We start from the raw sequence: 44167 nt of genomic DNA on the forward strand, positions 1-44167 counted from the left end.
ACGCTCGACGAGGCCAGCGGCGAGTACTACCTGCACCTGTTCGACCGCCGGCAGCCCGACCTCAACTGGGAGAACCCGGAGGTCCGGCAGGCGGTCCACGCGATGATGCGGTGGTGGCTCGACCGCGGGGTCGACGGGTTCCGCATGGACGTCATCAACCTGATCAGCAAGGACGTCGGCCCGGACGGCGAGCTGCACGACGGTCCCCCGCTGCCGGGGCTGCCGTACGGCGACGCGACGGCGTCGGTGGTGTGCGGCCCGCGGATCCACGAGTTCCTGCAGGAGATGCACCGCGAGGTCTTCGCCGGCCATCCCGAGCAGCTGCTGCTGGTCGGCGAGATGCCCGGGGTGACCGTGGAGGAGGCCCGGCTGTTCACCGACCCGGCGCGCGCCGAGGTGGACATGGTCTTCCAGTTCGAGCACGTGGGGCTGGACTTCGACGGCAGCAAGTTCTCCCCCCGGCCGCTGCGGCTGACCGACCTCAAGGCGTCGTTCGGCCGCTGGCAGGCCGGGCTGGCCGACGTCGGCTGGAACTCGCTCTACTGGGACAACCACGACCAACCGCGGGCGGTCTCCCGGTTCGGCGACGACTCGCCCCGGTACCGGCGCGACTCGGCCACCTGCCTGGCCACCCTGCTGCACCTGCACCGGGGGACGCCGTACGTCTACCAGGGCGAGGAGATCGGGATGGCCAACGCCCCGTTCCCCTCGCTGGACGGCTTCCGGGACGTCGAGTCGCTCAACCACTTCGCGCAGGCCGTCGCGCACGGGGCGGACCCGGAGACCGTGCTGGCCGCGATGCGGCGCATGGGCCGGGACAACGCCCGGACCCCGGTGCAGTGGGACGGCACGCCGTCGGCCGGCTTCAGCACCGGCACGCCGTGGATCGCGGTCAACCCCGACCACGCGGAGTGGAACGCGGCGGCGCAGCGCGGCGACCCGCACTCGGTGTTCGCCCACCACCGGCGGCTGATCGAGCTGCGGCACGAGTCGGCGGTGGTCGCGCTCGGCGACTTCACCATGCTGCTGCCGGAGCACGAGTCGGTGTACGCGTTCACCCGCTCCCTGGACGGCGAGACGCTGCTGGTCGCCTGCAACGTGAGCGGGCACGAGCACCGGCTCGCCGAGCTGCTCCCGCAGGCGGTGGACGGGCTCCTGGTGCTGGGCAACCTGCCGGACGACGACCCCGCCGTCCTCCGCCCCTGGGAGGCCCGGGTGCTTCGGGTCAGCTGAAGCGCTGCTGCAGGTGCACGGCGGCGGACGGGTGGCCGTCGATCGTGCCGCCGACCTGCCTCACGCCGGCGGGCCTCGCGCCGGTGGGCCTCGCGCCGGCGGGCTTCATCCCGGCGTGCCGACCTCCTCGGCCGGGCGCCGGTCGAGGGGATGGGCTAGCTCGTCGGCGGGCAGCCGGGCGGCGAGGACCGCGATCGCGGCGAGCACGGGGGGCACGAGCCCGGCGACGAGGAAGGTCGCGGTGAGCCCGATCAGCTCGCTGACCGGCCCGGCCAGCGCCATCGACAGCGGCATGAACGCCGTGCTCACGAAGAAGTCGAGGCTGGAGACGCGGCCGAGCAGCGCCGGCGGCACCCGGCGCTGCAGCAGCGTGCCCCAGATGACCATGCCGGCCTGCATGGTGGCGCCGGTGACCAGCCCGGCGCCGATCATGACGGCCAGCTCGGTGGTGAGGCCGAAGACCACCAGCGGGACGCAGCCGAGGCCCCACAGCAGGTTCATCACCGTGAGGTAGCGCCGCGGCAGCCGCAGCGAGGCGACGGTCAGCGACCCGGCCGCGCCGCCGGCGCCGAACGCCGCCAGCACCAGCGCGTGCTCGAACGGGCCGCCGCCCGCGCGGTCCCGGATCGCGAACGGGGTCAGGACCTCGAACGGGCCGATCATCACCAGCAGCATCAGCGAGGCGAACAGCAGCGTGGCCAGCAGCCAGGGCGTGCGCACCATGTAGCGGAAACCCTCGGCCATGTCGGTGACGAGCCCGCGCACCGGGTGACCGCCTCCCCGTTCGCGGCGAACCTCCGTCGCGGGGAGCAGCGCCACGCACCCGGCCGCGCCGAGCGCCGCCGCCCCGCTGAGGGCGAGGGCGACGCCGGGGCCGGTCGCGGCGATGAGCGCGCCGGCGACGGCCGGGCCGGTGGCCTGGTACAGCACCGGGCGCATCGTGCCCTCGAGCCCGTTGGCCGCGAGCAGCTGGTCCTCGGGCAGCAGCGCCGGGACGAGCGCGGAGTAGGCGGGGTAGTAGACGCCGTTGGCCAGCCCGCAGGCGAGCGCGACAGCGGCCAGCTGCCACAGCGCCAGCAGGCCGGTCAGCGACAGCGTCGCGACCAGGGCGGTGCCGAGGGTCTGGACCAGCGCCACGGCCAGCAGGATGTGCCGCTGGGGAAGGCGGTCGGCGAGCGCGCCGCCGAGCAGCGTGCTGGCCAGCATGCCGCCGGCGCTCAGCGCGCTGACCAGCGAGAGCTCGGCCGGACCGCCGTCCAGCGCGACCACCTGCCAGATGGTCGCGACCGCGAAGGTGCTGTTGGTGAGCAGGCTGAAGCCGAGGGACGCGGCCAGCAGCCGGTACCGGGGGTGGCGCAGCGGGGCGAGCGCGCGGGGCAACCCGGCCATCGCCCTCCCCCGTCGTCCGTGCGTGCCGCCGTCGCGATCGGCTGCTCGATCGCGCTGCTGCCCTCGACCGTCGTCGCCGGCCGGGCGCCCTACCAGTGTGGCCCGGTGGTGCAGCCGTTCCCGCCGTGCGGTTGCGTGCCGACGCGAGCCGCCACCCCTCCCCGGCTCTGCCTGTCCCCATGGCCCGATGCGGCCTACGGTCGACCCGCACGCGCTGGCCGGGCCGGCTCCGGCGCCGGCCGGCACCCCGTCGCGGCGGAGGGCTGGGGGATGGCCACGTTCGTGCTGGTGCACCCCGCCTGGCTCGGGGGCTGGTGCTGGCGGAAGCTCACCCCGCTGCTGCGCGGACGAGGGCACGAGGTGCTCACGCCGACGCTCACCGGGCTCGGCGAGCGGGCGCACCTGCTCGACCACGGGATCGACCTGCTGACCCACGTCGAGGACGTCGTCAGCGTGCTGACCTACGAGGACCTCGACCGGGTCGTGCTGGTCGCCAGCAGCTCCGGGGGCGCGGTGGCCACCGGGGTCGCCGATCGGGTGCCGGAGCGCGTGGCCGAGGTCGTCTACCTGGACGCCTTCGTGCCGGAGGACGGCCAGTGCGTGTTCGACCTGGTCGCTCCGGAGCGGCGCGCGGCGATGGAGGAGCTCGTGGCCACCGAGGGCGACGGCTGGCTGCTGCCCCGGTTCGCGCCGCCGCCGTGGCCGGAGGTCCTGTCCCGGCTCTGGGGGATCACCGCCCCCGAGGACATCGCGTGGGCGGAGCCGCGGCTGCGGGCCACCCCCGTCGGTCACTTCACCCGCCCGCTGCACCTGGGCGACGCCGTCTCGGACCTGCCGCGGTCCTACGTGCGGTGCACCCGCTTCCCGCACGCGGGGTTCGACCGGAGGGCGCAGCGGGCGGCGGGGACGCCGGGGTGGCGGCACCGCAGCCTCGACTGCGGGCACATCGCCTACGTCTCCCGGCCCGACACGGTCGCCGCAGTCCTGCTCGACCTGGTCGGCAGCGACCGGTGACCGCGCCGGGTGCTCAGCGGGGGCCGCGCTCCTGCGCCAGCCGGACGTAGTGCTCGACGGCGGCCGGGTCGTCGACCGCGCCGACGTTGAGCGCCTTCTCCGGGTCGACGCCCTGGAACAGCCGCTTGAGCGGCACCTCCAGCCGCTTGCCGGTGCGGGTGTGCGGGACGCCGGGGGTGGCGATGACCTCGTCGGGCACGTGCCGCGGGCTGGCGTGCGCGCGGATCTCGCCCTTGATCCGGGCGACCAGCTCGTCGGTCAGCTCCGTCCCCGGCGCCAGCTTGACGAACAGCGGCATCCAGTAGCCGCCGTCCCGCTGCTCGACGCCCAGGACGACGCAGTCCACGACCTCGGGGATCGCCTCGACGGCGGCGTAGATGTCCGCCGTCCCCATGCGGACGCCGCCACGGTTGAGGGTGGAGTCCGAGCGGCCGGTGATCAGGCAGGTGCCGCGCTCGGTGATCTCCATCCAGTCGCCGTGCCGCCAGACCCCGGGCCACGGTTCGAAGTAGGACTCGCGGTAGCGGGCACCGCCGGGGTCGTTCCAGAAGTACAGCGGCATCGACGGCATGGGCTCGGTGATCACCAGCTCACCGAGCTCGCCGACGACCGGCTCCCCCTGCTCGTCCCACGCGGCGGCGGCGACCCCGAGCATCGGCCGCTGCAGCTCCCCGGCGGTCACCGGGAGGTGCAGCGTGCTGCCGACGAACCCGGTGGCGACGTCGGTGCCGCCGGAGAGGGAGCCGAGGAAGACGTCCGGGCGGACCGCGTCGTAGACCCAGTGGAACGCGGCGGCCGGCAGGGGCGACCCGGTCGAGCCGATGAACCGCAGCGCGGAGAGGTCGTGCGTCTCCCCCGGCCGGATGCCGGCCTTCTCGCAGGCGGTGAGGTACCCGGCGCTGGTGCCGAGGTAGGTGAGCCCCGTCTGTGCGGCGATGGCGAACTGGGCGTCGACCGACGGATGGGCCGGGGCGCCGTCGTGGACGACCACCGTGGCGCCGCAGAGCAGCGCCGACGTGGCGATGTTCCACATGATCCAGGCGGTGGAGGCGTACCAGTAGAACCGGTCCCCCGGCCCGACGTCGCCGTGCAGGGACAGCTGCTTGCGCTGCTCGAGGGTGATCCCACCGTGGCCGTGCACGATGCCCTTGGGCAGCCCCGTGGTGCCCGACGAGTAGACGATCCAGAGCGGGTGGTCGAAGGGCACCTGCTCGAACTCCGGCTCCCGCTCCTCCGCCACGGCCTCGGCCCACGGCACGGCGCTCATCGGCACCTCGTCGGGGAAGAGCCGGGGGACGGCGATGGTCGTCCGCACGCCGGGCAGGGCGCTGCGGAGCTCGGTGACGACGTCGCGGCGGTCGTACTCCTTGCCGTTGAAGCGGTAGCCGTCGACGGCGACCAGCACGGTGGGCTCGATCTGGGCGAACCGGTCGAGGACGGCGCGGGTGCCGAAATCGGGCGCGCACGAGGACCAGACGGCGCCGACGGCCGCCGTCCCGAGGAAGGCGACGACCGCCTCCGGGACGTTGGGCAGGTACCCGGCGACCCGGTCGCCGCGTTGGACGCCGAGCCGGCGGAGGGTCGCGGCGAAGGCGCCGACCCGGCCGCGCAGCGTCGCCCAGGTGAGCTCGACGGGCTCCCGGTCCTCAGCGACGGCGATCAGCGCCGGGGAGTCGGCGGGCACGGTGCCGTCGTCGCCCGCCCGCAGCGCCTGCTCGGCGTAGTTGAGGGTGACGCCGGGGAACCAGACCGCACCGGGCATCTCGCGGTGGGGGATGACCTGGTCGTCCGGCACGTCGGGCAGCACCCCGGTCCACCCGGCGACGTCGGCCCAGAACTGGTCGAGGTGCTCGACCGACCAGCGCCAGATGGCGTCGTAGTCCGGCGGATCGCCGAAGTCGAGCCCGCGCCGCTGGGCGACCCAGCGGGCGAACTCGGCGAGCCGGGTCGCCCGCATCGACTCCGGCGTCGGGCGCCACAGGACGGCAGGCTCGCCAGGCGTGTTCCCAGTCACACCTGCACCCTGCCATTCCGGTTCTCCGGCGGCCCGTGCGCGCACGCGGGTGCCGCCCTCGAGCAGGGCGGACGGGGACGGGATGCGTTCGATCACGGGTTCGATCATGCGACCGCCGGAACGGCCCTCACCAGCGGAGACGCCACCTGTGGACGACGGGCGGGGGTGTGGAGCGAGCGGGTCCACGACCAGCGGTCACGGCGTGGACACAGCATCATGGGCAGCGATGACCGAACCCGCGCCGGACGAGCACAACGTCCTCGGTGGACCGCTGGAGCCGTGCGGCACCGAGCCGATGACCGGCTTCTACCGGACCGGCGTGTGCAGCAGCGGCCCGGAGGACGTGGGCAGCCACACCGTCTGCACGGTCGTCTCGGCCGAGTTCCTGGAGCTGCAGCAGAGCCTCGGCAACGACCTGATCACCCCCCGCCCGGAGTACGGGTTCCCGGGTCTGCGCCCGGGCGACCGCTGGTGCGTCGTCGCCGTACGGTGGCTGCAGGCCTACCAGGCGGGCGCGGCGGCCGGGGTCGTCCTGGCGGCGACGAACGCGCGGGCCCTGGAGATCGTCCCCATCGAGGCGCTGCGCCAGCACGCGGTCGACGTCCCGGACGACATCAGCGGCCTCGACTGACCGACGGAAAGAGGAGAGACATGAGCGACCTGCTGGACCTGCCCCTCACGACGCTCCAGGGCGAGGAGACGACCGTCGGTGCCCTGACCGGCGGCGGTGCGGCGCTCGTCGTCAACGTGGCCAGCCGCTGCGGTCTCACGCCGCAGTACACGCAGCTCGAGGCGCTGCAGCGGGAGTACGGCCCGCGCGGGTTCACCGTCGTCGGCGTCCCGTGCAACCAGTTCGCCGGGCAGGAGCCGGGCACGAGCGAGGAGATCGCCGGGTTCTGCTCGACCACGTACGGCGTCACCTTCCCGATGACCGAGAAGGTGGAGGTCAACGGGCCGGACGCGCACCCGCTCTTCCAGCGGCTGACCGGAGCCCCGGATCCCGCGGGGACCGCCGGCGACGTGCAGTGGAACTTCGAGAAGTGGCTGCTGGACGGTGACGGGGAGGTGGTCGCCCGGTTCCGGCCGACCACGCAGCCCGACGCCCCGGAGGTGCGGCAGGCGATCGAAGCCGTGCTCGACCGGTGAGCAGCCCGGGCGCCGACCTGCACTTCTGGTTCGACCCCGTGTGTCCCTTCGCGTGGCTGACCAGCAGGTGGGTGCGCACCGTCGCCGCGCGGCGCGACTACACCGTCGAGTGGCGGCTCATCTCGCTGCGGCTGCTCAACCGGCACGTCGACTACACCGCCCGGTTCCCGCCCGAGTACGAGGCCGGGCACACCGCCGGGCTCCGGCTGCTGCGCGTCGCAGCCCGCGCCCGGGCCGAGCACGGACCCGCCGTCCTCGGCCCCCTGTACGCCGCGATGGGTGCGCGGATCTTCGAGTCCGACCACGTCCCGGACGAGGCCGAGCGGGGGCGTGCCGCGCTCGTCGAGCCGGTGCTCGCCGACGCCGGCCTCCCGGCCGACCTGGCCGACGCGCTCGACGACGACCGCTACGACGCGGAGATCCAGGCCGACACCGACGAGGCGCTGCGGCTCACCGGCGAGGACGTCGGGACGCCGATCCTGCACTTCCAGCCCCCCGACGGCGCCGCGTTCTTCGGCCCGGTCATCAGCCGGCTGCCGGACGAGGACGCCGCCGAGGAGCTGTGGGACCACGTCGTGGGCCTGGCCCGCTTCCCCGGGTTCGCCGAGCTGAAGCGGAGCCTGCGCGAACGGCCCCAGCTGCCCGCGTTCGGCGTCCGGCCGGGCGAGGTGGGGATCCAGGAGGACTGGCACGGCGGCAGCCGCCGCCCGCACGGGTAGCCGCCGGCACCGCTGGCGACCACGTCCGGGGCACTCGCCCGACCGTCAGCTCCCGCGCGCGGCCTCCGGCAGCTAAGGTGAGGCTAACCTCGCCGTCTGCCCGTCCCTGGAGCCGCTCGTGTCCTCGACGACCGACGCCGCTCCTCGCAGCGCCGGGACGGCGGCGACCGGCCGGCAGCGCGGTCTCCTGGAGGCCCGCAGCGCCCGGCTGACCGGCGTGCTCCTGCTCGCGGTCCTCGTCGTCGTCGCCGCCGCCCTCAGCATCGCGGTCGGCACCCACGGCATCGGCCTCGGCACGGTGTGGCAGGCCCTCACCGACTCCGGGCTGACCAGCGAGGAGGCGGTGATCGTGCGCGAGCTGCGGATGCCGCGCACCGCGCTCGGGCTCCTCGTCGGGCTCTCCCTCGGCGTCGCGGGCGCCCTCACCCAGGGCCACACCCGCAACCCGCTGGGCGACCCCGGCCTGCTGGGTGTCACCGCGGGCGCCTCCCTCGGCGTCGTCCTCGCCATCTGGCTGTTCGGCGTCGGCACCCCGGCCGGCTACGTCTGGTTCGGCTTCATCGGCGCGCTGCTCGGCACGGTGGCCGTCTTCGCCCTCGGGTCGGTCGGCCGCGGCGGCGGCACCCCGGTCACCCTGGCGCTGGCCGGCGCGGCGCTCACCGCGCTCCTGTACGCCCTGGTCCGCGCCATCCTGGTCACCGACACCAACAGCCTCGACAGCTTCCGCTTCTGGGTGGTCGGCGCGCTCGCCGGCCGCGGCGCTGACGTGGCCTGGCAGGTCGCGCCGTTCATCGCCGCCGGCCTGGTGCTCGCCCTGGTCAACGCCCCCGCGCTCGACCTGCTCGGCCTCGGCGAGGACGTCGCCCGCGGCCTGGGCCAGCGGGTCTGGCTCGCCCGGCTCGTCGGCCTCGGTGCGGTCACCCTGCTGTGCGGCGCGGCCACCGCCGCCTGCGGGCCGATCGCCTTCGTCGGGCTGGTCGTCCCGCACGTCGTCCGCGCCTTCACCGGCCCCTCGCACCGCTGGCTGGTCCCCTGCTCCGGACTGCTGGGCGCCGCCTTCCTGCTGCTCGCCGACGTCGTGGGACGGGTGGTCGTCCGCCCGGGCGAGCTGCAGGTCGGCATCGTGCTGGCCCTGGCCGGTGCGCCGTTCTTCATCGCGCTGATCCGCCGCCGCCGGCTGGCCGGCCCGTGACCGCCACCGCGGAGCGGGTCGCCCAGCCCGGGGAGACCGTCGTCCGCGTCGGACCCGTCTCCGGCCGGGTCCGGTGGCGGCAGCTGGTCGTGCCGGCCGGCGCGGCGGCGGTCGTCGTCGTCCTGGGCGCGACCAGCCTCGGCCGGGGTGACTTCCCGATCGGCGTCGGCGACGTGCTCGCGACCCTCGTGGGCCTCGGCGAGGCGAGCCAGCGGTTCATCGTCCTGGAGCTGCGGGCGCCGCGGATCGTCGTCGGGGCGCTGGTCGGCCTGGCCTTCGGGGTCGCCGGCGCCCTCTTCCAGACCTTCGCCCGCAACCCGCTGGCCTCCCCCGACATCCTCGGGATCACCCAGGGCGCGTCGGTCGGCGCGGTGGCGGCGATCGTCCTGGGCGGGACGTCGGGCGCCGCCGGCCTGCTCGGCGGCCTCGGCATCCCGCTGGCCGCCCTGGTCGGCGCGCTGCTCACCGGGCTGCTGCTGTTCGTGCTGGCCTGGCGGCGCGGGGTGGACGGCTACCGGCTCGTGCTCGTCGGCATCGCGCTGTGGGCGGTCGCCTCCGCGCTCACCGACTGGCTGCTCACCCGCGCCGAGATCTACGACGCCGCCTCCGCCTACGTCTGGATCACCGGCTCGCTCAACTCCCGCACCTGGGACCAGGCCCTCCCCCTCGCGCTGTCCCTCGCCGTCCTGCTCCCCCTCGCGCTGGGCTGCAGCCGGGCCCTCGGGGTGTTGCAGTTCGGCGACGACACCGCGCGCGGGCTCGGCGTCCGGCTCGGCCCCACCCAGGCCGCGGTCGTCCTCGTGGCCGTCGGGCTCACCGCCTCCGCCGTCGCCGCCGCGGGACCGATCTCCTACGTCGCGCTCGTCGTCCCGCAGATCGCCGTCCGCCTCACCGGCGGCTCGCGGCCGCCGCTGCTGGCCTCCGGCCTGCTCGGCGCGGCCCTGGTCGTCGGCGCGGACCTGCTGACCCGCACCGTCCTGCCCGAGGCGCTGCCCGTCGGCATCCTGACCGCCGTCGTCGGCGCGCCGTACCTGCTCTGGCTCCTCATCCGCGGAAGGAGGCGATCCACGCTGTGACCAGCACCCTGCCCGAGACGCCGACCACGGGAACCGGGAGGGTCCGTCTCGCCGCCGAGTCGGTCAGCCTCGCCTACGACGAGCGCGTCGTCGTCCACGACCTGGACCTGCAGCTGACCGACGGGTCGTTCACCGCGATCGTCGGCCCCAACGGCTGCGGCAAGTCCACGCTGCTGCGCGCGCTGGGCCGGCTGCTCCGGCCGGCCGGCGGCCAGGTGCTGCTCGACGGCCAGGCCATCCAGAAGACGCCGACCCGCGAGGTGGCCAAGGTGCTCGGGCTGCTCCCGCAGACGCCGGTGGCGCCCGAGGGACTCACCGTCGGCGACCTGGTCGCCCGCGGCCGGCACCCGCACCAGTCGTGGCTCGAGCAGTGGTCGCGGGGGGACGAGGCCGCCGTCGCCGAGGCGCTGGCCTGGACCGACATGTCCGACCTCGCCGACCGCCCCGTCGACGCGCTCTCCGGCGGCCAGCGGCAGCGGGCCTGGATCTCGATGGCGCTGGCCCAGGGCACCGACCTGCTGCTGCTCGACGAGCCGACCACCTACCTGGACCTGTCCCACCAGATCGACGTGCTGGAGCTGGTCGAGCGCCTGCACACCGAGCGGGGCCGGACCGTCGTCGTGGTCCTGCACGACCTCAATCTCGCGGCCCGCTACGCGCAGCGGCTGGTGGCCATGAAGGACGGCGTCCTGGTCGCCTCCGGCACGCCGGGCGAGGTGCTCACCGAGCAGCTGCTGGCCGACGTCTTCGACCTCGAGGCCCGCGTCGTGCCCGACCCGGTCGCCGGGACCCCGATGGTCGTCCCGGTCCGCCGGCTGCGGTGAACGCCGGCGCGCGCCCTAGGAGGCGACGCCCTCTCGCCAGTAGCCCATGAACGCCACCGCGCCGCGGGGCACCCCGAGGTCGCCCACGAGGTGCCGGCGCAGCTGCTTGACCACGCCCGCCTCGCCGGCCAGCCAGGCGTAGCAGCCGGCGGCGGCGTCGCCCTCGGGGACCTCCCAGAGCGGCTCGGTGTCGACGTCGACGTCCTCCGGAGCCGCGGCCGGCGCCGCCACCACCCCCAGCTCGCTCAGCGCGGCCCGCACCGCCGGCACCAGCAGCGACCCGCGCGCGGCGTCCTCCCGGGCGAGCCAGCGCACGCTCACCCCGGGGGGCAGCACGAGGTCCACCGCATCGCCGGTCTCGGGCACCTCGAGCAGCGCGATCACCGCCCGGGGGCCGGCCGCCAGCGACTCGAGGATCGCGCAGACCGCCGGGACGGCGGTCTCGTCGCCGGCCAGCAGCAGGGTCCGCGCCCGGGCGGGCGGGGACCACTCGACGCCCCACATCCGCCCGCGGCCGGGCCGGTCGGGGCCCAGCACGACGACGCGGTCGCCCGGGACCGCCGTCGCCGCCCACCGGGCCGCCGGCCCGGCGTGCCCGTCCGCCACCCCGTGCAGGACCAGGTCGACGTCGATCTCGGCCAGGTCGGGGCGGGCCGCCCGCACGGTGTACGTGCGGATGTGCGGTCGCTCGTCCTCGGCCATCGCGCAGTACTCGGGGTACCAGGCCGAGCCGTGCGCGATGAGCCGGCGCAGCGCGGCCGCGTCGCCGCCCAGGACCAGCTTGAACCGCTGGTCGTCACCGGCGAGGCCGAAGCCGGTCAGCTCCGGGCCGGTCAGCGTGACGCGCACGAAGCTCGGGCCCAGCCGGCGGACGGCGGCGACCCTGACGTCGAAGAACTGCCACTCGGGGGCGGTCGCGACCTGCGACTGCGCGGTGAGCGTCACGCGGAGGCTCCGATCTCGCGGCAGGACAGCCCCTTGCGCCATCCAGGTAAGGCGAGGCTAACCTGACACGCCGGTCCAGGGGAACACCCCTGCGCCCCCGACGAGCGAGGAGATCCCGTTGCACCGCATGTCGCGCCGCCTGATCGGCGCCTCCCTCACCCTGGCCGCGGTGCTCGCGGCCGCCGGCTGCGCCGGCGGCGGCGACGCGGCCGGCACCAGCGCCTCGGGAGAGGGTGGCTGGGAGTTCACCGACGACATGGGCACCACCGTCGAGCTGGACGAGACGCCGACGCGGATCGCCGGGCTCAACGACGTCGTCGCCTCGCTCTGGAACTACGGCATCGAGCCGGTCGCCGCCTTCGGCCAGACCTCGGCGCAGGACGACGTCGCCTTCGAGGGCAGGGACCTCGGCGACCTGGAGATCCTCGGCGAGAGCTATGGCCAGATCGACCTCGAGCAGCTGGCCGCGGCCGACCCCGACATCATCGTCACCTCGGTCTACCCGACCGACGCCTCCGGCACCCTGGACGAGACCCAGCCGCTCTACGGCTTCGAGTCCCTCGAGCAGCAGGAGCAGGTCGCCCGGATCGCCCCGGTCGTCGCGATCGCCTACCGCGGCTCGGCGGCCGACGTGATCGAGCGGACCGTCGAGTTCGCCGAGTCCCTCGGCGCCGACGGCGGGGTGATCGACGCGGCCCGGGAGGACTTCGACGCGGCGTCGCAGACCCTCACCGAGGCGGCCGCGAGCGGGGTGACCGTGCTGCCGGTGTACGCCACCGTCGCCGACGGCTGGTGGATGAACAAGGCCGCCGACGACCCCTCGCTGCACCTCTACCAGGACCTCGGTGTCCGGTTCGTCGACACGGGCGGCGACGGCTACTTCTGGGAGTCGGTCGGCTGGGAGGAGGTCCCCCGGTACCCGAGCGACGTCCTGCTCTACTCGCTGCGGTTCAGCATGACGCCGGAGGAGATCGCGGCGCAGCCGACCGCGACCCTGCTCCCGGCGGTGCAGGCCGGCCAGCTGTACCCGTGGAAGTACATCGGGATGGACCACGTCGCCCAGGCCGCCTACATGGAGGAGCTGGCCGGCTACCTCACCGAGGCGCAGAAGGTCACCTGAGCGACGGGACGGCGTCGCGCGGGGAGGCTGCCCCTCCCCGCGCGGCGCCGCTCAGGAGGGCGCGACGGCCTCGGGCACCGCCGCCCGGGCGGCCGTCGCCCGCGCGGTCTGGGCCAGCCCGATCCCCACGAGGACGACGAAGCCGCCGAGCACCTGCCAGCCACTGAGCACCTGCTCGACCCACAGCCAGGCCACGACCGACGCGAGCACCGGCTCCACGGTCGCCACCAGGCCGGCCGTCGTCGGCGACAGGTGCCGCAGCGCCGCGATCGACAGCCAGAACGGCACCATCGCCCCGAGGACGACGATCCAGGCGACCAGCGCCCACAGCGGCAGCTCGAGCGCGCCGATCGACAGCTGCACCGGCTCCGCCAGCAGCCCGGCGTCGAACTCCCACCACGGTGCCGCGATCGACCAGAACAGTCCGGCGGCGACGAAGCTCCAGCAGGTCAGGGCCACGGGGTCGCGGTTCACCGTGCCGCGCTCGCCCATCAGATAGTACGTGGCCAGGCAGACCGCGGCGGCCAGCGCGGCGACCACGCCGAGCGGGTCCAGCGAGCCGCCGCCCCGCCAGACCTCGGCCACGAAGACCAGCCCGGACAGGGACAGCAGCAGCGCCGCCCACAGCCGGCTGCGCACCCGCTCGCCGCGCACCAGCCACACGTAGAGCGCGATCAGCACCGGCGCGGTCATCTCGAAGACCAGCGCGATGCCGACCGGCAGCCGGCCGATCGACACGTAGTAGAGGAACTGGGTGAGCGCGACGCCGACCACCCCGAAGACGGCGAGGAACGGCACCTCGCGCCGGGTGAGGCGCAGCCGCCGCGGCGCGGCGACCGCCAGGACGACGAGCAGCCCGACCGCCGCCCCGACGCAGCGCAGCGCGGTCAGCCGGGTCGGCGGCAGACCGGCCTGCAGCACCAGCGTCGACACCGTGCCGTTGACGGCGAAGAACCACGCGGCGGCGACGGTGGCGGCGTATCCGAGGGCGGGCCGGGGCACGTGGAGCAATGTAGTCCCCGTATCCCCTCGTGCCCCCTACCGGCCGTCGGTGGCGCCGCCGCGTGCGTCCGGCCGACGCGGATCAGTCGATGCGCTGGGCCAGGTTCACGATGAACCCCTCGGGTCCGCGCACGGACGCCATGCGCCAGACGCCCTCGTACTGACCGACCCCGCCGACCAGGCGGTAGCCGTCCCCGGCGAGCCGGTCGAGGATCGCCTGGAGGTCGTCCACCTCGAACGTCACGTTGCGCAACCCCAGTTCATTCGGCACGGGGTCCGGCGAACCCGGTTCGGGGTCCGGCCGGATGAAGCTCGACAGTTCCAGCCCGGTTCCTCCGTCGGGCGGCCGCAGCACGACGACCTCGGTACGGGAGTCAGGGATGCCGATGACCGTGTCCAGGAACTCCCCTTCCAGCACCGTCCGGCCCTCGATCTCGAAGCCCAGCCCGACGAAGAAGTCCGTCACCGTGTCGAGATCTCTGACGGTGATGCCGACGTGATCGAAGCTCCGGATGGGCGACATGGGTGCGACCTCCTGTGTTCTTCCGCCAGGTCAGGTTCTCATCGGTGCGCTCGTCCGCGCGCCGCAACGGCCGCTCCCGTCGTCCGGAGGTCCCGGGCGGCCCTCTCGCAGCATGGACGCGGCCGGCGGCCGGAACTCATCGGCGCCCGTGTGCCCCTCCGGGGCACCGGGCACAGTCGGCTCGTGTCCCAGGAGTTCGATGCCCGGCCCCCCTGGTCGACCCGCCGCCGGCGCCTGCTCGCCGGGCTGGCGGGCGGCGTCGTCCTCGGCCTGCTCGGGTCCTGGGCGCTGCCGGGCGAGTACGGGGTGACGGCGCTCTTCCTCGCCGGCCTCTGCGGCTTCCTGCTGGTCGTGGCCCTGGTGGTGTTCGTCGCGATCCCCGGGCCGGACACGCTCGCCGAGCTGCTGCGCACGCCGCCGCTGGCCGGCGCCGTGCTGGTCGTCTCGGTGCTGCTCGTGCTCGCCAACCCCGCCGGCTCGCTGCGCTGGCTGTGGATCGTCGCCGCCGTGGCGGCGGCGGCGTGGACCGCCTTCGCCGTCTGGGCCACCCGCCACTCCTGAGCGGGGCGGCGGCAGACTGCCCGGCATGGACCTCCCCGCGGCGCTCTACGAGCCGGTGGACGGCGGCTACCGGGCCACCGCCCTGACGATCGGTCCCTGGGACCCCGGGCTGCAGCACGCCGGCCCGCCCGCCGCCCTGCTGGCCCGCGAGGCCGAGCGGGTGAGCGGCATCGACGGCGGGCAGACCGTTCGCCTGGCCTACGACATCCTGGGGCCGGTGCCGGTGGGCCCGGTGCAGGTGGCCGCCCGCCTGCTGCGGCCGGGGCGCCGCATCGAGCTGGTCGAGAGCACCCTCACCGCCGGCGGCGACCGGCCGCTCATGCGGCTGACCGCCTGGCGGGTGCGCACCGGGGAGACCGCGGGCACGCCGGAGCCGGGCGTGCCGCTGCCCGGGCCGGAGGGGAGCCGGCCGGAGACGGCGGACTTCTTCACCACCGACGTCGCCTACCACCGGGCGCTGGACTGGCGGTTCGCGCACGGCACCTTCAACGGCCCCGGCCCCGCGGCCGCCTGGACCCGGGCGCGGTGCACCCTGGTGGACGGCGAGCCGATGACCCCGCTGCAGCACCTGCTGGTCATGACCGACGCGGCCAGCGGGATCTCCGCCGTCCTGGACTGGACCCGCGCCACCTTCGCCAACGTCGACCTCTCCGTCGCGCTGGTCCGGCCGCCGTCCGGCGAGTGGGTCGGGATGGACGCCGTCACCACGATCGGGCCGGCCGGCGCCGGCCAGTGCTTCGCCGACCTCTACGACGTGACGGGGCGTGTCGGCCGGTCGAGCCAGTCGCTGTTCGTCGAGACCCGCTGACCGGGGCGGGTTGGCACCGTCGCGGGCGCGCGGGGAGGCTGGGGCGCGATGGAAGCGCTGAGAACACTCCTCGACTGGCTGGCCGGGCGGGGACTGGAGGTCGTCCTCATCGTCCTGGGCTCGGTCCTGCTGGCCCGGTTCGTCGCCTGGACCGGCACCCGGATCACCGATCGGATCGACGCCCAGTCCACCGGCGGGGACGCCCTGGTCCGCTCCGAGGCGGCCAAGCACCGGCACTCGCTGACCCAGGTGATCACCTGGACGCTGATCGTGCTGATCTACGCCATCGCGGTCTTCTTCGTCCTCGACCGCGCCGGCATCCCCATCGGCGGGCTGGTCGCGCCGGCGACCGTGCTCGGCGTCGGCCTCGGCTTCGGCGCGCAGCGGATCGTCGGTGACGTGCTGGCCGGGTTCTTCATCATCACCGAGCGGCAGTACGGCTTCGGTGACGTCGTCGCCATCCAGGTGGTCGGCGGCGGCGACGAGGCCAGCGGGACGATCGAGGACGTCACGCTGCGGGTCACCCGGCTGCGCTCGCCCAACGGCGAGGTGATCACCCTCCCGAACGGGCAGATCGTCAAGGTCACCAACCTCTCCCGCGACTGGGCCCGCGCCGTCGTCGACGTCCCGGTGCCGACGACGATCGACGTCAACCGGGTCAACGAGGTCCTGCGCGAGGTCGGGGCCGAGGCCTTCCGCGACCCGCTCATGCGGCCGTTGCTGCTCGACCCGCCCAGCGTGATGGGCGTGGAGACCCTCGACCTCGAGCAGGTCAACGTCCGCCTGGTGGCCCGCACGCTGCCCGGCAAGCAGTTCGAGGTGGGCCGTGACCTGCGCGCCCGGATCGTCCTGGCGCTGCACCGCGAGGGCATGAACCTGCCGACGCCGACGTCCCCCCTGCCCCCTGAGGACGCCCGGACCGGCTCCGGGGACGGCGCCCGGTGACGCGGCCCGACGACGGCCGGCCGACGCCACCACCCCCGCCCACGTCCACGCCGACGCCGACGACCCCGGCGGCGAACACGCCCTCGGTGAGGACCTCGCCACCGGCCGGCGGGACGCGGCGCTGGTGGTCGTTCGTCCCCCACCACCTGGGCCGCGCCCGCACCTCGACCCTCGTGCTGGGCCTGCTCTTCATCGCCTTCCTCGCGCTCTACCTCTCCGTGCGGCCGGAGGTCACCGCCGCCGGCACGAGCGCCCCGGTCGACAGCTCCACGCCGGCGCCGCAGGCCCCGGTCCCGGCCGAGCCCACGGAGCCGGCGGAGACGACCGCTCCCGCCGAGACCACCGAGCCGACGCCGACCCCGACGACCGCACCGACCGGTCCGACGACGACCGAGGCACCGGCGGGCGGGACGACCGACGTCCCTGCGGAGACGACCGCGCCCGACACGACCCCGGCCGAGCCGACGACGGCGCCGGCCCCCTCGACCACGCCGCCGGCGGACGCCCCGACCCCGTGACGGTCGCCACCACCGCGCGAGCACCAGGCACCTCGGCGCGCCGGGCCCGCCCGCAGGGCAAGATCAGCACCCCGCGTCTCGATCGTCGAGGTGCACCCGGAGGAGGAACACGCGTGGCCATCCGATCCCTGACCCGGCCCGGGCGGGCCGCCGTCGCGACCGCCGCCGTGCTGACCCTCGTGCTCGCCGGCTGCGGGGACGACTCCGGCGGCGACCGCGGCAGCGGCGGGGACGCCGGCGCCGGCCCCACCGGCGGCCGCTGCCGAGCGTCGAGGCCGACGACGCGCTCGCCGCGCTCGTGCCGGCGGAGGTGGCCGAGGACGGCGTCCTGACCGTCGGCAGCGACACCAGCTACGCGCCCAGCGAGTTCATCGCCGAGGACGGCGAGACGATCGTCGGCTTCGACGTCGACCTGTTCAGCCTGGTCGCGCAGAAGCTCGGGCTGGAGGCACGGTTCGAGACCGCCGACTTCGGCTCGATCATCGCCGGCGTGGGCTCGGGCCGGTACGAGGTGGGCGTCTCCTCGTTCACGATCAACCCCGAGCGGCTGCAGCAGGCCACCATGATCAGTTACTACTCGGCCGGCACCCAGTGGGCCACCAAGGCCGGCAACCCCGAGGGCGTCGACCCCGACAACGCCTGCGGGCTGACCATCGCGGTGCAGCGGGCCACCGTGCAGGTCGACGACATCACCGCCCGCTCGGAGGCGTGCGAGGCGGCCGGCGAGGAGCCGATCACGATCAACCAGTACGACCTGCAGAGCGACGCCACCGCGGCGATCGTCTCCGGTGCCGCCGTCGCCGGGCTGGCCGACTCCCCGGTCATGGCCTACGCCGTCCAGCAGACCGGCGGCCAGCTGGAGCTGCTCGGCGACATCTACGAGGCGGCGCCGTACGGGTACGTCGTCCCGCTGGAGGCGACGGAGTTCGCGCAGGCGATCGCCGACGCCCTCAGCGCCCTGATCGAGGACGGCACCTACACCGAGGTCCTCGAGCGCTGGGCCGTGGAGGACGGCGCCATCGACGCCCCGACGGTGAACCCCGCCGTCGGCTGACGAGGGCACCACACCCATGGCCGCCGAGGCCCCCGGCACCACCCGGCCGGCGCCGCCCGGACGCATCGAGGCGGTGCCGGTCCGGCACCCCGGCCGGTGGATCGCCACCGCCGTCATCGCGGTGCTGGTGGCGATGTTCGTCCACATGCTGGCCACCAACCCGGTGTTCCAGTGGGACTTCATGCTCGACAACATGTTCAGCCCGCCGGTGCTGCGGGGGCCCGGACGACGCTGATCATGACCGTCCTGGCGATGGTGCTGGGCGTGCTGCTCGGCATCGTCCTCGCGGTGATGCGGCTGTCGCCCAACCCCGTCGTCTCGGGCGCGGCGTGGACCTACATCTGGCTCTTCCGGGCGGTCCCCCGGATCGTCCTGCTCTTCTTCGTCGCGAACCTCGGCGCCCTCTACGCCACCTACGAGTTCGGGTTCCCCTTCGACCGGCAGCTCATGGACCTGTTCGGGTTCGACGCGGACCTGCGCCTGTTCGGCCTGAACGGCAACCAGATCTTCGCCGGGTTCACCGCGGGCCTGATCGGCCTCGTGCTCTCCGAGGGCGCCTACATGGCCGAGATCGTGCGGGCCGGGATCCAGTCGGTCGACCCGGGCCAGAACGAGGCCGCCTCCGCCCTGGGGATGAGCCGCGGCAAGACCATGCGCCGGATCGTGCTGCCGCAGGCGATGCGCGTCATCATCCCGCCGACCGGCAACGAGACGATCGCGATGCTCAAGGACACCTCGCTGCTCATCGCCGTCCCGGTGACGACGGAGCTCAACTTCCAGCTGCGGGCGATCGGCAGCCGGACCTTCCAGATCATCCCGATGGCCGTGGCCTCGATCCTCTGGTACGTGGCGCTGGCCAGCCTGCTGATGATCGGCCAGTACTTCCTGGAGCGGCGGTTCAACCGGGGCTTCGGCAGCCGGGAGACGCGGGCGCAGCGGGCCGCCCGCGAGGCCCGCGAGGTCGGGGGCCAGAAGTGACCGGGGACGGGCAGCCGATGGTCCGGGCCGAGGGCGTGCGCAAGTCCTTCGGTCAGGTCGAGGTGCTCAAGGGCATCGACCTGGAGGTCGCCGCCGGCGAGGTGGTCTGCGTGATCGGCCCCTCCGGCTCGGGGAAGTCGACGTTCCTGCGCTGCATCAACCACCTGGAGAAGATCGACGCCGGCCGGCTGTGGGTGAACGGGCACCTGGTCGGCTACCGCGAGCACGGCGGCAAGCTGCACGAGCTGCCCGACCGGCAGGTCGCTGCCCAGCGCCGCGACATCGGCATGGTCTTCCAGCGGTTCAACCTCTTCCCGCACATGACGGCGCTGGAGAACGTCGTCGAGGCACCCACCCAGGTGAAGGGCGTGCGCAAGGCGGAGGCCCGCCGGCGGGGCGTCGAGCTGCTGGAGCGGGTGGGCCTCGGCGACCGGGTGCACAACTACCCGAACCAGCTCTCCGGCGGCCAGCAGCAGCGGGTGGCGATCGCCCGGGCCCTGGCGATGGAGCCGCAGCTCATGCTCTTCGACGAGCCGACGTCCGCGCTGGACCCGGAGCTCGTCGGCGAGGTCCTCGACGTCATGCGGGGGCTCGCCGGGTCGGGGATGACGATGGTCGTCGTCACCCACGAGATGGGCTTCGCCCGCGAGGTCGGCGACTCCCTGGTCTTCATGGACGACGGCGTGGTCGTCGAGGCCGGCGACCCGCGGCGCGTGCTCGGCGACCCCCAGCACGCCCGCACCCGGGCGTTCCTCTCCAAGGTGCTGTAGGGCCGGCCTCCGCCGCCTGACCGGCCCCGATGCGCCTGGGGCCCCTGTGCCGGGTGTGCTCCCGTCTGCATAAGATCGCGTCTGGCTCACGAGAGGCAGTGCGAAGCACCTGGCTGGCTGCCCGGCAACCTCGACTCCGTCCGAGGTGCTCCAGGGGAAGAGCCGGCCGGTCGGCGCCCGCCGTCCGGCAAGGACGGAGGTCCTCGCGCGCCGCGGGGTCTCCCGATGAGAGGAGACCGGCGCATGCCCGACCCCCAGAGCTGGAGCTTCGAGACCCGGCAGATCCACGCCGGCACGAGCCCCGACCCGACCACCGGGGCCCGTGCCCTGCCGATCTACGCCACCACCGCCTACCAGTTCCGCGACGCCCAGCACGCCGCGGACCTGTTCGCGCTGGCCGAGATGGGCAACATCTACACCCGGATCATGAACCCGACGCAGGACGCGCTGGAGCAGCGCGTGGCCTCGCTGGAGGGCGGCGTCGCGGCGCTGGCGGTGTCGAGCGGGCAGTCCGCCACGACCCTGGCGCTGCTCAACATCGCCGAGTCCGGCGACCACGTCGTCGCGTCCGCCTCGCTCTACGGCGGCACGTACAACCTGCTGCACCACTCGCTGCCCAAGCTCGGCGTCACCGTCTCCTTCGTCGAGGACCCCGACGACCCGGAGAACTGGCAGTCGCTGGTCCAGGAGAACACCAAGGCCTTCTTCGGCGAGACGATCGGCAACCCCAAGGGCGACATCCTCGACATCAGCGCGGTGTCGGAGGTGGCGCACCGCAACGGCGTCCCGCTGATCGTCGACAACACGATCGCCACCCCGTTCCTCATCCGGCCGATCGAGTTCGGTGCCGACGTCGTCGTGCACTCGGCGACCAAGTACCTGGGCGGGCACGGCACGGTGATCGCCGGGCTGATCGTCGACGCCGGCAACTTCACCTGGACCGGCGGGAAGTTCCCCGGCTTCACCGAGCCCGACCCGACCTATCACGGCGTCGTCTACGCCGACCTCGGTGCGCCGGCGTACGCGCTCAAGGCACGGGTGCAGCTGCTGCGGGACCTCGGCCCGGCGATCTCGCCGTTCAACGCCTTCCTCGTCGTGCAGGGGATCGAGACGCTGTCGCTGCGCATGGAGCGGCACGTGGCCAACACCCAGCGGGTCGCGGAGTTCCTCGAGGCGCACGACTCCGTCGACCGGGTCAACTACCCGGGGCTGGCGTCGTCCCCGTGGCACGCCGCGCAGCGGAAGTACGCGCCGCGCGGCGCCGGCGCCGTCCTCACCTTCGAGCTGCACGGCGGGGTCGAGGCCGGCAAGCGGTTCGTCGACGCGCTGGAGCTGCACAGCCACGTGGCCAACATCGGCGACGTGCGCAGCCTGGTCATCCACCCGGCGTCGACGACGCACTCGCAGCTGACCGCCGAGGAGCAGCTGACCACCGGCGTCACCCCCGGCCTGGTGCGGCTGGCGGTCGGCCTGGAGGGGATCGACGACATCCTCGCCGACCTGGAGGCCGGCTTCCGCGCCGCGAAGTCCGCCGAGTGAGAAGGACGTCCTGACGTGAGCGGGGCCCGGGTCGCCCCCTGGGCCCCGCCGCGCCCGGGCGGCTGGCGCGAGGGGGACCCGGTCGGCGACCGGCGCTTCCTCGACCTGCCCGGTCCGCTCGGGCTGGACCGCGGCGGGTCGCTGCCGGCGGTCCGGGTGGCCTACGAGACGTGGGGGACGCTCGCGCCCGGCGGGGGCAACGCCGTCCTGGTCGAGCACGCGCTCACCGGCGACAGCCACGTCGTGGGCCCGCCCGGCCCGGGCCACCCGACGCCGGGCTGGTGGGACGGGCTCGTCGGGCCCGGGGCGCCGCTGGACACCGACCGGCTGTTCGTCGTCTGCGCCAACGTCCTCGGCGGCTGCCAGGGGACGACCGGCCCGTCGTCCCCGGCCCCGGACGGCGCTCCGTGGGGCGCGCGCTTCCCCGCCGTCACCGTGGGCGACCAGGTGCGGGTGGAGGCCGCGCTGGCCGACGCCCTCGGCATCGACCGGTGGACGGCGGTGCTCGGTGGCTCGATGGGTGGCATGCGGGCGCTGGAGTGGGCGGTCGGGCTGCCCGACCGGGTCGGAGCGCTGTTCTTCCTCGCCTCCGGTGCCGCCGCGACCGCCGACCAGATCGGCACCCAGACCACCCAGCAGGCCGCGGTCCGTGCCGACCCGGCCTGGGCCGGCGGGGACTACCTGCCCGGCCCCGGACCGGTCGACGGGCTCGGCGTCGCCCGGCGGATCGCGCACCTGACCTACCGCAGCGCCGGGGAGCTGGACGAGCGCTTCGGCACCGCGGTGCAGGGCGACGGCCGGTACGCGGTCGCCTCCTACCTGGACCACCACGCCGGCAAGCTCGCCGCCCGGTTCGACGCCGGCAGCTACGTGGTGCTGACCGAGGCGATGAACTCCTGGGACGTCGGCCGCGACCGGGGCGGGGTCGAGGCGGCGCTGTCCCGGGTCACCGCGCGGGCGGTGGTGGCCGGCGTGGACAGCGACCGGCTGTACCCGCTCGCGCTCCAGCAGCAGGTCGCCGACGGCCTCGGCGTCCCGCTGCGGGTGCTCTCCTCGCCGTACGGCCACGACGGGTTCCTCATCGAGATCGACGCCGTCGGTGCGCTTGTTCGGGAGCTGCTGGCCGGCTGAGCTGCGCGGCTCAGTCCATGGCGTCGCCGGGCACCTGGCCGGCCGGGGGCAGCTTGTGGCGGACCACCGGCCGGACCCGCCGCGCCGAGGCCAGCCGCGAGGTGTAGCTCTCGGCGTTGCCCCGGATGTGGGCGAGGTCGTCGTCGGTCGTCTGCCGGAGCACCTTGGCCGGCACGCCGCCGACGAGGGAGCCCGGCGGGACCTCGGTGCCCTGGGTGACGACGGCGCCGGCGGCGACGATCGACCCCGAGCCGATGTGGGCGCCGTTCATCACGACGCTGCCCATGCCGACCAGGACGTCGTCGTCCACCCGGGCGCCGTGCAGCACCACGTTGTGCCCCACGGTGACCCCCCGGCCGAGGACGAGGGGGAAGCCCGGGTCGGAGTGCAGCGTGCAGCCGTCCTGCACGTTGGTCCCCTCGCCGATCTCGATGACCTCGTGGTCGGCGCGGGCGACCGCGCCGTACCAGATGCTCGAGTGCGGCCCCATGGTCACCGCACCGACCACGATCGCCGTCGGCGCGACGAAGGCCTCGTCGTCGATCTTCGGCGCGCCGAACTCCAGTTCCGCGATGTAGTTGTCCGCCACGGTGCACACCCCAGCACAGTGCCGCCCGCAATGCACCTGTCGGGCACACTCGCCGCATGCCCGCACCGCTGCCGCCGCTGCCCACCTCCGTCGTCGGGAGCCTCCCGCAGCCCGGTTGGCTGCTCGACCACGACAAGCTGGCCCACCAGACCCCGCCCCGCGTGCGGGCCCGCGAGCTGTGGCGGGTGGCGCCGGAGCAGCTCGAGGAGGCGCAGGACGACGCCACGCTGCTCGCCGTCCGCGCGCAGGAGGCCGCGGGGTTGGACATCCTCACCGACGGCGAGCAGCGCCGGGAGTCCTACTCCAACCACTTCGCCACCGCGCTGGAGGGCGTGGACATCGACACCCCCGGGTCGGTCATCAACCGCTCGGGCCGGCCGATCCCGGTGCCGCGGGTGGTCGGGGAGATCCGGCGTCCGGCGCCGGTCCAGGCGCGCGACGTGGCGTTCCTCCGGGCCGCCACCGACCGCACCGTGAAGATCACCGTCCCCGGTCCGTTCACGATGGCCCAGCAGTCGCAGGACGAGCACTACGGCGACGACCGCGCCCTCGCCCTGGCGTACGCCGACGTCGTCCGCGCGGAGATCGCCGACCTGTTCGCCGCCGGCGCGGACATCGTGCAGATCGACGAGCCGTGGCTGCAGGCCCGCCCCGAGGTGGCCCGCCGGTACGGGGCCGAGGCGGTGACCCGGGCCGTGGAGGGCGCGGCCGGGCCGGTCCACCTGCACCTGTGCTTCGGCTACGCCGCGATGGTGTCCGAGCGGCCGGAGGGCTACTCCTTCCTGCCGGAGCTGGCCGACACCCCCGTCGCCGCGGTGTCGGTCGAGACGGCGCAGTCGCACCTGGACCCGGCGCAGCTGCGGCCGCTGCGCGGCAAGGGCATCGCGCTGGGCGTGCTGGACCTGTCGACCCCGGAGGTGGAGACGCCCGAGGTGATCGCCGACCGGGTGCGCCGCGCGCTGGACGACGTCGACGTCGAGAAGCTCGTGCTCTCCAGCGACTGCGGCCTCAAGTACCTGCCGCGGGCCGCCGCCGAGGGCAAGATGCGCTCCCTGGCCCTGGCCGCGGAGGTGCTGCGCCGGGAGGTCTAGGCCCGCTCGCGCCACTCCGCGAGGAACGTCCCGGCGTCGCTGGTCTCGAGCTGCTCCCGGACGAAGCGGAGCAGGTCGCCGGGCGTGGTGGTGTCCACCGCCGGCACCCGCACGACCTCGGACCGGTCGCTGCGCCGCCGGACGACGACGTCGAACAGGGCGGGCGCGGGGAGCAGCCCGAGGGCCAGCTCCGCGGTGAAGGCGGCGAGCAGGCGGGCGGCGCGCACGAGCCGACCGCCCGGCCGCGGCTCGAGATCGGCGACGAGGACCTGCACCGCCGGGACGTCGCTGCCTGGTCGGCTCATGCCGGCAGCCTGCCGCACGGTCCCTCAGACCAGGCCGTGCGCGTGCACCGCCTCGGCCACCTCCAGGAAGCCCGCCACGTTGGCCCCGAGCACGAGGTCGCCGGGTGAGCCGTACTCGTCGGCGGTGGCGTGGCAGCGGGCGTGGATGCCGCGCATGATCTCCTCCAGCCGCTCCTCGGTGTGCTCGAACGTCCACCGGTCGCGCGAGGCGTTCTGCTGCATCTCCAGCGCCGAGGTGGCCACCCCGCCGGCGTTGGCCGCCTTGCCGGGGGCGAACGCGATGCCGGCGTCCCGGAAGACCCGCACCGCCTCCGGGGTGGCCGGCATGTTGGCGCCCTCGACGACGTACCGGCAGCCGTAGCGGGCCAGGACGGCGGCCGCGTCGCCGTCCAGCTCGTTCTGCGTGGCGCTGGGGATCGCGACGTCGCAGGGGACGTCCCAGATGCTGCCGCCGGGGACGAAGCTCGCCGTCCCCACGCGGTCGGCGTAGTCGCCGATCCGGCCCCGCTCGACCTCCTTGACCTGCTTGAGGACGTCGAGGTCGATGCCCTTCTCGTCGACGACGTACCCGCTGGAGTCCGAGGCGGCCACCACCGTTCCGCCGAGCCGGTGCACCTTCTCGATGCCGTGGACGGCGACGTTGCCCGAGCCGCTCACGGCGACCCGCTTGCCGTCGAAGGACTCCCCCGCGGCCTCCATCATCGCCTCGGCGAAGAAGGCGGCGCCGTAGCCGGTGGCCTCCGTGCGGACCAGGGCGCCGCCCCAGCCCAGCCCCTTGCCGGTGATGACCCCGGACTCGTAGCGGTTGGTGATCCGCTTGTACTGGCCGAAGAGGTAGCCGATCTCCCGGGCGCCCACGCCGATGTCACCGGCCGGCACGTCGGTGTACTCCCCGAGGTGCCGGTAGAGCTCGGTCATGAACGACTGGCAGAACCGCATGACCTCGGCGTCCGAGCGGCCCTTGGGGTCGAAGTCCGAGCCGCCCTTGCCGCCGCCGATGGGCATGCCGGTCAGGGCGTTCTTGAAGACCTGCTCGAAGCCGAGGAACTTGACGATCCCCAGGTCGACCGAGGGGTGGAAGCGCAGCCCGCCCTTGTAGGGCCCCAGCGCGGAGTTGAACTCGACGCGGAAGCCGCGGTTGATGTGCACCTCGCCGCGGTCGTCCTGCCACGGGACGCGGAAGATGATCTGCCGCTCGGGCTCGCAGATGCGCTGGACGGTCTTCATCTCGGCGTACTCGCTGTGCCGGTCGAGCACGACGGCGAGGGACTCGAGCACCTCGCGCACCGCCTGGTGGAACTCCGTCTCGCCGCGGTTGCGTCGCAGCACCTCGTCGTAGATGCCCTGCACCGTCGCGGGAACCTCGCCGCCCACCCTGGCCCTCCTCCGGTCACGGTCCGACCAGGGAACGCTACGGAACGGCTCCGGCACCCCTGGACGCGGGGCCGGCCTCCGGGACACCATGCCGCCGTGACGCTCCCGACCGACCTGCCGGTGCGAGCCTTCCCCGACCAGGCGGCGCTGGAGGAGTGGCTGGACGCCGAGCACGGCACCGCCCCCGGCTTGTACGTGAAGCTGGCCAAGAAGGGCGCCGGGGTGCCGTCGGTGACCTACGCCGAGCTGGTGGAGTCCGTGCTCTGCTTCGGCTGGATCGACGGCCGGTCCAACCGGCTCGACGATGCCTGGTACCTGCAGCGGATCACCCCGCGCCGGGCCCGCAGCATCTGGTCCCAGAAGAACGTGGCGGCCGTCGAGGCGCTCACCGCGGCCGGCCGGATGCGGCCGGCGGGCCTGGCCGCGGTCGAGGCGGCCCGGGCCGACGGTCGCTGGGAGCGGGCCTACGCGGGGCCGGCGTCCGCCACCGTGCCGGACGACCTGACCGCCGCCCTCGCCGCGGTCCCCGCCGCGCAGCAGCAGTTCGAGGCGCTGGACGGCCGCAACCGCTACGCCGTCCTCCACCGGGTCACGACGGCGGCCACCGCGACGGCGCGCGCGAAGCGGATCGCCGCGCTGGTGCAGCTGCTGGCCGAGGGCGGCCGGCTCTACTGACCGAGGACGCGGCGGGCGCCGGAGTAGTCGCCCTGGTCGACGCTGGTCACCGCGACGGGCTGCCGGAACGTGCGCGCGTGCACCATCATCCCGTTCCCGACGTAGATGCCCACGTGGTACACCGGCGACCCGAAGAACACCAGGTCACCGGGCTGCAGGTCGGCGCGCGAGACGGCCACGCCCATCCGGGACTGGGCCTGGCTCGAGTGCGGCAGCGCGACGCCGGCCGCGGCGTAGGCGAAGCTGGTGAGGCCGGAGCAGTCGAACCCGTCGGGCCCGGTCCCGCCCCAGACGTAGGCGTCGCCGACCTGCGCCAGCGCCTTCTCCAGCACGGCCGCGACCTGGTCGCCCGCGGCCGCGGCCACGACGGCGGCGGTGGACGGCGCGGCCAGCGCCGGCCCGGCGAGCCGGGTGGTGACGGCGGACTGCTCGGCGGCGCTGAGCCGGTCGAAGTCGGCCTCGTAGTCCGCCACCAGGGCGGCCACCTCGGCCTGCTGGCGCTGGAGCTCGGCGAGCCCGGCCGCGGCCTGGGCGGCCGCCGCGTCGGCCGCGGTCCGGGCCTCCTCGGCGGTCCGCTTCGCGACCGACACCTCGGCCAGCAGCCCCTCGGTGTGGCTGGCGATGAGGTCCAGGGTGGTCATCTGCTGGACGATGTCGTCGGCCGAGTCGCCGGTGAGGAAGGCCGCCATCCGGGACTGGGTCGTGTGCGCGCCCTGCGCGATGGCCGCCAGCTGCGGGGCGTACGCGGCGAGCTGGGCCTCGGCGGCGGCGGCGGTCTGCGCGGCGGCGACCGCGGCCTGCTGCTGCTCGGTGACGGTGACCTGCGCCGCGTGCACCTGCTCGTCGAGCGCGGACAGCCGCTGGCCGGACTCGGCGACCAGCCGGGCGGCGTCGGCGGCCGTCGCGGGCTCGGCGCTCGCGGTCGCCGGGGTGAACAGCACGGCGACGGTGGCGGCGACCGCCAGCGTGGCGCCGGACCAGCGTCGGCTCGTCGTCCGGTTCCGCTGCATGGTCGGCCTCCCCTCACCGCGCCCCGCCGGTGTGGGCGGTGTTCCGAGCGCGTCCGTACGCACGGTAGGGAGACGGTGTCGACGAGTAGGCAGCGGCGCGCGGGGCCACGGACGGCGGCGTGACCCCGTCCGTCACAGGAGCCCCACCAGGCTCCGGTGTCCCGACCGGCGGCCGGGAACGTCGTAACCGTCGGACAGGGGGCTGACTGCAACTGGTTGAAGGCTGCTGGCTGCCGACGATGGCGTCGGTGCCGACGGTCTACCCGCGGCGGGGCGGGGCGGACCCGGGCGGCGTCCGGTCGGCCGCGAGGGGCACCAGCGCGTCGGCCACCGCGCCGGTGACGAAGGAGTACAGGGCCTTGCCGGCGACGTCGACGACGCGGTCGCGCCGGGACCACGTCCACGGCGGGGCGCCGGTGCCGGTGGCGTTCTCGAGGGTCTGGTCGGTGGCCAGCCGGACCGAGGTGTGCCAGGCCGAGGCGTGCCAGCCGCGCAGCCCGCTGGCGGCCCAGACGCCGCGCAGGGCACCGACGAGCGCGCCGGTGCCCCAGTGCATCAGGTGGTTGCGCACGGGCGGGCGCGCCGACTCGGGCAGCCGGCGGCGGGTCGCCAGCGCCGTCAGGGTGCGCCCGGGGACGTAGGAGTCCGGCCGGTGCGTCACCGACTGCTCGAGTTTCTCGCCGAGCGTCATGGCGGCGGTGCCGGCCAGCCCGGCCACGGCACCGCGGAGGGCGGCTCGTCCCAGCATGACCGACCCCTACCCGGGCCGGTCCCGGGAAACCGCGGTTCAGCCGGCGAGCGGTTCCTGCGCCTGGAGGCCGGCGACCATGTCCAGGTCACGGACGATCGCGCTCAGCTCGTCGGCGGTCCACGGCTCGCAGCAGCTGCAGTCGTCGTCGGCGTAGCTGACCAGCCCGAGCAGGCCCCGCGCCTGGTCCTCGGCGATGGAGAGGTTGCCGCCGCCGGGGTGCCGGTGGCAGGTGCAGGCCGCGGCGCACAGCCCCAGCCCCCACCCGGACACCACGACCGCATCCCCGTCGTCCCAGATCTGGCCGATCTGGAAGACCGACGGCTTCGTGTTCCTGGTCATGGGACCTCCCCCTCACCTGCCCCGTGTGTGGTCGGGGCCCCTCTGTGGCCAGGGCGCGAGGTTCCGCCCGGTCCACGTCTCGGCTGTTGCTCGGGGGGGTCCAGGCGGGTGTTGCGTTCCGCGTGGCCATCCCGGCAGAACTCACGGTATTGGCTCGTTCGCAGAACGTCACGGGAAGCAAATGACAACGATGTGACGAACCGGTTGTCACACCGCCACCGACGGTTGGGTTACATCGGCGCGTCGCGCCGCCGACGGCCTCCGATCTGGTCAGCTGGCCGGTGAGACGCTGCTCATGTTGAAGTCCGGCACCCGCACCGCCGGCATCGCCGCCCGGGTGAACCAGTCGTTCCACTCCCGCGGCAGCGTGCGCTCGGTGCGACCGGCCTGGGTGATGCGGGCCAGGAGGTCGACCGGGGACTCGTTGAACCGGAAGTTGTTCACCGCGCCGGTGACCTCGCCGCCCTCCACGAGGAAGACGCCGTCCCGGGTGAGCCCGGTGAGCAGCAGCGTCTGGGGATCGACCTCGCGGATGTACCAGAGCGTGGTGAGCAGCAGGCCGCGGTCGGTGGCGGCCACCATCTCGTCCTGGGTCACCGTCGCGCCGGGCAGCTCGAGCACCAGGTTGTCGACGGCGGCCGTCGCCGGTGCCGTCGTCTTCAGCGCCCAGGCGCGCGGCCGGATGAGGTTGGTCAGGACCCCGCCGGAGATCCAGTCCACCGCCGGCGTCGCCATCCCGTTGTCGAACACCGACGCCGAACCGGAGGAGCCGCTGACCACCTGGAACGGACAGGCCTCCAGGCCGGGCTCGAACGGGTCGCTGCGCAGGGTCAGCGGGAGCGCGGCCAGGCGCTCGCCCACCCGGTTCCCACCGCCGGCCTTGGCGTAGACGTTGCGGCCCTCGTCGGCGTCGCGCGCCTCCATCGTCCAGTAGACGTAGATCATCAGGTCACTGACCGCCGACGGCGGCAGCAGCGTCTCGTACCGCCCGGCGGGGAGCTCCACGCGGCGCCGCGCCCAGCCGAGCTTGCGGGCCACCTCGCCGGCGAGCGCCTCCACCGAGACGTCGGCGAAGTTCCGGGTCCCGGTGCCGGCCCACACCGACCGGCTCATGTCGGTGCTCTTGCCGTTGAGCTCCACCCGGCCGCTGGGCTGGTCGTGCCGCAGCCGCAGGCCGGTCGACGTGCCGAGGTAGGTGGTCTCCATCGAGTGCTCGGCATAGCCGAACAGCAGCTCGTCGCGGCCGCGGGCCTCGCCGAAGGCCTGCCCGAGGGCGGGCGCGAAGTCGGCGAAGACGCCGATCGAGGTCTCCGCGGGGTCGGCGTCCCAGTCGCCCGAGCCGGACGGCGTCTCGGCGACCAGCGGCATCGCGTCCTCGGCCGGGCCGGCGTCGCGGGCGGCCTGCTCGCTGGCGGCCACCAGCTCGTCGATGTCCGGGCTGCCGGTGCGGGCCACCGTGCCGGCCGCCATCCCGGTGCCGCCGTCGACGAAGGACACCACCACGACCTGCCGGGAGCGCATGGAACCGTTCGTCGTCAGGCTGTTGGAGGCCCAGCGGAGGTTGGCCTCCGAGCTCTCGACGACGAAGGCGACCTGGCCGTCCGCGGTGGAGGCGGCCAGCGCCTTCTCGACGACGTCCTGCGGGGTCGGCTGACTCATCGCTCCGCTCCTCGCTCGCTGGCGCTCGCTGCGATGGTCACGACCCGCTCGCCGGCGCTCGCACCGCTCATCGCCCGCCCTCCTGCACCGTGTTGAGGATGTTGACGTTCTCGAACAGGGCCACCGGGCACCCGTGGCTGACCGGGGCGACCTGACCGGGCTGCCCCTTGCCGCAGTTGAAGGCCCCGCCCAGCACGTAGGTCTGCGGGCCGCCGACGGCCGCGAGCGAGCCCCAGAACTCCGTCGTCGTCGCCTGGTAGGCCACGTCGCGCAGCTGGCCGGCGAGACGACCGCCCTCGATCCGGTAGAACCGCTGCCCGGTGAACTGGAAGTTGTAGCGCTGCATGTCGATCGACCAGCTCTTGTCCCCGACGACGTAGACGCCGTGCTCGACGCCGGCGATGACCTCCTCGGTCGAGGGGCCGTCGGGTGCCGGCCGCAGGGACACGTTGGCCATCCGCTGCACCGGGACGTGCCGGGGCGAGTCCGCGAAGGCGCACCCGTTGGACCGCGCCATCCCGCCCAGCCGGGCGGTGTTCCGGTCGACCTGGTAGCCGACCAGGACGCCTTCCCTGACGATGTCCCACTGCTGCCCGGCGACGCCCTCGTCGTCCCAGCCGATGGTGGACAGTCCGTGCGGGGCGGTGCGGTCACCGGTGACGTCCATCAGCGCCGAGCCGTACCGCAGGGTGCCGAGCTTGTCGACGGTGGCGAAGGAGGTGCCCGCGTAGGCGGCCTCGTAGCCCAGCGCCCGGTCGAGCTCGGTGGCGTGGCCGATCGACTCGTGGATGGTCAGCCACAGGTTCGACGGGTCGACGACGAGGTCGTAGCGGCCGGCCTGCACCGACGGCGCCTTGGTCTTCTCCCGCAGCAGCTCGGGGATCTCGGCCAGCTCGCCGCGCCAGTCCCAGCCCGTGCCGGTGAGGTACTCCCAGCCGCGACCGGCCGGCGGGGCCAGGCTGCGCATGCTCTCGAACGCGCCGGTGGTGCGGTCGACGGTGAGCGCGGTGACGTCGGGGTTGGTGCGGACCCGCTGCTGCCGTGTCCGGGTGCCGGCCGTGTCGGCGTAGTACTTCTGCTCCTTGACCAGCGCACAGCTGGCCTGCACGTGCTCGACGCCGTCGGCGGCCAGCAGCTGCTCGGAGAAGTCGGTGAGCAGGCCGGCCTTCTCCGCGTCGGGCACCGTGAACGGGTCGACGTCGTAGTCGGAGACCCACGCCGCGTCGCGGTACACCGGCTCGGACGCCAGCTGGACGCGGTCGCTGTTCACCGCCGCGGACACCTTCGCGACCGCGACCGCCTCCTCGGCCAGCCGGACCGCCTCGGCCGCGGTGAGGACGACACCAGCGGCGAACCCCCAGGTGCCCTCGTGCACCACACGGACGGCGAGCCCGAGGTCCTCGCCGTCGGCCAGGGCCTCCAGCCGGGCGTCGCGCAGGCTGATCGTCTGGGTGCGGATCCGCTCGACCCGCAGGTCGGCGTGCTCGCAGCCGAGGTCGATCGCGCGGGTGAGCGCCGCGTCGGTCAGCGCGGCGAGCGGGAGGGCGAGGAAGGACGCGTCCACGTCGCGGGAACCGGCCACCCGCCCTGTCTACCAGCCGGGCCCCTACGTCGGTTTCCGCGGAAACCGACGGGACCACGGCGGCGGTCCCCGCGGGGACCGGCGGTCGGCGTGGGCGCGGAGGGCGCCGGGTAGTCGCGGGGCATGGCCTCGCGCGCGCCGTCCGACGACGTCACCCTCACCTTCGGCGGGAACGCCACCACGCTGCTGCGGATCGGCGGCTTCACCCTGCTCACCGACCCCAACTTCCTGCGCCGCGGGCAGCGGGCCTACCTCGGCAAGGGGCTGTGGACCAAGCGGCTCACCGACCCGGCGCTGCTCCCCACCCAGCTGCCGGCGCTCGACGCGATCGTGCTGTCGCACCTGCACGCCGACCACTGGGACCGCATCGCCACCCGCACCCTCGACCGCGGCACCCCGGTGATCACCACCCCGGCAGCGGCCGGCGCGCTCGGCCGGCGCGGCTTCCGGGAGACCCTCGACCTCGCGCCCTGGCAGCGGCACGAGCTGACCCGGCCGGACGAGACGCTGCGGATCACCGCCGTCCCCGGCGTGCACGGCCCCGGCCCGCTGGCGAGGCTGCTGCCGCCGGTGATGGGCAGCGTCCTCGAGCTGCTGCGCGGCGGCGAGGTGAGCTGGCGGGGCTACATCAGCGGCGACACGCTCTACCGGCCCTGGCTCGGCGAGGTGCTGCAGCGCTGCGGTCCGCTGGACGTCCTCATCCCGCACCTCGGCGGCACCAAGGCGCTCGGGGTCACGGTGACCATGGACGGCCGGCAGGGCGCCGACCTCGTCGAGCTGCTGAAGCCGCCGGTGACGGTGCCGGTCCACTACGACGACTACGACCGCTTCGCCTCACCGCTGGGCGACTTCGTCCGGGAGGTGGCCGAGCGCCGGGCCCCCGGGGAGATCCGCGCGGTCGTGCGCGGCGAGACGATCTCGCTGCGCCCCTGACGGAGTGGATCCGCGAGGGTGACGCCCACGGATCCACTCCATCAACCGGTCGCGAGGCGGGCGGCCCGCGACGCGACGTCCGCTCGCAGCGCCTCGACGTCCACGGTGGTGCAGACGCCGTCGCGCACCACCTGCCGGCCGCCGACCCAGGTGTCGCGCACCAGCCGCGAGGTCCCCGACCACACGAGGTGGGTGAGCACGTCCGGGGGGCTCAGCACCGGCTCGAACAGCAGGTCGGCCATGTCGACGTGCACCAGGTCCGCACGGCGGCCGACCGCCAGCTGCCCGAGGTCCGGGCGGCCGATCGCGTCGGCGGCACCGCCGGTGGCCAGCCAGAACGCCTCGGCGGCGGTCAGCGCGGTCGCCGAGCCCTCGCGCAGCCGGGCCAGCTGCGCGGCCAGCCGGACGTCGCCGAGCAGGTCCAGCCCGTCGTTGGACGCCGCCCCGTCGGTGCCCAGCCCGACCCGGAGGCCGCGGTCGAGCATCCCCCGCACCGGTGCGATCCCGCTGGCCAGCTTGGCGTTGCTGGCCGGGCAGTGCGCGACCGCGACCTCGTACTCCTGCCACAGCTCCAGGTCGGCGTCGTCGAGGTGCACGCAGTGCGCGGCGAGCACGCGGCCCCCCAGCACGTCGTGGGATGCGAGCAGTGCCGGCACCGACAGCCCGTGCGTGGCCAGGAGGTCGGCGTCCTCGGCGCGGGTCTCGGCCACGTGCAGGTGCAGGAGCAGCCCGTGCTCGCGGGCGGCCGCGGCGGCGTCGCGCAGGAGCGGCAGGGGCAGCGTGTACGCCGCGTGCGGCCCGATCCCGTACTCGACGGTGCCGTCGGCAGGCGCCCGGGTGGCCAGGGCGACCGCGTCGCGCAGCTGCTCGGCCAGCGGCGGCGTCCCCGGCAGCGGGATGAGCGGGGTGGCGATCACCGCCCGCGCGCCGGTCCGCCCGACCGCCGCGGCGACCCGCTCGGGGGCGAAGTACATCTCCACGCTCGTGGTCATCCCGCCGCAGAGCATCTCCGCCGACGCCGCGGTCATCGCCGCCTCGACGTCGTCGGCGGTCAGCCGCGCCTCGCGCGGCCAGATCACCTCGCGCAGCCAGCGCTCCAGGGGCAGCCCCTCGGCCTGGCCGCGGAACAGCACCATCGGCCCGTGCGCGTGGGTGTTCACCAGCCCCGGCATCAGCAGGCCGGGCAGGGCGGTGACCTCCGCGTCCGCCGCCGGCGGGGCGTCGGCGGCGGCACCGACCCAGGCGATCTCGCCGTCGGCGACGTCGAGAACGGCGTCGGGTAGCACGGTGCCGGCCCGGTCCCCGACGACGACGGCCCGGGCGGTGTAGCGCTGGCGCATGTCCGGCGAAGCTACCCGCACGCCCGCAGAGCGCCGTTTACCGTGGGACGCATGTCGCTCCTCGCCGCCGCCGCATCCGACGAAGGCGGGATCACCGGCTTCCTGCTCGACATGGTGGAGAAGCTGGGGCCGGTGGGCGTGGGGCTGTCCATCCTGCTCGAGACCGTCGTGCCGCCCATCCCCAGCGAGGCCGTGCTCGGCGCCGCCGGCGTCCTCATCAACGAGGGCCGGATGTCGGTCGTCCCGGTGGTGCTCTTCGCCACGCTCGGCTCGATCCTGGGCGCGATCTTCTTCTACTACGTCGGCCGCGCGCTCGGACCCGAGCGCTCGCACGCCTTCCTCGACCGGCTGCCGCTGGTGGAGACCGAGGACGTCGACAGGACCTTCGCCTGGTTCGAGCGGCACGGGCGGTCGGCGGTGTTCTTCGGCCGCATGGTGCCGATCGTGCGCAGCTTCATCTCGGTGCCGGCCGGCGTCGTCCGCATGCCGTTCGGCCAGTTCCTCCTGTTCACCGCCGGTGGCAGCCTGATCTGGAACAGCGTGCTCATCGGGCTGGGCGTCGCCGCCGGTGACTTCGTGCGCGAGAACCTCAAGTACCTGGACTACGCCGTCGTCGCCGCCGCCGTCATCGGGGTCGGCTGGCTGGTCGTCAAGCGCGGCAAGGACGTCCGCCGGCACCGGCGCGAGCGCGCCGCCGAGCGGGGCCGGGGCGACGCCGACGCATGACGGTCGCCCGGCCCGCCGTCGTCGCCTTCGACGTCAACGAGACCCTGCTCGACCTCGCCCCCGTCCGGGCGGCGCTGGTGGAACTCGGGCAGCCGGCCGACCTGCTGCCCACGGTCTTCGTCCGCACCCTCCTGACCGGCTTCGCCACCGCCGCGGCCGGCACCTGGTGCCGGTTCCGGGACGCCTTCGACGCCGCCCTCGCGCAGGCAGTGGACCTCTCCGCCGCCGACCGCGGCCGGGTCGCCGACGCCTTCCTCGAGCTGGCGCCGCACCCGGACGTCGAGCCCGCGCTGCGCCGGCTCGCCGCGGCCGGCGTGCGGGTGGTGACCCTCACCCACGGCACCCCCGGCGTCGCCGAGGCCGGGCTGGAGCGCGGCGGGGTGCGCGCGCTGGTGGAGCGGTCGCTGTCCAGCGAGGTCATCCGCGCCTGGAAGCCGGCCCGCGCGGTGTACCTGTGGGCGGCCGGGGCCTGCGACGTCCCCCCGGAGCGGATGGCGATGGTCGCCGCGCACGCCTGGGACGTGCACGGAGCGGTGCAGGCCGGCCTCACCGGCGCCTGGTTCCCGCGCAGCGAGCGGGCCTACCCGGCCGTCTACGACCCCGCCGCGCTGGTCGCCGGCGACCTGGCCGGCGCGGTGGACGCCCTGCTGGCACGGCCGGCCGCATGACCGAGCTGCCCACCCCCCTGGGCCCGGCGCGGGTCACCAGCACGGAGCCGGCCGACGGCGCCACCGGGACGCTGGTGCTCGGGCACGGCGCGGGCGGCGGGATCGAGTCGGCCGACCTGCTCGCCGTCAGCACCGCGGCCGCCGCCGCGGGCTGGCGGGTGCTGCGCGTGGAGCAGCCCTGGCGGGTGGCGGGGAAGCGGATCGCGCCCGCGCCGCCCCGGCTCGACGAGGGCTGGGCCGCGGTGCTCGACGGGCTGCGGGACGGCGGCCGGCTGACCGGCCCAGTGGTGCTCGGCGGCCGCAGCGCGGGAGCCCGGGTGGCCTGCCGGTCCGCGGCCGCGCAGGGGGCGGCCGGGGTGCTGTGCCTGGCGTTCCCGCTGTACCCGCCGGGCCGGCCGGAGCGGTCGCGGGCACACGAGCTGACCGCGGTGCCCGTGCCGATCGGCGTCGTGCAGGGCGAGCGGGACGCGTTCGGCCGCCCGGAGGAGGTCGCCGCGGTGCTCGCCGGCCGAGCCGGGGCCTCGGTCTACGCCGTCCCCGGCGACCACGCACTCCGCCGCGACCTCGACGTGGTCGCCGCCGCGGCGCTGGACTGGCTGGGCGGGGTCGCCGGGTCGAGCCGGCCCGGCGACCCCGCCCCGGGACTCAGCGGCGGCGGCGCCGGCGCACGATCAGCGTGATCACCAGCAGCACCGCTGCCGCGCCGGCCAGCGGCGTGGCGTAGCGGGCCAGCGCCGCACCGCCGGCCACCTCCAGCAGGTCGATCGGCTCCGACTCGGCCGCCGCCGGCCGGGCCGAGGTGGACGCCGGGGTCGCCGCCGGGCCGGCCGGCGTCGTCGCGGTCGCAGCCGGCACCGGTGCCGGCGCCGGGGTCCCCGGCGCCGCCGGGGTGGACACCGGGGTGGCGGCGGGACCGGCGGGGGTCGTCGTCGACACCGTGTCGGTGGCGCCCGCCGCGGCCTCCTTGGCCGCGGCCGCGGTCGTGCGGGTCTTCGCGGCGGCCGCGCCGTCCCCCGGGACCTGCTCGACGGAGGCGGCGACCTCCTCGACCGCACCGGTGGCGGTGGCCGCCACCTTCTGGGTCGCGGTCTCGGCCGGCACCGGGGCCGCCACCTCCTGGTCACCGGCCCCGAGCTGGCTGGCCAGCTTGTCGGCGAACTGGCCGAGCAGCTTGTTGCCGACGTCGGTCATCACGCCGCGGCCGAACTGGGCCGGCCGGCCGGTGATGTTGAGGTCGGTGAGGACGTCGACCCGCGTGACGGCCCCCTCCTCCTTCAGCTTGGCGGTGACGACGGCGGCGGCGGTGCCGTTGCCCCGCTGGTCCTTGGCGCGGGCGTCGATGACCGCCTTGTGCGCGGCCTCGTCCTTCTCGATGAAGGACGCCTTGCCCGCGTAGGTGAGGTTGATCGGGCCGAGCTTGACCTTCACCTTGCCGGTGAAGTCGTCACCCGTGACCGAGTCGAGGCTGGCGCCGGGCATGCACGGGGCGATCCGCTCGATGTCCATCAGCACCCGCCAGGCCTCGTCGATGGGGACGGGGACGGTGAACGAGTTCTCCAACTGCACGGTGCGACCTCCTGGGAGTACGTGGCTCGGCCGGTCCACCCCCGGAGGGAGGCGGGCCGGCCGAGGGGAACGGGCGCGGTACCGGGGGCTGGTGACCGACGCTACAACCCGGCGGCCGCGGTCACCGCACGGCGAGTCAGCACTTGTGCCAGGTGCCGGCGGTAGTCGGCCTGGCCGTTGAGGTCGCTGCTCGGGCTGGTGCCCTCGGCCGCCGACCGCGCGGCCTGCGCGATCGCCTCGGCGCTGGCGTCGGCACCGGCCAGTGCGGCCTCGGTCGCCCGGGCGCGGATCGGCGTCGGGCCCATGTTGGTGAGCCCGATCCGCGCCTCGGCGATGTGGCCGTCCTCGCGGCGGACCACCGCGGCGACGGCCACGATCGACCAGGCCTGCGCCACCCGGTTGAACTTCTCGTAGTGCATGCCCCACTGGCCGGCCAGCTTGGGGACGCGGATCTCGACGAGCAGCTCCCCCTCCTCCAGCGCGGTGGTGAGGTAGTCGACGAAGAAGTCCGCCGCGGCCACCGTGCGCCGGCCGTTCGGCCCGACCACGACGAACTCGGCATCCAGGGCCAGCGCGACCGCCGGCAGGTCGCCGGCGGGGTCGGCGTGCGCGAGGGCGCCACCGAAGGTGCCCCGGGCGCGCACCTGCCGGTCGGCGACCGTCTCGGTCGCCTCGGCGATGAGCGGGGCGTGCTGCTGGACCAGCGGGTCGGTCATCACGTCGTGGTGCGTGGTCATCGCACCGATGACGATGGCGTCCCCGTCGTCCCGGACCCCGCGCAGCTCGCTGACCCGGCCGAGGTCGACGACGGTCTCCGGTGCCGCCAGGCGCAGGCGCATGACGGGGATCAGCGACTGGCCGCCGGCGAGGATCTTGACGTCCTCCCCGCCCGCGGCGATCGCCTGCAGCGCCTCGTCGATCGTCGTCGGCCGGGCGTACTCGAACGCGGCGGGGATCACCGGTCACCTCCGAGAGACGAGGCGTCGGTCGCCACACCGGCGGTGGACTCGGTCTGCGCCCCGCCGTAGGCGACGGTGCCGGCGGTCGCGCGGTCTCCGCCGTCACCGCCCTCCTGGAGCGCCCGCCAGACCCGTTCCGGTGTCAGGGGCATCCGGATGTCGGACACCCCGAGGTGGCGGACGGCGTCGAGTGCGGCGTTGACCACCGCCGGCGTGCTGGCGATGCAGCCGGCCTCGCCGACGCCCTTCGCGCCGATCGGGTTGCCCGGCGCCTCGTGGACGGTGTTGCCGGTGTCGAAGTGCGGCAGGTCCGCCGCCGAGGGGACCAGGTAGTCGACGAAGCTGCCGGTGGTGAGGTTGCCGTCGGCGTCGTAGACGGCCTCCTCGTACAGCGCCTGGGCGATGCCCTGGGCCAGGCCGCCGTGCACCTGGCCCTCGACGATCAGCGGGTTCACGATCGTGCCGACGTCGTCCACGCAGGCGTACTTGCGGATCTGCACCCTGCCGGTCTCGGTGTCGACCTCCATGGCGCAGATGTGCGTGCCGTGCGGGAAGGAGAAGTTCTCCGGGTCGAAGGTCGCGTCCGCGTCGATCGAGGGCTCCACGCCCTCGGGGAAGTTGTGCGCCGCGAACGTGGCCAGCGCGATCTCCTGGATGCCGACCTCCGAGCCGGGGGTGCCGCGGACGGCGAACTTCCCGCCGGCGAACTCCAGGTCCTCCTCGTTGGCCTCGAGCAGGTGGGCGGCCACCTTCCGGGCCTTCGCGATGACCTTGTCGGCCGCGTGGACCACCGCCGCGCCACCGACCACCAGCGAGCGGGACCCGTACGTGTCCAGCCCGCGGGGCGCGATCGAGGTGTCGCCGTGCAGCACCTCGATGTCCTCGAAGGGGACGCCGAGCCGGTCGGCGACCAGCTGGCTCCACGCCGTCTCGTGGCCCTGCCCGTGCGGCGTGGACCCGGTGACCACCTCGACCTTGCCGGTCGGCAGCATCCGGATCGCCGCGTGCTCCCAGCCGCCCGCGCCGTAGGACAGCGAGCCCAGCACGCGGGACGGCGCCAGGCCGCACATCTCGGTGAACGTGGAGAAGCCGATGCCCAGCTGCACCGGGTCGCCGGACTCCCGGCGGCGGCGCTGCTCCTCGCGCAGCTCGTCGTAGCCGAGCAGCTCCAGGGCCTTCTGCGTCGCGGTCTCGTAGTCGCCGCTGTCGTAGGTCATCCCCGCCACCGTGGTGAACGGGAACTCCTCGGCCTTGATCCAGTTCTTGCGGCGCAGCTCCAGCGGGTCCATGCCGAGCTCGACGGCGAGCTCGTCCATGATCCGCTCGACGGCGAACGTCGCCTCGGGCCGGCCGGCGCCGCGGTAGGCGTCGGTGGGCACCTTGTTGGTGAAGATGCCCTGGCACTCGAAGCGGTAGGCCGGGAACTTGTAGATGCCGTTGAACATGAACGCCCCGAGCACCGGGATACCGGGGCTGACCAGCCGCAGGTAGGCGCCCATGTCGGCGAGGATCCGGCAGCGCAGGCCCTTGACGTTGCCCTCGCGGTCGGCGGCGATGTCGATGTACTGGATCTGGTCGCGGCCGTGGTGCGCGGTCATCAGGGACTCGCTCCGGGTCTCGGTCCACTTGACCGGCTTTCCGATCCGGCGGGCCACCAGGAGGCTGATCACCTCCTCCGGCGTCACCTGGAGCTTGCCGCCGAAGCCGCCCCCGACGTCCGGGGCGATCACACGCAGCTTGTGCTCGGGCACCCCGGTGATCATGGCCAGCATCAGCCGGAGGATGTGCGGCACCTGGGTGGAGGACCACATCGTGTAGTTGTCGCCCTGCGGCTGGACGACGACCGAGCGGGGCTCCATGAACGCCGGGATCAGCCGCTGCTGCACGAACCTGCGGCTGACCACCACCTCGGCGTCCGCGAACGCCCGCTCGGTGTCGGTCCCCGTCTCGGCCTCACCGCCGTCGAACACGAAGTGGAAGCTCTGGTTGGAGTCGAGGTGGTCGTGGCAGAGGCTCGGGTCGGCCGCGATCGCCTGCTCCATGTCGAGCACCGCGGGCAGGGGCTCGTAGTCGACGTCGACGAGCTCGACGGCGTCCTGCGCGGCGGCCTTGCTCCGGGCGACGATCACCGCGACGGCCTCGCCGACGTGGTTCACCTCGTCGACGGCCACCGACGGGTGCCCGGGGTTGACCATGTCGGGGGTCACCGGCCAGGCGCAGGGGATCGAGCCCTGCTCCTCCTTGAAGTCCTGACCGGTGAAGACGGCGACGACGCCCGGCGACTCGGTCGCGGCGGTGACGTCGACGCCGCGGATCTTCGCGTGGGCCAGCGGGCTGCGGACCACGGCGAGGTGCAGCATCCCGGGGAGGACCATGTTGTCGGTCCACGTCGTGCGGCCGGTGATCAGCCGGGCGTCCTCCTTGCGGAGGCGGGCCTGGCCGACCTCGCGGGCCGGCGCCTCGGCGCCGGGTCGGTCCTGGGTGACGGTCATGCCTGCGCTCCCGTCGTCTCGGGGGCGGCGCCGGTGCCGGCCATCTCGCCGGCGGCCTGCTGCACCGCGCGGACGATGTTCTGGTAGCCGGTGCAGCGGCACAGGTTGCCCTCGATGCCCTCGCGGACCTCGGTCTCGCTCGGGTTCGGGTTCTCCTTGAGCAGGTCGATCGACGTCATGATCATCCCGGGGGTGCAGAACCCGCACTGCAGCCCGTGCATCTCGTGGAAGGCCTTCTGCACCGGGTGCAGGGTGCCGTTCTGCGCCAGCCCCTCGATCGTGGTGACCTCGCCGCCGTCGGCCTGGACGGCCAGGACCGTGCAGGACTTCACGGCCGCGCCGTCGAGGTGCACGGTGCAGGCCCCGCAGTTGCTGGTGTCGCAGCCGACGACGGTGCCGACCTTGCCCAGCGTCTCCCGCAGGTAGTGGACCAGCAGGGTCCGGGGCTCGACGTCGTCGCGGTAGGACACCCCGTCCACCCGCACGTTGATCTGTGTCACGGATCCTCCGCTTCGTTGCAGGGGTCGTGTGGCAGAGCCACCTGGCCGGAGTGTGTCAACGGGGGAGTGACTTAGGCCACGCTTACCCGACGCGCCGACCACCTCACCTCCGCACAGGAGGACTCTCCGGCTCTGCGTCTCCGCATCTGCGGAGCGCGCCGGGCTCGGCGCCCCCGGAGCCGCGCCCCCGGGCAACGTTGCAGCGCCGTTGCAGGCTCCGGCTCCGCGACCTCGGTGGCCCTCCGTCGTCCCGAGGGTGTTAGGTGAGCCTCACCTACCTGTCCCCGAGGAGCCCCGATGCGATCCCGTCCTGCCCTCCGCGGCGCCGCCCTGCTGGTCGTCGCCGTCCTCGCCACCGGCTGCGGCTCCGGCTCCGCCGAGGAGGCCGGGGACGCCGCACCGAGCTCGGCCGCGGGCGCCTTCCCGGTGACCGTGGCGACGGCGTTCGGGGACGTCACGGTCGAGGAGGAGCCGGCGCGGGTCGTCGCCCTCGGCTGGTCGGACGCGGAGACGGCGCTGGCCCTCGGCGTCCAGCCGGTCGGGGCCAGCGACTGGCTGGGCTTCGGCGGCGCTGGCGTCGGCCCGTGGGCGGAGGGGCGCTACGACGAGGCGCCGGAGCTGATCGACACCCTCGAGCCCAGCCTGGAGGCGGTCGCCGCGCTGGAGCCCGACCTGATCCTCGACACCCGCTCCGACGGCACGCAGGAGCGCTACGACCTGCTGAGCCAGATCGCGCCCACCATCGGCCAGCCCGAGGGCGTCGGCCCGTACCAGACCACCTGGCAGCAGCAGCTGGAGCTGGTGGGCCAGGCGCTGGGCCGCGAGGACGAGGCGACCGGGATCGCCGACAGCGTGGAGCAGCAGTTCGCCGACGCCCGGGAGGCCAACCCGCAGTTCGAGGGCACCGAGGTCGCCGTCGGCGCGTACACGTCGGAGGGCTTCGGGGCCTACGTCCGCGGTGACGCCCGGGTCGACTTCACGGAGGCGCTCGGCTTCACCAACAAGCCGGCCATCCAGGACCTCGCCGGCGAGAACTTCTTCGCCCCGGTCAGCGACGAGGAGCTGCGGCTGCTCGACGCCCCGCTGACCGTCGTCTTCCCGATCTTCGTGGAGGCCACCGAGATCACCGGCAACCCGCTCTGGCAGACGCTGCCCTCGGTCCAGCAGGGCCACGCCGTGGTGCTCGAGGACGAGACGCTGGTCAGCGCCTTCTCCAGCGGGTCCTCGCTGGGCATCGGGTACGCGCTGGAGAACGCCGTCCCGCTGTTCGCCGGCGCCCTGTAGCGGCCTCTGCCGACGATCATGAAGCTGCGGAAGCGACACACCTGCGGCAGGCGGCGTGTCGCCTCCCGAACTTCATGATCGTCGGGGAGGGCTCAGTGCACGCGCAGCGGCCCGCGGGGGGCCCGGCGCAGATGGTGCAGGTGCGCGGCCACCCCGGGCCGGCTCGGCGCCCCGGGTGGCAGCCACTCCAGGCAGGTCTGCCAGACGGCGACGTCGTCCTGCGCCTCGGGCAGCCGGCTGTAACGCAGCAGCAGCTCCGGACGGCGGCTGGCGAGCACCGCCTGGCGCAGCAGCGCGGTGACCCGCGTGCGGGCCGTGACCACGCCGGGCGCGACCGAGCGCGGCAGCACCGCACCGGGGTAGCACTCGAGCGCCGGCCCCACGGCACCGCGGCCGAGCAGCCGGCGCACCCGGTCGAGGTCGGTGTCGAGCCGGCCGAGCAGCCGGTACGGGCGGGAGCCGACGAGGTCGGTGCCGACCAGCCGGCGCAGCCGGGACAGCTCCGCGCGGACGGTCACCGCGGCGGCATCGCCGGCGTGGCACTCGGCGGCCAGCTGCTCGGCGGTCCGGCCGTGTCCGGTGACGGCGGCCTCGGCGAGGAGCAGCAGCAGCTCGGAGTGCCGCAGCGACAGCTCGACCGGCCCGGCGGGGCGCACCAGGCGGGCCCGGTCGCGGCCCAGCACGTCCAGCCGCGGAGCGACCGGGCGGGGGCCCGGTGCGGCCGGACGCCGCCCGGAGGGCTGCTCGCGGTGCAGCCAGCGCAGCTCGGACTCGACGGCGGCCACGGTGGCGCGCACCAGGGTGAGCACGTGCGGGCTGGCCACGGAGTCGCCGCCGGTGACGTCGATGGCGCCGAGCAGGGCGCCGGTGACCGGGTGGTGGACCGGCGCCGCCGAGCAGCTCCAGTTCTGCACCGGGCGCCGGTAGTGCTCGCTGCCGTAGATCTGGACGGCGTGGTCGACCGCCAGGGCGGTGCCCGGGGCGTTGGTGCCGGCGACCTCCTCCGACCACCGCGCGCCCTCGACGAAGTTCATCGTCTCGGCGCGGGCGCGCAGCCGCCGGTCGCCCTCGACCCAGAGCATCCGGCCGGCCGCGTCCGTGACCGCGACGATCATCTGGTCGGCCTCGGCGTCCTCGACCAGCAGCCGGCGGATCACCGGCAGGACCGGCGCCAGCGGGTGCGCGGCGCGGTAGGCCAGCAGGTCGTCGTCGAGCAGGTCGACCGGCGGAGCGGTGCCGTCGGGGTCCACCCCGCTGCCGAGGCTGCGGCGCCAGGAGTCCCAGACGACCGCCCGCACCGAGTCGCGGCCGGCCGGGCCCCCGCGGGTGACCATCGCCTCGTGGGCGGCCCGCAGCCGGCGGGTGAGCGTGGGGTCGGGGCGCCCCTCGGGCAGCGCGAGCCAGGGGTTGACCGTCGTCATCGCGACGTCCGCGGGCTCGGGCTCATCGTGCGCCATCGTGGCCCCTCCCTCCCGTTTCCACCAGGCAGGCCGCCGCCTGGCCCAGGGGAGGAACGGCGGGAAGGCGGAGGACCGATCGGCGGCGGTGCCGCGGGCAGCAGCGCGCGGGGGTCGCGGGCGCGCAGGGCGCCCCACCACAGGCCGGCCCCGTAGGCGAGGTCCTCCAGCCGCCGGGCGACGGCGAACCGCAACGGCCCGACCGCGCGGCGGTGCGGCCACCACGCCAGGACGGCGTCGGCGACGGCGGCGACGCCCACCCAGCGGCGGGCCCGGCGGGACGCGGCCGCCGCGGCCAGCGCCAGCGGCCAGTGGTGCCGGGGGGCCGAGCGGGGCAGCGTGCGGCCGGCGGCGAAGTCGGGTCGT

General features: G+C 74.6%; 46 protein-coding genes, 1 pseudogene and 1 riboswitch (1 of these 48 only partly in view). Of the genes and pseudogenes, 27 read left to right on the forward strand and 20 right to left on the reverse strand.

Features of this window, described 5'->3' with window-relative positions; genetic code table 11:
- Positions 1–1233: the 3' portion of a glycoside hydrolase family 13 protein gene (locus tag MY526_RS06285; protein ID WP_436694078.1), read on the forward strand. It extends 474 nt beyond the left edge of the window; the window shows 1233 of its 1707 coding nt (coding positions 475–1707); its start codon lies beyond the left edge, outside the window; it ends in the stop codon at positions 1231–1233.
- Positions 1234–1338: 105 nt separating this feature from the next.
- On the opposite strand, the gene MY526_RS06290 is transcribed toward MY526_RS06285, so the two are convergent.
- Positions 1339–2622: an MFS transporter gene (locus MY526_RS06290; RefSeq protein WP_436703479.1), complete on the reverse strand. Its 1284-nt coding sequence runs from the start codon at positions 2620–2622 to the stop codon at positions 1339–1341.
- Between the two features lie 270 nt (positions 2623–2892).
- On the opposite strand from MY526_RS06290, the gene MY526_RS06295 reads away from it, so the two are divergent.
- Entirely contained in the window at positions 2893–3636 is a 744-nt protein-coding gene (locus MY526_RS06295; RefSeq protein WP_436694076.1) for an alpha/beta fold hydrolase, read from the forward strand.
- A 13-nt stretch (positions 3637–3649) separates the two neighbouring features.
- Here MY526_RS06295 and MY526_RS06300 read toward each other — a convergent pair whose 3' ends face one another.
- Positions 3650–5650: an acetoacetate--CoA ligase gene (locus tag MY526_RS06300; protein WP_436703481.1), complete on the reverse strand. Its 2001-nt coding sequence runs from the start codon at positions 5648–5650 to the stop codon at positions 3650–3652.
- 226 nt (positions 5651–5876) lie between these two features.
- On the opposite strand from MY526_RS06300, the gene MY526_RS06305 reads away from it, so the two are divergent.
- The 6 genes from MY526_RS06305 to MY526_RS06330 all read left to right on the forward strand — a co-directional run bounded on the left by MY526_RS06305 (position 5877) and on the right by MY526_RS06330 (position 10607).
- Positions 5877–6281, forward strand: a complete 405-nt coding sequence (locus MY526_RS06305; RefSeq protein ID WP_436694074.1) for a DUF2237 family protein — start codon at positions 5877–5879, stop codon at positions 6279–6281.
- Positions 6282–6301: 20 nt separating this feature from the next.
- Positions 6302–6796: a glutathione peroxidase gene (locus MY526_RS06310; protein WP_436694073.1), complete on the forward strand. Its 495-nt coding sequence runs from the start codon at positions 6302–6304 to the stop codon at positions 6794–6796.
- Positions 6793–7515 carry a mycothiol-dependent nitroreductase Rv2466c family protein gene (locus MY526_RS06315; RefSeq protein WP_436694072.1) on the forward strand — a complete coding sequence of 241 codons (723 nt, stop codon included), beginning with the start codon at positions 6793–6795 and terminating at the stop codon, positions 7513–7515. Before MY526_RS06310 ends, MY526_RS06315 begins: the two co-directional genes overlap by 4 nt.
- 118 nt (positions 7516–7633) lie before the next feature.
- Positions 7634–8707, forward strand: a complete 1074-nt coding sequence (locus tag MY526_RS06320) for a FecCD family ABC transporter permease (protein ID WP_436694071.1) — start codon at positions 7634–7636, stop codon at positions 8705–8707.
- Positions 8704–9783 carry a FecCD family ABC transporter permease gene (locus tag MY526_RS06325; RefSeq protein ID WP_436694070.1) on the forward strand — a complete coding sequence of 360 codons (1080 nt, stop codon included), beginning with the start codon at positions 8704–8706 and terminating at the stop codon, positions 9781–9783. Before MY526_RS06320 ends, MY526_RS06325 begins: the two co-directional genes overlap by 4 nt.
- Positions 9780–10607: an ABC transporter ATP-binding protein gene (locus MY526_RS06330; protein ID WP_436694069.1), complete on the forward strand. Its 828-nt coding sequence runs from the start codon at positions 9780–9782 to the stop codon at positions 10605–10607. The genes MY526_RS06325 and MY526_RS06330 overlap by 4 nt, the downstream gene beginning before the upstream one ends.
- 15 nt (positions 10608–10622) lie before the next feature.
- On the opposite strand, the gene MY526_RS06335 is transcribed toward MY526_RS06330, so the two are convergent.
- A complete protein-coding gene (locus MY526_RS06335) occupies positions 10623–11552 on the reverse strand; it encodes a siderophore-interacting protein (RefSeq protein WP_436703482.1) in 930 nt (309 codons plus the stop codon).
- Positions 11553–11679: 127 nt separating this feature from the next.
- Here MY526_RS06335 and MY526_RS06340 point away from each other — a divergent pair, with 127 nt between their 5' ends.
- Positions 11680–12672 (forward strand): ABC transporter substrate-binding protein, encoded by a 993-nt coding sequence (locus tag MY526_RS06340; protein WP_436703484.1) that lies wholly within the window; start codon positions 11680–11682, stop codon positions 12670–12672.
- Positions 12673–12723: 51 nt separating this feature from the next.
- Here the strand turns inward: MY526_RS06340 and MY526_RS06345 are convergent, their stop codons facing one another.
- Positions 12724–13674: an EamA family transporter gene (locus tag MY526_RS06345; protein WP_436703486.1), complete on the reverse strand. Its 951-nt coding sequence runs from the start codon at positions 13672–13674 to the stop codon at positions 12724–12726.
- Positions 13675–13756: 82 nt separating this feature from the next.
- Positions 13757–14197: a VOC family protein gene (locus MY526_RS06350; protein WP_436694065.1), complete on the reverse strand. Its 441-nt coding sequence runs from the start codon at positions 14195–14197 to the stop codon at positions 13757–13759.
- Positions 14198–14380: 183 nt separating this feature from the next.
- On the opposite strand from MY526_RS06350, the gene MY526_RS06355 reads away from it, so the two are divergent.
- From MY526_RS06355 to metX, 11 genes are all read left to right on the forward strand, one after another.
- Positions 14381–14758 (forward strand): hypothetical protein, encoded by a 378-nt coding sequence (locus MY526_RS06355; protein WP_436694064.1) that lies wholly within the window; start codon positions 14381–14383, stop codon positions 14756–14758.
- 25 nt (positions 14759–14783) lie between these two features.
- Complete coding sequence (locus MY526_RS06360; RefSeq protein ID WP_436694063.1) at positions 14784–15566, forward strand: thioesterase family protein; 783 nt, start codon at positions 14784–14786, stop codon at positions 15564–15566.
- Positions 15567–15614: 48 nt separating this feature from the next.
- Complete coding sequence (locus MY526_RS06365; RefSeq protein WP_436694062.1) at positions 15615–16511, forward strand: mechanosensitive ion channel family protein; 897 nt, start codon at positions 15615–15617, stop codon at positions 16509–16511.
- Positions 16512–16597: 86 nt separating this feature from the next.
- Positions 16598–17029, forward strand: coding sequence for a hypothetical protein (locus MY526_RS06370; RefSeq protein WP_436703487.1), 432 nt, complete (start codon positions 16598–16600; stop codon positions 17027–17029).
- Between the two features lie 113 nt (positions 17030–17142).
- Positions 17143–17361, forward strand: a complete 219-nt coding sequence (locus MY526_RS06375) for a hypothetical protein (RefSeq protein WP_436703488.1) — start codon at positions 17143–17145, stop codon at positions 17359–17361.
- Positions 17328–18083, forward strand: coding sequence for an ABC transporter substrate-binding protein (locus MY526_RS06380; protein ID WP_436703489.1), 756 nt, complete (start codon positions 17328–17330; stop codon positions 18081–18083). Before MY526_RS06375 ends, MY526_RS06380 begins: the two co-directional genes overlap by 34 nt.
- Positions 18084–18099: 16 nt before the next feature.
- Complete coding sequence (locus MY526_RS06385) at positions 18100–18318, forward strand: hypothetical protein (protein WP_436703491.1); 219 nt, start codon at positions 18100–18102, stop codon at positions 18316–18318.
- A gap of 2 nt (positions 18319–18320) precedes the next feature.
- Positions 18321–19061 (forward strand): amino acid ABC transporter permease, encoded by a 741-nt coding sequence (locus MY526_RS06390; protein ID WP_436703492.1) that lies wholly within the window; start codon positions 18321–18323, stop codon positions 19059–19061.
- Positions 19058–19831 (forward strand): amino acid ABC transporter ATP-binding protein, encoded by a 774-nt coding sequence (locus MY526_RS06395; RefSeq protein WP_436694058.1) that lies wholly within the window; start codon positions 19058–19060, stop codon positions 19829–19831. Before MY526_RS06390 ends, MY526_RS06395 begins: the two co-directional genes overlap by 4 nt.
- 84 nt (positions 19832–19915) lie before the next feature.
- Positions 19916–20031, forward strand: a riboswitch (SAM riboswitch).
- A gap of 43 nt (positions 20032–20074) precedes the next feature.
- Positions 20075–21370, forward strand: a complete 1296-nt coding sequence (locus MY526_RS06400) for a bifunctional o-acetylhomoserine/o-acetylserine sulfhydrylase (protein ID WP_436694057.1) — start codon at positions 20075–20077, stop codon at positions 21368–21370.
- Between the two features lie 15 nt (positions 21371–21385).
- Positions 21386–22501 carry a homoserine O-acetyltransferase MetX gene (gene metX / locus MY526_RS06405; protein WP_436703493.1) on the forward strand — a complete coding sequence of 372 codons (1116 nt, stop codon included), beginning with the start codon at positions 21386–21388 and terminating at the stop codon, positions 22499–22501.
- Between the two features lie 10 nt (positions 22502–22511).
- Here metX and MY526_RS06410 read toward each other — a convergent pair whose 3' ends face one another.
- On the reverse strand, positions 22512–23099 hold the full coding sequence (locus MY526_RS06410) for a gamma carbonic anhydrase family protein (protein WP_436694055.1): 588 nt from the start codon (positions 23097–23099) through the stop codon (positions 22512–22514).
- A gap of 47 nt (positions 23100–23146) precedes the next feature.
- Between MY526_RS06410 and MY526_RS06415 the strand changes: the two genes are divergently transcribed.
- A complete protein-coding gene (locus MY526_RS06415) occupies positions 23147–24181 on the forward strand; it encodes a uroporphyrinogen decarboxylase family protein (protein ID WP_436694054.1) in 1035 nt (344 codons plus the stop codon).
- Here MY526_RS06415 and MY526_RS06420 read toward each other — a convergent pair.
- Both MY526_RS06420 and gdhA read right to left on the reverse strand, forming a co-directional pair.
- Positions 24178–24486: a hypothetical protein gene (locus tag MY526_RS06420; RefSeq protein WP_436694053.1), complete on the reverse strand. Its 309-nt coding sequence runs from the start codon at positions 24484–24486 to the stop codon at positions 24178–24180. The genes MY526_RS06415 and MY526_RS06420 overlap by 4 nt on opposite strands.
- 24 nt (positions 24487–24510) lie before the next feature.
- Positions 24511–25860, reverse strand: coding sequence for an NADP-specific glutamate dehydrogenase (gene gdhA / locus MY526_RS06425; RefSeq protein ID WP_436703495.1), 1350 nt, complete (start codon positions 25858–25860; stop codon positions 24511–24513).
- 96 nt (positions 25861–25956) lie between these two features.
- Here gdhA and MY526_RS06430 point away from each other — a divergent pair, with 96 nt between their 5' ends.
- A complete protein-coding gene (locus MY526_RS06430; protein WP_436703497.1) occupies positions 25957–26535 on the forward strand; it encodes a YdeI/OmpD-associated family protein in 579 nt (192 codons plus the stop codon).
- Here MY526_RS06430 and MY526_RS06435 read toward each other — a convergent pair.
- From MY526_RS06435 to MY526_RS06455, 5 genes are all read right to left on the reverse strand, one after another.
- Positions 26529–27545, reverse strand: a complete 1017-nt coding sequence (locus tag MY526_RS06435) for a C40 family peptidase (RefSeq protein ID WP_436694050.1) — start codon at positions 27543–27545, stop codon at positions 26529–26531. The two genes, MY526_RS06430 and MY526_RS06435, sit on opposite strands and share 7 nt — an antisense overlap.
- 259 nt (positions 27546–27804) lie before the next feature.
- Complete coding sequence (locus MY526_RS06440) at positions 27805–28293, reverse strand: hypothetical protein (RefSeq protein ID WP_436703498.1); 489 nt, start codon at positions 28291–28293, stop codon at positions 27805–27807.
- A gap of 39 nt (positions 28294–28332) precedes the next feature.
- Complete coding sequence (locus MY526_RS06445; protein WP_436694048.1) at positions 28333–28635, reverse strand: hypothetical protein; 303 nt, start codon at positions 28633–28635, stop codon at positions 28333–28335.
- A 270-nt stretch (positions 28636–28905) separates the two neighbouring features.
- Positions 28906–30294 (reverse strand): metallopeptidase TldD-related protein, encoded by a 1389-nt coding sequence (locus tag MY526_RS06450; RefSeq protein ID WP_436703499.1) that lies wholly within the window; start codon positions 30292–30294, stop codon positions 28906–28908.
- Positions 30295–30361: 67 nt separating this feature from the next.
- Positions 30362–31876 (reverse strand): TldD/PmbA family protein, encoded by a 1515-nt coding sequence (locus tag MY526_RS06455; RefSeq protein ID WP_436694046.1) that lies wholly within the window; start codon positions 31874–31876, stop codon positions 30362–30364.
- A gap of 123 nt (positions 31877–31999) precedes the next feature.
- On the opposite strand from MY526_RS06455, the gene MY526_RS06460 reads away from it, so the two are divergent.
- Positions 32000–32809, forward strand: a complete 810-nt coding sequence (locus tag MY526_RS06460) for an MBL fold metallo-hydrolase (RefSeq protein WP_436694045.1) — start codon at positions 32000–32002, stop codon at positions 32807–32809.
- 41 nt (positions 32810–32850) lie between these two features.
- On the opposite strand, the gene MY526_RS06465 is transcribed toward MY526_RS06460, so the two are convergent.
- Positions 32851–34149: an amidohydrolase family protein gene (locus MY526_RS06465; protein WP_436703500.1), complete on the reverse strand. Its 1299-nt coding sequence runs from the start codon at positions 34147–34149 to the stop codon at positions 32851–32853.
- A gap of 51 nt (positions 34150–34200) precedes the next feature.
- On the opposite strand from MY526_RS06465, the gene MY526_RS06470 reads away from it, so the two are divergent.
- The 3 genes from MY526_RS06470 to MY526_RS06480 are packed head-to-tail and all read left to right on the forward strand — an operon-like array spanning position 34201 to position 36223.
- Positions 34201–34875: a DedA family protein gene (locus tag MY526_RS06470; RefSeq protein ID WP_436694043.1), complete on the forward strand. Its 675-nt coding sequence runs from the start codon at positions 34201–34203 to the stop codon at positions 34873–34875.
- Positions 34872–35543, forward strand: a complete 672-nt coding sequence (locus MY526_RS06475) for an HAD-IA family hydrolase (protein ID WP_436694042.1) — start codon at positions 34872–34874, stop codon at positions 35541–35543. Before MY526_RS06470 ends, MY526_RS06475 begins: the two co-directional genes overlap by 4 nt.
- On the forward strand, positions 35540–36223 hold the full coding sequence (locus tag MY526_RS06480; protein ID WP_436694041.1) for an alpha/beta hydrolase family protein: 684 nt from the start codon (positions 35540–35542) through the stop codon (positions 36221–36223). The genes MY526_RS06475 and MY526_RS06480 overlap by 4 nt, the downstream gene beginning before the upstream one ends.
- Here MY526_RS06480 and MY526_RS06485 read toward each other — a convergent pair.
- From MY526_RS06485 to MY526_RS06500, 4 genes are all read right to left on the reverse strand, one after another.
- Positions 36189–37109: an SRPBCC family protein gene (locus MY526_RS06485; protein WP_436694040.1), complete on the reverse strand. Its 921-nt coding sequence runs from the start codon at positions 37107–37109 to the stop codon at positions 36189–36191. The genes MY526_RS06480 and MY526_RS06485 overlap by 35 nt on opposite strands.
- A gap of 101 nt (positions 37110–37210) precedes the next feature.
- On the reverse strand, positions 37211–38068 hold the full coding sequence (locus MY526_RS06490; protein ID WP_436694039.1) for an FAD binding domain-containing protein: 858 nt from the start codon (positions 38066–38068) through the stop codon (positions 37211–37213).
- Complete coding sequence (locus tag MY526_RS06495; RefSeq protein ID WP_436694038.1) at positions 38065–40560, reverse strand: xanthine dehydrogenase family protein molybdopterin-binding subunit; 2496 nt, start codon at positions 40558–40560, stop codon at positions 38065–38067. Before MY526_RS06495 ends, MY526_RS06490 begins: the two co-directional genes overlap by 4 nt.
- A complete protein-coding gene (locus MY526_RS06500; RefSeq protein ID WP_436694037.1) occupies positions 40557–41060 on the reverse strand; it encodes a (2Fe-2S)-binding protein in 504 nt (167 codons plus the stop codon). The genes MY526_RS06495 and MY526_RS06500 overlap by 4 nt, the downstream gene beginning before the upstream one ends.
- A gap of 297 nt (positions 41061–41357) precedes the next feature.
- Between MY526_RS06500 and MY526_RS06505 the strand changes: the two genes are divergently transcribed.
- On the forward strand, positions 41358–42344 hold the full coding sequence (locus tag MY526_RS06505; RefSeq protein WP_436703501.1) for an iron-siderophore ABC transporter substrate-binding protein: 987 nt from the start codon (positions 41358–41360) through the stop codon (positions 42342–42344).
- A gap of 92 nt (positions 42345–42436) precedes the next feature.
- Here the strand turns inward: MY526_RS06505 and MY526_RS06510 are convergent, their stop codons facing one another.
- On the reverse strand, positions 42437–43801 hold the full coding sequence (locus tag MY526_RS06510; protein WP_436703503.1) for a GAF domain-containing protein: 1365 nt from the start codon (positions 43799–43801) through the stop codon (positions 42437–42439).
- Positions 43762–44167 (reverse strand): annotated as a pseudogene (locus MY526_RS06515) (mycofactocin biosynthesis glycosyltransferase MftF); the annotation flags it as partial. The pseudogene MY526_RS06515 and the gene MY526_RS06510, both read right to left, overlap by 40 nt.

This window comes from Geodermatophilus sp. CPCC 205761 (assembly GCF_051383655.1).
Classification (GTDB): domain Bacteria; phylum Actinomycetota; class Actinomycetes; order Mycobacteriales; family Geodermatophilaceae; genus Geodermatophilus.

Coding starts and splice junctions, on each gene's coding strand:
- MY526_RS06390 (WP_436703492.1), top strand. CDS start 18,321: ATGACCGTCCTGGCGATGGTGCTGGGCGTGCTGCTCGGCATCGTCCTC.
- MY526_RS06450 (WP_436703499.1), bottom strand. CDS start 30,294: ATGAGTCAGCCGACCCCGCAGGACGTCGTCGAGAAGGCGCTGGCCGCC.
- MY526_RS06350 (WP_436694065.1), bottom strand. CDS start 14,197: ATGTCGCCCATCCGGAGCTTCGATCACGTCGGCATCACCGTCAGAGAT.
- MY526_RS06475 (WP_436694042.1), top strand. CDS start 34,872: ATGACGGTCGCCCGGCCCGCCGTCGTCGCCTTCGACGTCAACGAGACC.
- MY526_RS06290 (WP_436703479.1), bottom strand. CDS start 2,622: ATGGCCGGGTTGCCCCGCGCGCTCGCCCCGCTGCGCCACCCCCGGTAC.
- MY526_RS06480 (WP_436694041.1), top strand. CDS start 35,540: ATGACCGAGCTGCCCACCCCCCTGGGCCCGGCGCGGGTCACCAGCACG.
- MY526_RS06495 (WP_436694038.1), bottom strand. CDS start 40,560: ATGACCGTCACCCAGGACCGACCCGGCGCCGAGGCGCCGGCCCGCGAG.
- MY526_RS06365 (WP_436694062.1), top strand. CDS start 15,615: ATGGAAGCGCTGAGAACACTCCTCGACTGGCTGGCCGGGCGGGGACTG.
- MY526_RS06295 (WP_436694076.1), top strand. CDS start 2,893: ATGGCCACGTTCGTGCTGGTGCACCCCGCCTGGCTCGGGGGCTGGTGC.
- MY526_RS06360 (WP_436694063.1), top strand. CDS start 14,784: ATGGACCTCCCCGCGGCGCTCTACGAGCCGGTGGACGGCGGCTACCGG.
- MY526_RS06310 (WP_436694073.1), top strand. CDS start 6,302: ATGAGCGACCTGCTGGACCTGCCCCTCACGACGCTCCAGGGCGAGGAG.
- MY526_RS06385 (WP_436703491.1), top strand. CDS start 18,100: ATGGCCGCCGAGGCCCCCGGCACCACCCGGCCGGCGCCGCCCGGACGC.
- MY526_RS06400 (WP_436694057.1), top strand. CDS start 20,075: ATGCCCGACCCCCAGAGCTGGAGCTTCGAGACCCGGCAGATCCACGCC.
- MY526_RS06420 (WP_436694053.1), bottom strand. CDS start 24,486: ATGAGCCGACCAGGCAGCGACGTCCCGGCGGTGCAGGTCCTCGTCGCC.
- MY526_RS06445 (WP_436694048.1), bottom strand. CDS start 28,635: ATGACCAGGAACACGAAGCCGTCGGTCTTCCAGATCGGCCAGATCTGG.
- MY526_RS06415 (WP_436694054.1), top strand. CDS start 23,147: ATGCCCGCACCGCTGCCGCCGCTGCCCACCTCCGTCGTCGGGAGCCTC.
- MY526_RS06440 (WP_436703498.1), bottom strand. CDS start 28,293: ATGCTGGGACGAGCCGCCCTCCGCGGTGCCGTGGCCGGGCTGGCCGGC.
- MY526_RS06340 (WP_436703484.1), top strand. CDS start 11,680: ATGTCGCGCCGCCTGATCGGCGCCTCCCTCACCCTGGCCGCGGTGCTC.
- MY526_RS06470 (WP_436694043.1), top strand. CDS start 34,201: ATGTCGCTCCTCGCCGCCGCCGCATCCGACGAAGGCGGGATCACCGGC.
- MY526_RS06465 (WP_436703500.1), bottom strand. CDS start 34,149: ATGCGCCAGCGCTACACCGCCCGGGCCGTCGTCGTCGGGGACCGGGCC.
- MY526_RS06460 (WP_436694045.1), top strand. CDS start 32,000: ATGGCCTCGCGCGCGCCGTCCGACGACGTCACCCTCACCTTCGGCGGG.
- MY526_RS06510 (WP_436703503.1), bottom strand. CDS start 43,801: ATGGCGCACGATGAGCCCGAGCCCGCGGACGTCGCGATGACGACGGTC.
- MY526_RS06505 (WP_436703501.1), top strand. CDS start 41,358: ATGCGATCCCGTCCTGCCCTCCGCGGCGCCGCCCTGCTGGTCGTCGCC.
- MY526_RS06305 (WP_436694074.1), top strand. CDS start 5,877: ATGACCGAACCCGCGCCGGACGAGCACAACGTCCTCGGTGGACCGCTG.
- MY526_RS06435 (WP_436694050.1), bottom strand. CDS start 27,545: ATGCAGCGGAACCGGACGACGAGCCGACGCTGGTCCGGCGCCACGCTG.